Raw genomic sequence first — 56,081 nt, 5'->3', positions numbered from 1 at the left:
TGGTCGCCGCCGTCGGGCTCTATGTCATCGCCCGCGGCCTGCTCGCGCTGGCAGGCTGACCGGCCTTCGCAACGCCCCGCGGTGGATTACCCCCGCCGATCCCGTATAAGACGCCACAGCGCATGCCGCGCTGGCGAAAGGACCGGGACGTGAGCGACGAGATCATCGTGAAGGACAGCAACGGCACCAAGCTCGCCGACGGCGATTCCGTGACGTTGATCAAGGACCTCAAGGTCAAGGGCACCTCGGAGACGCTGAAGCGCGGCACCCTGGTCAAGAACATCCGCCTCACCGGCGACCCGGCCGAGGTGGAATGCAACACCAAGCAGGTGAAGGGCCTCGTGCTGCGCACCGAGTTCCTGAAGAAGGCCTGAGGGCGCGAGGTCCTTGGGCACCACGCGCCCCTGAAACGCCAACCGCCCAGCCCAAGGGCTGAGCGGTCGGTCGGCTGCGCCGGACGGACCTTGCGTCGCGTCCGGCACCGCGCCGCGCGAGCGCCGGCCAGGGGCTCGCGTGGTGGGGACGTCCGGATGATGAGGCCGCGCCCAGGCCTGCTGCGGCGCGGCCCCCGGTCCTATTTTCCCGCCGCCTTGCGGCGCTCGGCTTCATCGCTCATCAGCTCGTACCACATGGCGTTGAGCACCGCGAAGGCGGCGGCCAGCGGCAGGCCGAGGATCCAGGCGAAATACCACATGATACTGTCTCCTCGTTCAGTAGGCGTGGCCCTGCCCGTCGGCGATGGACTTGGCGTCGACCTTGCCCCACAGCACCCGGTAGACCCAGGTGGTGTAGGCCAGGATGATCGGCATGAAGATCACCGTGCACACCAGCATGATGAACAGCGTGAGATGGCTCGATGAGGCATCCCACACCGTCAGGCTCGCCCGCGGGTCGAGCGAGGACGGCAGGATGAACGGGAACATGGACACGCCCACGGTGGCGATGATGCCGGCGATGCTGAGCCCGCTCAGCAGCAGCGCGCCCACCTCCAGCCGCGCCCGGAGCGCCAGGCCCGCCCCCGCAGCGCCAAGGAAGCCCAGCCCCGGCACCGCCAGCAGCCAGGGATAGGCGGCATAATTGGCGAACCAGGCCGCGCGCGCGGTCTCCACGCTCTTCATCAGCGGGTTGGAGGGGCCGAGCGGGTTGATGACGCCGGTGATCTTGTAGCCGCCGACGAACAGGAACAGCGCCACGCCGCCGAGCGCGAACAGCGCCACGGTGGCGAGCGCGGCGAGGCTGCCGTAGCTGCGTGCCCGCGCCGCCACCGGCCCTTCGGTCTTCAGCACCAGCCAGGTGGCGCCGTGCATCACCACCATGGCGACGGAGAGCAGCCCGCACAGCAGGGCGAACGGGTTGAGCAGGCCGAAGAAGCTGCCTTCGTAGAAGATCCGCAGGTCCTCGTCGAAGCGGAACGGCACGCCCTGGAGGGTGTTGCCCACCGCCACGCCGAAGATCAGCGCCGGCACGAACCCGCCGAGGAACAGCGCGCAGTCCCAGCCCCTGCGCCACGCCGCGCTGTCGCGCTTGGAGCGATACTTGAAGCCCACGGGCCGCACGATCAGCGCCGCCAGGATGGCGAACATGGCGAGATAGAAGCCCGAGAAGGACACCGCATAGAGCGGCGGCCAGGCGGCGAAGATGGCGCCGCCGCCGAGGATCAGCCACACCTGGTTGCCTTCCCACACCGGGCCGATGCTGTTGATGGCCACCCGGCGTTCCAGGTCGGTGCGGGCGACGAACGGCAGCAGCGCGCCCACCCCGAGGTCGAAGCCGTCGGTGACGGCGAAGCCGACGAGCAGCACGCCCAGCAGCAGCCACCAGATCAGGCGCAGAACCTGATAGTCGATCAATTCATGCAGGATCATGGGATCACTCCGCAGGCACGACGGTGGCGGGGATGAGCACGGCGTCCGGCGCGTCGTCCGGTGACGGCCCCTTGCGGACGGCCCGCAGCATCAATGCCATCTCGATCACGAACAGGACGCTGTAGAGCAGGGCGAAGCCGACGATGGTGAGCAGCACCGTCGCCGCCCCGAGGCTGGACACCGCCGATGCGGTGGGCAGGATGCCCTCGATGATCCACGGCTGGCGGCCGAACTCGGCGACGAACCAGCCGCTCTCGGCGGCGATCCAGGGCAGCGGGATCGAGATCACCGCGAGGCGCAGCAGCAGCGGGTAGCGGTCGAGCATGCGGCGCGCGGAGAGCACGAAGAAGGTGACCATCAGCAGGATGAAGTAGAAGCCGAGGCCCACCATGACGCGGAAGGTCCAGAACAGCGGCGCCACCTGCGGCACCGTATCCCACGCCGCCTGCGACACCTGCTCGGGCGTCGCCTTGCGCGGGTCGTCCACATAGCGCTTCAGCAGCAGGGCGTAGCCGAGCAGGTTGCCATTGTCCTCGAACGCCTGCTTCACGTCTGGCGCCACCGCGCCGCTGCCGGCGGCGCGGATCTTCTGCAAGGCGTCGAAGGCGGTGACACCGAGCTTGATGTTGACCTTGGCGCGCTCCACCAATTGCTCGATGCCCTCCACCGGGGTGGTCAGCGAGCGGGTGTCGATGAGCCCGCCGACCCACGGGATCTCCACCGCATAATGGGTCTCGCGCGCCTTCTGGTCGGGGAAGCCCACCACGGTGAAGGGAGCCGGCGCCGGCTCGGTGCGCCAGGTGGCCTCCATCGCCGCCAGCTTCATCTTCTGGTGCTCGGTGGTGAGGTAGCCGCTCTCGTCGCCCAGCACCACCACGGAGAGCGAGGCGGCGAGGCCGAAGGAGGCGGCGACGGTCATCGAGCGCTTGGCCAGCTCCACGTGCCGGCCCTTCAGCAGGTACCAGGCCGAGACGCCGAGCACGAACACCGAGGCGACGGTGTAGCCGGCCGAGACGGTGTGCACGAACTTGGCCTGCGCCACCGGGTTGAACAGCACGGCGTAGAAGTCGGTCACCTCCATGCGCATGGTCTGCGGGTTGAAGGCGGCGCCCACCGGATTCTGCATCCAGCCGTTGGCGATGAGGATCCACAGCGCCGAGAAGTTGGAGCCGAACGCCACCGCCCAGGTGGCGGTGAGGTGCCCCACCTTGGACATGCGGTCCCAGCCGAAGAAGAACAGGCCGACGAAGGTGGCTTCAAGGAAGAAGGCCATCAGGCCCTCGATCGCCAGCGGGGCGCCGAAGATGTCGCCCACATAATGGCTGTAGTAGCTCCAGTTCATCCCGAACTGGAACTCCATGACGAGGCCGGTGGCGACGCCGATGGCGAAGTTGATGCCGAACAGCGTGCCCCAGAACTTGGTCATCTGCCGCCAGATGCGCCGGCCGGTCATCACATACACCGTCTCCATGATGGCGAGGATGACGGACAGGCCCAGCGTCAGCGGCACGAACAGGAAGTGGTAGAGCGCCGTCATCGCGAACTGGAACCGCGATAGGGAAACGATATCGAATTCCATCCTGTCTCTCCTCGGGGTCGCCCTGTCCCCTGTTACGTCTCTCTACGGCGGTGCCCCGCGCCCGCAAGTGGGTAAATTGCCCGCCCTCAGTCGGGCCTGAGCCCGGCGAGCGCCGCGTCGAACCCCGGCTCCCCGCGCACCGGCCGGGCGATCACCCGGCCCTGCGCCATCACCAGCAGGCGATCGCACAATGCGGCCTCGCGGCGGATATGGGTGGCGACCACCAGCGTGCGGCCGCCGGCGCGCTCGGCCAGGCTCGACAGCACGCCCTCGGCGGTCTGCGCGTCGAGCCCCTCGGTCGGCTCGTCCAGCAGCCAGAGCGCGGTGTCGCGCAGCAGCAGCCGGGCCACGGCCAGGCGCCGCGCCTGCCCGCCGGACAGGCCGAGCCCGCCCTCGCCGAGCCGCGCGTCGAGGCCGCCGGGCATGGCCCGCACGTCGTCCGCCAGCCCCGCGGCGGCGAGCGCGGCCCAGAGCGCGGCATCGTCCGCGGCCGGCGCGGCGAGGCGCAGATTGTCCCGCAGGCTGTCCTGGAACAGTTCGGTGCGCTGGGTCAGCGTCGAGGCCGCCACCGCCTCCACCGTGCCCTCTCCGGGCACGGCCTCGCCGGCGATCAGGGCCATGAGGCTCGACTTGCCGGCCCCGCTCGCGCCCACCACGGCGACGCGCGCGCCGGCCTCGATGACCACGGACACATCGTCCACCGCCGGGCGAGCGGCGTCGGCATGGCGGAAATCGACCCGCGACAGCCGCACGGCGAGGCCGGCGGGCGGAGCCAGGGGCATCACGCCGGCCGGCTGCGGCGCGAGGCGCGGCGCCAGGCGGCGCGAGGCGAGCAGGGTGCGGCCGAGCTCGAGCGCCCCGCGGCGCAGGGCGGCGAACGGCTCCAGCGCGGCAAGCGTGCCCAGCACCACGGCGGCGGCCACCGGCGCGCCGATCTCGCCGGACTGGGCCAGCCAGCCGGCCAGCAGCAGCGCGCCGGCGAGCAGCGCCGCGCCGCCGATGCCGAAGCCGGCACCCACCAGGGTCTCGGTGCGGTTCAGCGCGTGATCGGCCTGGGCGAGCGCCGCATCGGCGGCGATCAGCCGCCGGCGCTGCGCCGGCAGGCGGCCGGCCATGGCCAGCTCGGTCTGGCCCGCCACGAGGTCGATGGTGCGCGCCCGCAGCGCCTCCATGGCGTGGATGCGCCGGCGGTTGGCGGCATAGGCGGCGCGGGCGCCCGCATAGGGCAAGCCGAGGCCGAGCAGCAGCAGACCGCCGCCCAGGGCGGCGCCGGCGAGCGGCCCGGTGACGCAGGCCAGCGCGATGCCGGCGGCGAGCGCGGCGACCACCGCCGCGCCTGCCGGCACCAGCACCCGCAGATAGAGCTGGCCGAGGGCGTCGATGTCCTCGGTCAGGCGGAACAGGACACGGGCCGGCCGGGCAAGCAGCGCGCGGGCGGCCCCGGGCGCCGCCCAACCCCGGAACAATTGCTCGCGCAGGCCGGCGAGCACGCCGAGCGTCGCCTCGTGGGTGACGAGCCGCTCGCCATAGCGCGCGCCGGTGCGCGCCAGCGCCAGGAAGCGGATCGCGGCGGCGGGGCCGAAGACGTCGAAGGCCAGCGCGGTGCCGGCGGAAAAGCCGGCGATGGCGGTGGCGGCGATGAACCAGCCGGAGAGGCTCAGCAGGGTCATGCCCGCCAGGACGGTCAGTGCGGCGAGCAGCGCGCCGCCCGCCAGGGCCGGCCAGCGCTCGGCCAGGAACAGCGCCAGCACCGGCTTCAGCGCCGCCCAGGGCAGGTGGACGCGGGGGCGCGCCGTGGCGGCGGGCGGGGATTGGCGGGGGGTCATGCGCGCGCCTCCAGCCGGACGATCCGGTCCATGCGGGCGGCGAGCACCGGATCATGGGTGGCGACGATGAGCGTGCGCCCGGACGCCAGCGTGAGCAATGCCTCGGTCATCTCGGCGGCGGTGGCGGCGTCGAGATGCGCGGTGGGCTCGTCGGCCAGCACCAGTTGCACGCGCGGATCCACCGCCGCGCGGGCGACCGCAAGGCGCAGGGCCTCGCCGCCGGAGAGACCGGCCCCGTCCTCGCCGACACCGATGCCATGCCGGCCCGCCGTCACGCCGCCGAGCACGGAGAAGGTGAGCGCCTCGTCCACCGCCTCGGCGCTGATCTCCGGCCGGCCGAGCGCCACGTTGGCACGCAGCGAACCGGCGAAGAAATGCGGCCTCTGGCCGATCCAGGCCATGCCGGCGCGCAGGTCCGCGGCGGTCTCCGGCGCCAGCGCGACGCCGCCGATCCGCACTTCGCCCGCCGCCACCGGCGCGAGCCCTGCCACCAGCGCCAGCAAGGTGGACTTGCCCGTGCCGCTCGGCCCCAGCAGGGCCACCCGCTCGCCGGGGCGAACGGCGAGGGAAAAGGCGTCGAACGGCGCCGTCCCGCCGGCGTGCCGGAAGGAGACGGCGCGCAGCTCCACGCCGGGCGCGGGGGCGGCGGCACGGGGCTCTGGCCCCACCACGTCGGCGCCGGGCAGCGGCAGGCCCGGCATGCTCAGCCGGTCGAGCGTGGCGAAGGCGGCCTCGCCGGCGGCGCGGTCGTGCCACACCGCGGAAAGGTCGCGCATGGGCTCGAAGAAGGCCGGCGCGAGCATGAGGATGAACAGCCCCTCGCCCAGCGACAGGCGTCCGCCCCAGGTGCCGAACTCCATGGTGCCGAGCAGATGGAAGCCCACATAGACCGCCACCATGGCCACGCCGAGGGCGGAAAACAGCTCCAGCACGGCGGAGGACAGGAAGGCGATGCGCAGCACCGCCATGGTGCGCGCCCGCAGGTCTTCCGCGCTCGCCCGCAGCCGGGCGGCGGTGAGGTCCACCGCGTCGAGCGCGCGGATGGTGGAAAGGCCGCGCAGCCGGTCCAGCAGAAAGCCGTTCATGTCGCCCATCTGCGCCAGCTGGGCCTCGCTCGCCGCCTGCGCCCGCATGCCGATCAGCGCCATGAAGAGGGGAATGAGCGGCAGCGCCACCAGCAGCACCAGCGCCGCCGCCCAGGAGAGCGGCAGCACCACGGCGAAGATGACCAGCGGCACGAAGGTGGCGCGCATCCGCGCCGGGCGGAAGCGGGACAGATAGGGCACCACCGCTTCCGCCTGTTCGGCGATGGCGCTGGCGGCAAGGCCCGCCGCCGGCCGCTCGCGGTCGAGCGGCGAGCGCACCGCGAGCGCCAGGCCGACGCGCCCACGCAATGCGGTGAGCGCGGCCCGGGCGGCATGGTGGCACAGCCGCCCGCCCGCCGCTTCCAGCCCCGCGCGCAACACGCCGAGGGCGAGCACGATACCGGCGGGCAGAAGCAGAGCGGCGACGCCCGCGCCAGCGGCAATGGCGTCGATGCCATAGGCGATCAACGCCGCCTGGCCGATGAACAGCAGGGCGCCCGCTGCCTGGAGCGCCGCGCCGATGGACGCCTGGCGCTTGCCGATGGCGCGCGGGTCCGACGCCTCCGGCTCGGAGGCCCGCGCGGGAGCCGGCCGCAGCCGGCCGTGCGGGGCAACGCCCTCGCCGCCCTTGGGACGCGGGCGACGGACCGCGGGCGCGGTCTCCACGACCATGCGGAAGTCCGCTGGCGTCGCCGCCGGTGTCTGGGAATGACGGGTCATTGCGTAGATTTCCCCCGCAAGGCACGACGGCTCGGCCGGAACTTATCGGTGGCGTCCAACAATCGAGTGACCTTTGCTCCCAGCCGGAGCAGCCCGGCAAGGCGCGTATTGTCCAAGGCCTTCACCTCGTCGTACCAGCCGGCAAGCTGGCCGATCAGGCCCTGCATCTGCCGCATCCGCGCCTGGGCGTGGCGGTCCCCCGCATCGGCGGCGCGGCGGGCGATGAGATCGTCCAGCACAGCTGACGTTGGGTCAATCTCTCGTTTCTTGCGCTCCTCGGCCAGGGTGCGCAGGATCTGCCAGACGTCCTCCGGCGTGGTGTAGAAATCGCGCCGATCATCAGCCCGGTGCTTGAGCAAAACAAGGTTCCAGGACTGCAACTCACGCAAGCTCATGGAGACGTTGGAGCGCGAAATACCGAGCGCGGCCACCATCTCATCGGCGCAGAGCGGCGCGGGCGACACGAACAGCAGCGCATAGATCTGCCCCACCGTGCGGTTCATGCCCCAGCGACCGCCCATTTCACCGAAATGCAATACGAAGTCCTGGACCAGGGGCGATAGCGTCATCATGATCCGACAACAGCTATTTCAGAAACAACTGAAACGAATTGATCCGTCGCAACCTGCCGTGAACTGCCTGGGAGACGCGCCCGTATCCGCACGGGGCGGCAGCCGTCCGCACGACGCCGCGTCACGCCTCAGGCCAGCGCCACCTCCACCAGGCAGCTCATGGCATTGGGCCCTTGCGTCAGGCGGGACGTGCCCACGTCGCGGGTGAGCACATTGGCGGTGCCGCCCCGCTCCGGCGCATCCGGATCGTCGGGATCGGGGTCAAACCAGGCGCCCGTGGACATCACCACCACGCCGGGGTGGATGCCCGCGTCCAGGACCAGCCCGGCGAGCAGCGCCCCCCGGTCGTTGAACACCCGCACCGTGTCGCCGGCCGCGCAGCCGCGTGCGGCCGCGTCCTGCGGGTGCATGGCCAGCGCCTCGCGGCCCGCCACCTTGTTGCCCTGCGGCAGGGGGGCAAAGTCCATCTGGCTGTGCAGGCGATCCGCCGGCTGCACGGTGAGCAGGTGCAGGGGAAAGCGCTCCGCCTGCGCCGCGCCGGCCCATTCCCGCGGCGCGCGCCACACCGGGTGGGGCGGGCAATCTTCCAGCGCGAAGCCGGCGATGGCAGCGCTATAAAGTTCGATCCGTCCGCTCGGCGTCTTGAGCGGATGGGCCTGCGGGTCGGCCCGGAAATCGGCGAACAGCACGAAGTCGTGTTCCGGCTCCGGCAATTCCACCGCGCCCTCGGCCCAGAAGGCCGCGAACTCCGGAAAGGCGATGCCCGCAGCCCGGTTCGCCGCCGCGCACTGGTCGTAGATGGCGCGGATCCAGCCCATCTCGTCCCGCCCCTGCGTGAAGGCCGGGCCGTGGCCGAGGCGCTCGGCGAGATCGGCGAAGATGTCATAGTCCGAGCGCGCGGCATGCAGCGGCGCGATGGCCTGCCGCATGGCGATGACGTAGCGGTCACGGGACGAGCCGCCGATGTCGTTGCGCTCCAGCGTCGTCGTCACCGGCAGCACGATGTCCGCCCGCCGGGCGGTGGGCGTCCACCAGATCTCGTTGACGATCACCGTCTCCGGCTTCGCCCATGCGCGGGAGGAGCGGTTGAGGTCCTGGTGGTGGTGGAAGGGATTGCCGCCCGCCCAATGGATCAGGCGCGCGTCGGGATAGGTCTCGGTGCGGCCGTTGAAGGCGTAGGGCGTGCCCGGCGCCTCCAGCATCTCGGTGATGCGGGCGGCGGGGATGGCGCGCTTCAACGGATTGGCGCCCACCGCCATCTCCGGGCCGGGCGTGGCGGGGCGCGGATTGCCGACCCCGTTCATGGAGCCGTGGCCGAAGCCGAAGCCGCCGCCCGGCAGGCCCACCTGCCCCAGCAGGGCGGCCAGCGCCACCGCGAGCCAATAAGGCTGCTCGCCATGCTCCGCCCGCTGCACGGCGAAGGCGCAGGTGATGTAGGAGCGCACACCCACGAGCCGGGCCGCCAGCGCCGCGATGCGCGCCGCCGGCACGCCGCAGATGGCCTCGGCCCAGTCCGGCGTCTTCGCCACGCCGTCGCTCTCGCCGCGCACATAGGCGGCGAAGGGCGCGAAGCCGACCGTATGGCTGGCGAGGAAATCGTCGTCCGCCCCGCCGAGGCGGAGGATCTCGAACGCCAGCGCCAGCATGAAGGCGGCGTCCGTATTGGGGCGGATCGGCACCCATTCGGCGTTGAGGAAATCCGGGCAATCGCCCCGCGTCGGCGAGACGTTGACCACCGGGATGCCGGCGGCGGCGAGGGCGCGCAGCCATTTCTCCTGGGTGTGCTCGGCCGCCCCGCCGGAGGCCACCTGCCCGTTCTTCAGCGCCAGCCCGCCGAAGGCCAGGAAGATCTGCGCATGCTGGATGATGCTCGGCCAGGCGGTCACCCGGCCGGTCAGCGGCTGGTAGGTGCCGATGATGTGCGGCAGCAGGAATTGCGCCGTGCCCCAGCTGTAATTGCCCACCTGGTCCACGGCGCCGCCGCCGCTGAAATAGAAGCGCCGGACCAGCGAGCGGGCATGATGGAAGCGGCCGGCGGAGGACCAGCCGTAAGAGCCGGCGAACAGAGCGCCGCGCCCATGCTCGGCCTCGACCCGGGCGATCTCGCGCGCCGCGAGGTCGAGCGCCACCTCCCAGTCCACCTCCACCATGGGCTCGCGGCCGCGCCCGGCGCCGCCGGCCCGATGGCCGTGCCGCAGGAAGCTCTCGCGCACCGCCGGCCGGCGGATGCGCCGGTCCGAATAGACCGCCGGGACGATGCTCTCCAGGAGGCGGGACGGCGCGGGGTCGGCCGCGAACGGCGCGCAGCCCACCAGGCGGCCATCCTCCACCAGGGCGGTGAAGGCCCCCCAATGAGCAAGATGCGGCCTGCGCTCGATCCCCATGGTCGCCGTCCTCCCGCTCCGCATCGCCTTCCGGCGAAAACCGCCGCCGCTATTGACAGGGTGACGGGTGCGCGGCAAATTTCAAACACTTATTTGAAAGGCAGCTCCCGTCCCGGCTTCCGCCGGTTGCGCCAGCCCGCCAGACGGCCATTATCTCCGCATAATCCGGCACCTGCGGGCCCATGCGCCCGCTTACGGCACGAGGCCACCATGGACAAGATCACGGGTTCTTTCGTCGCCATCGTCACGCCCTTCAACACCGACGGCTCGGTGGACTTCGGCGCCTTCCGCGAGCTTCTGAAGTTCCAGCAGGACAACGGCACCGCCGCCATCCTCATCATGGGCTCCACCGGCGAGACCTCCATGCTCTCCGCCGAGGAGAAGAAAGAGGTCATCGTCGAGACGGCGAAGATGAAGACGGCGGCCATGCCGCTGTTCTACGGCTGCACCGGCAACAATACCGAGAGCACGATCGAGAACGTGCGCTTCGCGAAGGCCAACGGCGCCGACGGCGCCATCCTCGCCGCGCCGGCCTATATCTGCGCGCCGGAAGCGGACATCGAGACCTTCTTCCTCGACGTGGCGGACGCCACCAGCCTGCCGCTCGGCATCTACAACAACCCGCCCCGCGTGAAGAGCGACCTGCACTGGGACAATCTGCTGCGCATCTTCAAGCACCCGAACTACGTGATCCATAAGGAATCCACCACCCGCGTCGGCCAGGTGGCGCAGGTGCTGGCGGCGCGCCCCGACGTGTCGGTGATGTGCTGCGACAGCCCGAACCTCGGCCTGGTGGTGCCCACCATGAGCCTGGGCGGCCACGGCACCGCCAACATGACCGGCAACCTCGCCCCGGCGGAACTCGCCGCCATCTCCACCCCGTGGGTTGGCGATCTCGGCGCGGAAGCGTTCAAGGACGCCTATCTCGGCCTCCTGCCCCTGCTGCACTACACCTATTCGGCCATCAACCCGGTGGCGGTGAAGTCGCTGATGAAGGCGGTGGGCCTGCCGGTCGGCGACCTGCGCAAGCCGCTGACCGGGCTCCAGGGCGATGCGCTCGCCAAGGGCATCCGCATCATCCAGGAGCTGGAGCTGGACCGGAAGTACGGCTTCAAGATCGCCCCGCTCTCCGCCATCGCGGCCTGAGCATCATGGATCTCGGCATTTCCGGCCGCCGCGCCCTCGTCACCGGCGGCAGCCGGGGCATGGGGCGCGCCTGCGCCGAAGCGCTCGCCCGCGACGGGGTGAAGGTCACCATCGCGGCCCGCACCCTGGCGACCCTGGAACAGGCGGCGGCGGAGATCACCGCCGCCACCGGCGCGCCGGTCGGCTTCGTGGTGGCCGACCTGACGACGGATGCGGGCCGCGCCGCTGCCCTCAAGGCCTGCCCCGAGCCGGACATCCTCATCAACAACGGCGACGGCGAGCCGCCCGGCGACTATCGCGACTATTCGCGCGCCGACTGGATCCGGGCGCTGGACCGGATGATGCTGGCGCCCATCGAGATGATGCGCCTGACCGTGGACGGCATGATGGCGCGCGGCTTCGGCCGGGTGGTCAACATCGTCTCGCGCAGCGTGAAGACGCCGCAACTGGAGATGGCACTGTCCAACGGCGCCCGTTCCGGCCTGGTGGGCTTCGTCGCCGGCCTGTCGCGGCAGACGATCAAGCACAATGTCACCATCAACAACGTGCTGCCCGGCATCGTCGCCTCGGACGCCCAGCGCCACCATGTCGAGAGCCTCGTGGCCATGACCGGCCGGCCGTTCGAGGACATCTGGGCGGAGCGGGCCGCGCAGAATCCCGCCGGCCGCTACGGCGAGCCCGCCGAAATCGGCGCCTGCGTCGCATTCCTGTGCTCGGCGCCCGCCGGCTTCATCACCGGCCAGAGCCTGCTGGTGGACGGCGGACAATATCCCGGGACCTACTGACGCGCACCGCAACTCCCCCGTGCGCCCGCCCGCGAATGCTGCAACACTGCGGCCGGGTGCGCGGAGGACAGATGGGCATCGTGACGGACGAGGATGACGACCTTCCGGCGCCGCGGCAGGCCGATGCGCCGCCACGGCTGAATGCCGTGCAGCTCGACATCTTCCATGCGGTGGTCGCCACCGGGAGCGTCACCGCCGCCAGCCGCCGCCTCAACCTGTCCCAGCCGGCGGTGAGCCGGCGCCTCGCCGACCTGGAGCGGACGCTCGGCTTCGCCCTGTTCCTGCGCGAGGGCAAGCGCCTCATCATCACCCCCGAGGGGACCGCCTTCCATGACGAGCTGACGGTGAGCTATGTCGGCCTTGAGCGCCTGGCCAAGGTGGCGCGGGACATCCGCGAGCTCCGGCGCGGCCATCTGCGCCTCGCCGCGATCCCCGCCTTGTGCTTCGGCCCGGTGCCGCGGGCGGTCGCGGCCTTCATGGACCAGCACCCGCAGATCAAGATGACCTTCGAGGTGCACGCCTCCGCCCGCATCCTCGATGCGCTGGCCGCCGGCCTGCTGGACGTGGGGGTGACGCAGGTGCCCGGCGCCTATTCCGGCCTCACCGTGGAGCACACCTTCCGCGCGCCCTGCCTGTGCGTGATGCCGGAAGGCCACCCGCTGACGGAGCGCAAGGTGGTCACGCTGGCCGACCTCGCCGCCTATCCCCTCATCTGCCTGCCGCCCGACACCGAGGTGGGGCATGCTCTCCTCGCCAGGCTCGAAGCCCTCGGCCCGGTGACCCCGCGCGCCGAGACGCTCACCTCCATGGCCGCCTGCGCGCTGGTGGCCGCGGGCGCCGGCATCTCGCTGGTGGACCCGTTCACCGCCAGCAGCTTCGCCGACGGCAAGATCGTGGCCCGCCCGTTCACGCCGACGCTCGACTTCACCTTCCGCATCCTGCGGCCCGAAGGCCGGGTGGCCTCGCGCTCGGTCCGATCGCTCGTGGACATCCTCACCGCGCACATCGCCGCGGACCCGAGAGTGGCGCGGTAGACGACCAGCGTCGTTATGCCCCACGCGCATGAACAGCGCACAAAACAGCATTGGAGCCTTTAGCGCAGGTTGTGCTGCATTACCCCTGAGCCTGTTTAGAGCGCTTTCAGGGACGGGTTTTCCCCCGAAATCTGAAAACGTTGCGTGTCGGTTCATAGGTGCGGAACTTTTCCGATGACATGTATCGGAAAAGGTGACGACAAGCGGGGGCTTGGACGGGATGGCGATTACGCTCGATATCGCCGAGGGCGTCGCGACGGTGACCATCCGTCGGCCGGAAGTGATGAATGCCCTGGACGTGCCGGCCAAGGAACGGCTCGGCGAGATCTGGCGGGCGGTGGCGGCGGACGACGCCGTCCGGGTGGTGGTGCTGACCGGCGCCGGCGATCGCGCCTTCTGCGCCGGCTCCGACATCAAGGAAATCAACCGCACCGGCCGCATGGTGACGACCGAGGTGCTGCTGGACGCCATTCCCGGCGTCGGCGTGCCGCTGGACAAGCCGGTGATCGCCGCCATGCACGGCTATTGCATCGGCATGGGGATGACCCTCGCGTTGCATTGCGACCTGCGATTGGCGGCGCGCAACGCGATCATAGGGTATCCGGAGGTGCGCCACGGCATGATCTCCGCCATGAGCGCCATCCGCCTGGGGGAGGTGATCCCGCAGGCGCATGCGATGGAACTGCTGCTTATGGCCCGGAATATCAACGCTGAAGAGGCCCTGAGGCTCGGCCTCCTCAATGCCGTGGTGGACGATGTCCACGCCGCCGCCGCCGAATATGCGGCGCGAATCGCCTCGTTTCCGCCGGTGGGGGTGCAGGCCACCAAGCGGCTCGCCACCTTCGGCCGCCGCGCCACCGCCGAGGCGGCACGCGCCGAGGCCGCCGCCGCCCGGGCCTTCGTGGAAGCCCACGACGATTACCGGGCCGCCGCAGCCGCCCACGACCGGCGCAGCTGAGCCCTGGACCTGCCATGACCTTGATGAATGCCGTCGTCTTTCCCGCATTCGGCCCGCCGGACGTCTTTCGCGCGGTGCGGGTGGACCGTCCGGAGCCAGGCCCCGGCGAGGCGCTGGTGCGCATCCATGCCGCCGGCATCTGCTACCATGACGTGCTGTCCCGCGCCGGACGCATCCCCCGCGACCGGCCGGGCCAGATCCTCGGCCATGAGATTTCCGGCGTGGTCGAGGCCGTGGGCGTCGACGTGCCCGCCGGGCGGGTGGGCGAGCGCGTCGTCATCTACCAGCGGCTGTATTGCGGCCGCTGCGCGAACTGCCTCGCCGGCCGGCAGGACCTGTGCCGCAACAGCCGCGTGCTCGGCGAGCAGGGCGGCGGTGGCTATGCGGAATATTGCTGCGTGCCGGAGCGCAACCTCATCACCGTGCCGGACGTTGTCGATCTCGACAGCGCGGCGCTGGCCGTGTGCCCGGTGGGTACCAGCATCCGGGCCCTCGTGGGCGTCGCGGAAGGCAAGGCGGGCGACACCGTGCTCGTCACCGGCGCGGGCGGCGGGCTCGGCCTGCACCAGATCCAGCTCGCCCGCGCGCTGCACATGCGGGTGATCGCCGTCACCTCGTCGCCGGAGAAGGTGGAAGCGATCCGCGCCGCCGGCGCACACGAGGTGGTGGTGAGCACGGACGGCGCCTTCAGCGCAGAGGTCTGGCGGCTCACCGGCAAGGAGGGCGTTAACGTCGTGCTTGAGAATGTGGTCTCGACCACGCTCGGAGAAAGCCTGCGCTCTTGCGCGGCGCGGGCGGCGGTGGTGATCCTAGGCAATGTGGAGGCGCGACCCGTCAGCCTCGACCCTGGCCTCGTCATCGGGCGGCGCCTGAGGATCTGCGGCTCCGGCAACGCCACCTATGGTGACGTGCGCCTGGCGTTGCATCTGATGGCCACGGGCGCGGTGAAGCCGTTCATTCATGCGGCTTTGCCTTTTCGGGACGTGGGTGAAGGGCACAGGCTGATGGAAAGCCGCAAGACCATCGGCCGCGTTCTTCTGAAGGGCTGGTAGGATGCACCTCGGATCCCTGTTTCATCGGACCCGCATCTGGCACGGCCCACGCATCGCCATCGTCGACGAGGCGGGCCCCTGGACATTCGAGGCGTTCCTCGGCCGCATCGCCCGTTTCGGCCGGGCCATGGACGGGCTGGGGCTCGCCCGCGGCGACCGGATCGCCCTGCTCATGCCCGACATCCGGGAATATCTGGAGGCCGATTACGGCGCCATGGCCGGCGGCTTCGTCCGTGTGCCCATGGACCCCAAGGCCAGCCGCGCCGAGATCCTTGCCCAGCTTCGTCATGTGGGTGCGCGCCTGCTGGTCGCCGACGCCAGCCTCGCGCCCGTGGTGGAGGGGCTCGACCAGGAGGTGGCCACCCTCGACCACGTGGTGGCCGTGCGCGGTACCCTGCCCGGCGCCCATGACTATGAGGGCCTTCTCTCCCGCGCCGCCGACCGCTTCCTGCCGCCCGGACACGGCAGCGACCTCGCCTCGCTGAACTTCAGCGGCGGCACCACCGGCCGGCCCAAGGCCATCATGCTGCGCCACGACAATCTCGCCGCGGTGGTGCAGCACGTCGTATCGGGCTTCAACATCCACGCGGACAGCGTGTTCCTCAACGTGCGCCCGCTCTGGCCGATCGCCCAGGTGATCTCGCTGTCCTACTTGTTGGCGGGCGCGCGCGTGGTGCTGGGCGGACGCTTCGACCCGGAGCGCTTCCCGTTCCAGATGGCGCGCTTCTCCGCCACCCGCACCTCGCTGGTGCCCACCCAATTGATGCGCGCGCTCGACCATCTGGCGCCCGACGACGTGGCGTTGAACGCCATGGAAGCCTTGCACGTGGGCGGCTCGCGCATTCCGGAGGTGGTGTTCGACCGGGCCATGGACCTGATGGGCCCGCGCATCGGCACGCTCTACGGCCTCACCGAGGCGCCGGTCACCTGCTATCTCCAGCCCGAGCGCCTCGCCGGAAAGAAGGCCCTGCGGTGCGAACTGCGCGACACCGTGGGCAAGCCGTTCTTCAGCTACGAAGTGAAGCTGGCGGGCGTCGATCCGGACGCAACGCACGGGGGAAGCGGCGAGGTGCTGGTCCGCGGCCCCCACGTCATGGCCGGCTACTGGAACGACCGCGAGGCCACCGCCGCCACGCTGGTGGACGGCTGGCTGCATACCGGCGACGTGGGCCAGTTCACGGAGCGCGGCGACCTCTCCATCGTGGGGCGCATCAAGGACGTGATCCGCACCGGCAGCACCTCCGTCGTTACCAAGGAAGTGGAGGACGCCATCGCCCGCCACCCGGCGGTGCGCGAAGTGGCGGTGATCGGCGTGCCGGACCTGGAATGGGGCGAGGCGGTCACCGCCTTCATCGTCCTGAAGGAGGAGGGCCTCGCCAGCACCGAGGAACTCGTGGCCTTCTGCCGCTGCGCGCTGGCCGGGCCGAAGCGGCCCAAGAGCGTGCATCTGCGGCGCGAGCTGCCGCGCTCGCACTATGGCAAGGTGCTGCGCCAGGAACTGATCGCCAGCCTCGGCGCCACCGCCACTGGGCAGCGGGAAGCCGTGCGCTGACCCGCGCCGCCGCGCCCGCGGGAGGCGCGGCCCAACATGTGGGCGGGCCTAAAATTCAAACACTTGTTTGCAGAACTCGCTTGCAATCGTCATTCAAGTGTTGTCCATTCTTCATGTCAGGCTAATGTCCGGCACAGCGGCGCAAGAGCCGTGTTCTTCTTGCGCGCCGCCACTATATACGCCGCAGAGCAGTGAATAATGCGGCGAAAAGAGCAGAGCGGGATCTCCGGGAGTTCGTTTGGATTGCGTCTTCGAACACAAGCGGACGGATCGGCATGGCCAAAGCGAAGACCGGGAAACCACACGGCGGGCTCGCCACCTTCTTCACGCGACGCCTGATCCAGGCTGTTCCCGTTCTCCTTGGCATCGTCCTTTTCAGCTTCGTCATCCTGCATCTGGCCCCCGGTGACGCCATCGACGTCATGGCCGGCGAGGCCGGCACGGGCGATGCCGCCTACATGGCCCAGCTGCGCGAGAAATACGGCCTCGACCAGCCGCTCCACATCCAGCTGCTGCGCTACGGCACGCAGATCGCCCAGCTCGACCTCGGCTATTCCATCCGCAACAACGCCCCGGTACGCGACCTCATCCTCCAACGCGTCGGACCGACCCTGCTGCTCATGGGCGTCAGCATCGTGCTCTCCGTGGCCATGGGCGTGCTGTTCGGGGCGGTGGCGGCGATCCGGCGCAACACGCTCATCGACGACCTGATCTCGCTGGTGGCGCTGCTGGCCTATGCCATGCCGATCTTCTGGATCGGTCTCATGTTCATCATCCTATTCTCCGTCACCCTCGGCGTCCTACCGTCCGGCGGCTTCTACGACGTGGTGCGGCAGGACGTTGGCCCGCTGGCGCGCGGCCTGGACGTCGGCCGGCATCTGGTGCTGCCCGCGCTCACGCTCTCGCTGTTCTATTTCGCCATCTACACCCGCCTCATGCGCGCCTCCATGCTGGAGGTGATGGGCCTCGACTATATCCGCACCGCCCGCGCCAAGGGGCTGGGCGCCGCCAAGGTCACCATCCGCCACGTGGTGCGGAACGCGCTGTTGCCCATCGTCACCATGCTCGGCATGCAGACGGCCTCGCTGCTCGGCGGCGCGGTGGTGGTGGAGACGGTGTTCAACTGGCCCGGCCTCGGGCGCCTCACCTATGACGCGGTGTTCCAGCGCGACTATTCCCTGCTCATCGGCATCCTGCTCATGAGCTCGATCCTGGTCATCATCATCAACATGCTGGTAGACCTGGCCTATTCCTGGCTCGACCCGCGGATCGTGGCGCGATGACCGGCCTCCTCGACCTCTGGCGCCTGTTCCGCCGCAAGCGCACCGCCGTGCTCGGCCTCGCCATCTTCCTCGCCATCGTCGCGGCCGCCCTGCTGGCGCCGGTGCTCTATCCGGACGACCCCGCCGACATGGTGGCCCCGCCGCTGCTGTGGCCGGGCGAGGACATGGCCTATCCGCTCGGCACCGACACGCTCGGCCGCGACATCGCCGCCGGCATCATGCACGGCGCGCGCAGCGCGCTGATGATCGGCGGCATCTCGACCCTGGTGGCGCTGGCCATCGGCATTACCGTGGGCGCGCTGTCGGGCTATTACGGCGGCTGGGTCAACGACGTGCTGATGCGCGTCACCGAGATGTTCCAGACCATGCCGCAATTCATCCTGGCGGTGGTGCTGGTGGCCATTTTCGGGCCGGCGCTCACCTCCATCATCACCGCGCTGGCGCTGGTCTCCTGGCCGCCGGTGGCCCGGCTGGTGCGCGCCGAGGTCATGAGCCTGCGGGAACGCGAGTTCGTGCAGTCCTGCTACGTCATCGGCATGAGCGAACGCGGCATCATCTTCGGCCAGATCCTGCCCAACTGCCTCACCCCCATCATCGTCACCGCCTCCATCATGGTGGCGAGCGCCATCCTCACCGAGGCCGGCCTCTCCTTCCTCGGCCTCGGCGATCCCAACGTGCTCACCTGGGGCGCCATGATCGGCGCCGGGCGCGAGAGCCTGCGCTCGGCCTGGTTCCTGGTGGCCGAGCCGGGCCTTGCCATCATCCTGGTGGTGCTGTCGCTAAACCTCGTGGGCGAGGGGCTGAACGATGCCCTGAACCCCAAGCTGAAGCTGCGCTGAGATGACGACCGGCGCCCTCCCCCACACCGGCGCGCCGCCCGTGCTGGCGGTGCGCGGGCTGACCACCCGCCTGAAGACCCGCGCCGGGGAGGTGACCGTGGTGGACGGGCTCGACTTCACCGTCCATGCGGGCGAGACTCTGGCCATCGTCGGCGAATCCGGCAGCGGCAAGTCGATGACCGCGCTCTCGCTCATGCGCCTCCTGCCCGAGGCCGTCGCCTTCAACGCCGGCGGGAGCGCGCTGCTGAACGGACGCGACCTGCTGGCGGTGTCGGAGCGCGAGATGCGCGGCCTGCGCGGCGCCGATATCTCCATGATCTTCCAGGAGCCGATGACCTCGCTGAACCCGGTGATGCGCATCGGCCGGCAGCTGGAGGAGGTGTTCGAGGAGCACAAGCCCGAGCTCAGCCGCGCGCAGCGCCGCGCCCGCGCCGCCGACCTCCTGAAGCTGGTGCGCATTCCCGATCCCGAGCGGGTGCTGGACGAACTGCCCCACCGCCTGTCCGGCGGCATGCGCCAGCGGGTGATGATCGCCATGGCGCTGGCCTGCGATCCCAAGCTGCTGATCGCCGACGAGCCGACCACCGCGCTCGACGCCACCGTGCAGGCGCAGATCCTCGACCTGCTGCGCGCGCTCCAGGCCGAACTCGGGCTCGCCATCGTGCTCATCACCCACAATCTCGGCGTGGTGGCGGAGAATGCCCATCGGGTGCTGGTGATGTATGCCGGCCGCAAGGTGGAGGAGGCGCCGGTGGCCGAGCTGTTCGCCGCCCCGCGCCACCCCTATACGCGCGGCCTGCTGCGCGCTTTGCCCAATCCCGACGCCGCGGACGCCGGCCCGCGCGTGCCGCTGATGGAGATTCCCGGCATCGTGCCCGCGCTCTCCGCTTTGCCGAAGGGCTGCGCCTTCGGCCCGCGCTGCCCGGTGGCCCTTCCCGCCTGCGCTGAGACCCGGCCGGAGCTGCGGCCGGTCGGCCGCGGCAGCGCCGCCTGCCTCCTCGTGACCCCGGCGGAGGCCCTGGCATGACCCTCCAGACGCCGATGCCGGAGACCGCGGCGCCCTTGCTGGAGGTGCGCGACCTCGTCAAGCACCACGGCCAGGTGCGGGCGGTGGATGGCGTGAGTTTCCACATCCGCGCGGGCGAGACGGTGGGGCTGGTGGGCGAGAGCGGCTGCGGCAAGTCCACGCTCGGGCGGGCGATCATGGGCCTCGCGCCGCTCACGAGCGGCGAGGTGCGCCTCGACGGCGCGGTGATCTCCGGCCTGCCCTATGCCCAGGTGCGCCCGCTGCGCAAACGCATGCAGATGGTGTTCCAGGACCCCTATGCCTCTCTGAACCCGCGCCGCCGGGTGGGCCAGATCATCGAGGAACCGCTGAAGGTGCACGGCCTCGGCTCCGCCAAGGCGCGCCGGGCGCAGGTGATCGAGCTGATGGCCCGCGTCGGCCTGCCGGCGGATGCGGCGGGGCGCTTCCCGCACGAATTCTCCGGCGGCCAGCGCCAGCGCGTCGGCATCGCCCGCGCCCTCGCGCTGTCCCCGGCGTTGATCGTCGCCGACGAGCCGGTCTCCGCGCTCGACGTCTCGGTGCAGGCGCAGGTCGTCAACCTGATGGTCCGCCTGCAGCAGGAGATGGGTCTCTCCTACCTCTTCATCTCCCACGACCTGGCGGTGGTGCATTACATCGCCGACCGCATCCTGGTGATGTACCTGGGCAAGATCGTCGAAGTGTCCGACCGGGCGCGGGTGTGGAAGCAGCCGCTGCATCCCTATACGGCCGGCCTGCTGGCCGCCCATCCCTCGCCGGACCCCGCCGGCGCCCATCGCCCGCACCTGCGGATCGAGGGCGACATGCCGAGCCCGACGGCGCCGCCCCCCGGCTGCCGCTTCCACACCCGCTGCCCGTTCAAGGTGGAGCGCTGCGCCAGCGAGGAGCCGGCCTTGCGCGCGCTCAACGACGGCCGCTCCGTCGCCTGCCATCTGGTGGAGGTGTCCGCCGACGGCATCGCCCATGCCCCCACCGAGCGGACCGCCGCGCCGATCCGATCCGCCGAACCCGCCTTGCCTCTGTCGCCCTCTTGAGCGAGCCCTGCCATGACTTCTGACAGCCCGTCCCCGCTGCGCTTCGGCCCCGTGTCCCGGCGCACCTTCCTCGGCACATCCGGCGCGGCGGCGGCCACGCTGCTGATCGGCCGCACAGGGGAGGCCTTCGCCGCCGAGACGCCGCAGAAGGGCGGCACGCTCACCATGGCCATCTGGCCGGACCCGACCGCCCTGGTCTGCGCCTTCACCACCTCCGACCAGGTGCTGCTGGCCTCCTCCAAGATGACCGAGGGGCTGGTGGCCTATGGCTACGACTTCCAGCCCCAGCCGCGCCTCGCCACCGCCTGGACGCTGGCCCCCGACGGCCTGTCCGCCACCTTCACCCTGCGCAAGGGCGTGAAATGGCACGACGGCGCGGACTTCACCTCCGCCGACGTCGCCTTCTCCTTCATGCAGCTCTTGAAGCCCAACCATCCGCGCGGACGCGGCACCTTCGCCAACCTGACCGCCGTGGACACGCCGGACGCTCACACGGCGGTGCTGCGCTTCTCCAAGCCCTCGCCCATGGTGATGAACGCGCTTTCCGCCTTCGAGAGCCCGATCCTGCCCAAGCACGTCTACGAGCAGGGCGACCCGCTGCGGAACCCGGCCAACAACGCCCCCATTGGCACCGGCCCGTTCAAGTTCGTGGAATGGAACCGTGGCAGCCACATCACGCTGGAGCGCTTCCCCGGCTACTGGGCCGAGCAGAAGCCCTATCTTGACCGTATCGTGATGCGCGTCATCAACGATGCCGGCTCGCGCGCCGCGGCGCTGGAGACCGGCGAGATCCTGCTCGCCGGCCCGAACCCCGTGCCCTACAGCGAACTGGCCCGCTTCCGCTCCAACCCGAAGTTCGAGGTGGAGACCCGCGGCGAGGAACTGCTGCAGCACGCCCAGGCCATCCAGGTGAACCTGCGCAATCCGGACCTGGCCAAGCTGGAGGTGCGCCAGGCCATCCTCCAGGCCGTCAATCGCGAGGCCATGGCGCGCGCGGTCTGGTACCAGAGCGGCAAGCCCGCCACGGGCCCGATCCCCTACCAGGCCGGCGACATCCGCCTCGCCAATCCCCCGGCCTATCCCTACGACCCCAAGAAGGCCGAGGCGCTGCTCGACGCCGCCGGCTATCCGCGCGGGGCGGACAAGATGCGCATGAAGCTGCGCCTCGACTGGGTGCCCCTTGGCGAGGCCAATCTGCGCGGCGCGGAGTTCGTCAAGCAGTCGCTCCAGCGCGTGGGCATCGACGTCACCATCCGCTCGTCGGACCTGCCCACCTATCTGAAGCTGATCTACACCGACTATGACTACGACCTGAACCTGTTCCTCTACGCGCCGATCTTCGATCCCTCCATGGGCCTGCAGCGCTTCTACTGGTCGAAGGCGGCCCGGCCCGGCTCGCCGTTCGTCAACGCTTCCGGCTACGCCAGCCCCGCGATGGACAAGATCCTGGAAGAGGCGGCGACCGAGATCGACCCGGCCAAGCGCAAGGCGCTGTTCCACGACTTCCAGAAGCTCGCCATGACCGATCTGCCGATCCTGCCGCTGCTCGACCTGGACTACACCTGCATCCTCAGCAAGCGCGTGCACGATCTGATGGCCATGCCCGAAGGCATTCGCGGCAGCTTCGCCGACGTGTGGCTGTCCGCCTGACGCGGGAGCCCGAACCGCTCAGGCGATGGGAAGGGCGGGCGAGGCCTTGCGGCGCGCCCGCCGGCGCTCCGGCGACCTGTCATCCTCGGGCGTGGCGGGAGCCGCGGCCGCCGGGCCGGCGAAGCCCGCGGCGATGAACGCCACCAGCTGGCGCACGATGGCCTCGTCGTCCTGCGTCTCGCACAGCCCGCCGGACTGGCGCTTCAGGCGCTGCGAGGTGGGATCGGCATCGGTGAGCACCTGCATCACCGCGCCGATGGAGAAATTGTAACGCCAGTAGATGTCCGCCCGCGACAGGTGCGGCGCCGCCCCCTGCAACGCGTCCACGAAGCGCTGCACCAGCGGGTCGACGCGGTCGATGAACACGCGGATGGTGTCCTCGCTCGGCCGCGCGCGCACCTGGAGCAGCAGGCGGATGAGCGAGCGCCCGCCGGTCTCGTCGCGGCTCAGCTCGACGATGGGGCGCACCATCACCTCCACGATCTCGGCGATGGAGAGGGCCGCCCCGCCGGCCGCCGCGAGCCGTGCCTCCAGCGCCGCGAGGCGGGCGGCGGTGTAGGGCGTCATGCGCCGGTCCAGCACCTGGCGGACCAGTTCGTCCTTGGAGCTGAAATAATAGTTCACCGCCGCGATGTTCACCCCCGCGGCCACCGTGATCTCGCGCAGGGTGGCGGCATCGAAGCCGCGCGTGGCGAACACCAGCTCGGCGGCGGCCAGGATGCGCCGCCGTGGCTCGCCGTCGCGCTCCGCCACGGCGGCGGCCGCGCGGCGCGGCTTTGCCGCCGTCTCGCCCGCCTTGCGGAACGAAGTCATCCGGATCCTCGGCCTCCCAGGGGTGCGCCATTGACTTAAGCAGGATGACGTGTGGTGAGCAACGGTGCGGGTGCAAAAACCACGGGCCTGCCCTGTTGATGACGCGAAACGGGATAAGCTTGGCCCACCCGTTCGTGCGTGGAGTTTCAGATGCAGTACCGCCCCCTCGGCCGCTCCGGCCTGTCCATCGCCCCGCTGGTGCTCGGCGGCAACGTGTTCGGCTGGACCGTGGACGAAGCCCAGAGCTTCCGCCTGCTCGACGCCTTCGTGGACGCCGGCCTCAATGCCATCGATACCGCCGACATCTATTCGCGCTGGGTGCCGGGGCACAGCGGCGGCGAATCGGAGACGATCATCGGCAAATGGCTGGCGGCCAATCCCGCCAAGCGCGACAAGGTGCTGCTGTTCACCAAGGTGGGCATGGACCATGGCCCAGAGCGCATCGGCCTCTCGCCGCGCTGGATCCGGCAGTCGGTGGACGAGTCGCTGAAGCGCCTCAGGGTGGAGCGGATCGACCTCTATCAATCGCACCAGCCGGACCCGGCCACGCCGCATGCCGAAACGCTGGGCGCCTATGCCGAGCTGATGACGGCCGGGAAGATCCGCGCCATCGGCGCCTCCAACTATTCGGTCGAACAATTGGCGGACGCGCTCAAGGCCGCATCCGAGACCGGCCTGCCCCGCTACGAGACGCTGCAGCCACAGTACAATCTCTATGACCGCGCCACCTATGATGGCCCGCTGCGCGATCTCTGCCTGCGCGAGGATATCGGCGTCATTCCCTTCTACGGCCTCGCCGCCGGCTTCCTGACCGGAAAGTACCGCTCCGAGGCCGATTTCGGCAAAAGCCCGCGTGGCGGCAAGATGGCCAACTATCTCAACCCGCGCGGCCTGAAGATCCTCGCCGCTCTCGACGCGGTGGCGGCCGCCCGGGGAGCGACGCCCGGCGAAGTGGCGCTGGCCTGGCTCATCGCCCGGCCGGGCGTCACCGCCCCTATCGCCAGCGCCACCAGCCTGGAGCAGATGACGGGCCTCGTCCGCGCCGTCCATCTGGCGCTGACGGCGGAGGACATCGCCGCGCTGGACGCCGCCAGCGCCTGACCGCTCAGCTCCGGGCGCGGATCCACTCGATGATGCCGGAGAAATCGCGCCCGGCATTGCCCTCCGCCTCGAAGGCGGCATAGAGCTCCGCCGCCGCCGCGCCGAGCGTGGTGGCGGCGCCGGCGTGGCCGGCGGCCTCCTGCGAGAGTTTCAGGTCCTTCAGCATCAGCGCCGCCGCGAACCCCGGCTGGTAGTCGCGGTTGGCGGGGCTGGTCGGCACCGGGCCGGGCACCGGGCAATAGGTGGTGAGCGACCAGCACTGGCCGGACGAGGTGGACGCCACGTCGAACAAGGCCTGGTGCGTGAGGCCGAGCTTCTCGCCCAGCACGAAGGCCTCGCTGACCGCGATCATCGAGATGCCGAGGATCATGTTGTTGCAGATCTTCGCCGCCTGCCCCGCGCCCGCGGCGCCGCAATGGACGATCTTCTTGCCCATCAGCGCCAGGATCGGCTGGGCCGCCGCAAAGGCCGCCGGCGACCCGCCGGCCATGAAGGTCAGGGTGCCCGCCTCGGCGCCGCCGACACCGCCGGAAACCGGCGCATCCAGGCTCGGCAGGCCCGCCGCCGCCGCGCCTTCGTGGAAGGCATGGGCCGAGGCGACGTCGATGGTGGAACTGTCGATGAACAGCGCGCCCGGCTCGGCGGCGGCGAACAGGCCGCCCTCCCCCGAGACCGCGGCCAGCACGTGGCGGCCGGAGGGCAGCATGGTCACCACCACGTCCGCGCCGGCCACCGCCGCGGCCGCGCTTTCCGCCAGCGTCACGCCCCGCGCGGCAGCCGCGTCCAGCGCCGCCGGAACGAGGTCGAACCCCTTGACCATGTGCCCGGCCTTGACAAGGTTGGCGGCCATCGGCCCGCCCATGTTGCCCAGCCCGATGAAGGCGATGACGGCCATTGTGTCCTCCCTTAAGGATCTGTCGTTGAAGCGTCAGTTGCCGCGCTGGACCAAGGCGCGCGCGATGATGACGCGCATGATCTCGTTGGTGCCTTCCAGGATCTGGTGGACGCGCAGGTCGCGCACGATCTTCTCCACCCCGTAGTCGGCCAGATAGCCGTAGCCGCCGTGCAGCTGCAGCGCCTCGTTGGCGACCTCGAAGCCGGCGTCGGTGACGAAGCGCTTGGCCATGGCGCACAGGCGTGTGGCTTTGGGGTCCGCCCGGTCGAGCGCGGCCGCCGCCCGCCACAGGAAAGTGCGCGCCACCTCCAGCTGCGTCTCCATGTCGGCGAGCCGGAATTGCAGCGCCTGGAACTGGTTGATCGCCTTGCCGAACGCCTTGCGCTCGCCGGAATAGTTGAGCGCCTTGTCAAAAGCCGACTGCGCCCCGCCCAGCGAGCAGGCGGCGATGTTGAGCCGTCCGCCATCAAGCCCGGCCATGGCGAACTTGAAGCCCTCGCCTTCCGCGCCCAGGAGGTTCGCCACCGGCACGCACACGCCGTCGAAGATGACCGCGCGGGTGGGCTGCACCTTCCAGCCCATCTTCTTCTCGTTGGCGCCGAAGGACAGGCCGGGCGTTCCCGCCTCCACCAGCACGGTGGAGACGCCGGACGGCCCCTCGCCGCCGGTGCGCACCATCACCGCATAGAGGTCGGACGCGCCGGCGCCGGAGATGAACTGCTTCTCGCCATGGAGCACGTAATGGTCGCCCTCGCGCACCGCGCGGGTCTTCAACGCCGCCGCGTCCGAGCCCGAGCCCGGCTCGGTCAGGCAGTAGCTGGCGACGAGATCCATGGCGCACAGCTTGGGCAGCCATTTCGCCCGCTGCTCCGGCGCGCCGAAGCGGTCGATCATCCAGGCGACCATGTTGTGGATGGAGAGATAGGCGGAGGTGGCCGGGCAGCCGGTGGCCAGCGCCTCGAAGATGAGGGTGGCATCGAGCCGCGACAGGCCGGACCCGCCCACGTCGTCGCGCACATAGATGCCCGCCATGCCGAGCGCGGCGGCGGCCTTCAGCGTGGGAATGGGGAAATGCTCCGCCGCGTCCCATTCCAGGGCATGCGGCGCGATCTCCTCGCGGGCGAAGGTCTGCGCCATGTCGCGGATGGCGATCTGGTCTTCGGTGAGTTCGAACATCCCTCGCGCCTCCCAACGCGGATCACCCAGCCTCTCGCGCGCATCCACCGGCGGCTTTTGCCCTTGTCCGGCCGCGCGGGGCGGGATTGATCATGCCGTCAATTGATAGCCGAAATACTCCAGCTCGAAACCGAACGCATCCCGCACCGCCCGTGCCGAGGCGGCGTCGTAATAGTCCTGGAACGGCGCACGGTGGAGCCGGAAGCCGCCCTTGTATTGCCCGAGCCGCTCGGGCGTGTAGGCAAAGCCGACCCGCGCGCAGACACGGGCAAGATCGGCCACCAAGCTCTCGTAGCGCAGGAAATCGTCCATCGCGACCTTGCCGTCGATCATGTAGGTGTGCCGGTCGACAAGCCCGGCGGCATACGGCCGGATCCACTCCCGGAAGCTGTCGCGGATGACGGAAAAATCCGCCCCCACCATCGACCTGCGTTCCGCCGCGGGGATCTGGTGCCACCAGAATGACACCGCCTTGTCGAACGGATTGCGGATGACGCAGAACTTGTAATAGCTCGCCCAGACCTCCGGGCCCACCTGCGCCCGGATGACCGCGGCCGGCATATGGTGATACCAGCGCGCATCGGGTGGCGTGGGCCCCCTCACCCCGACGACGCCCGAAAGGCTCTCGATCTCCTCCGTCCGGTGCCCGCGCTCGAAATCGTGCCTCAACGGCAGTGCAGCTTCCTCGAAATAGATCTCTACCGATGTACCGGCGGTCTTCATGGTCTTCGTATAGATGAAGCGGTGCCTATGACTGATCAGCAATACGTCCTCCCAACCGGACCAACTCCTTCCCCACGCGCGGGACCATAAGCACGTGGGCGGCGGATTTGAACCCGGGGGAGCGATCCCGGACGCGCGGGCGGGCCGGCGTCCGGGGCAGCGATCAGTTCATGGTCGGGATGACGAACTCGGCGCCGTCTTTCACGCCGGAGGGCCAGCGCGAGGTGACGGTCTTGGTCTTGGTGTAGAAGCGCACGCCGTCCGGCCCGTGCTGGTTGAGATCGCCGAAGCCCGAGCGCTTCCAGCCGCCGAAGGTATGGTAGGCGATCGGCACCGGGATCGGCACGTTGATGCCCACCATGCCCACGTTCACCTTGGAGGCGAAGTCGCGGGCGGCATCGCCGTCGCGAGTGAAGATGGCGACGCCGTTGCCGTATTCGTGCTCGGAGGGCAGGCGCAGCGCCTCCTGATAGTCCTTCGCCCGCACCACGGACAGCACGGGGCCGAAGATCTCTTCCTTGTAGATGCGCATGTCAGGCGTCACATGGTCGAACAGGCAGCCGCCGAGGTAGAAGCCGTTCTCATAGCCCTGGAGCTTGAAGCCGCGCCCGTCCACCAGGAGCTTGGCGCCTTCGTCCACGCCGATGCCCACGTAATTGGTCACCCGCTCCAGCGCCTCGCGCGTCACCAGGGGGCCGAAGTCCGCCGAAACGTCGGTGGAGGGGCCGATCTTCAGGCTCTCGACACGGGGAACCAGCTTCTCCAGCAGCTTCTCGGCCGCCGCTTCGCCCACCGGCACGGCGACCGAGATGGCCATGCAGCGCTCGCCCGCCGAGCCGTAGCCGGCGCCGATCAGCGCATCCACCGTCTGGTCCATGTCCGCGTCGGGCATGATGATCATGTGGTTCTTGGCGCCGCCGAAGCCCTGGATGCGCTTCCCCGCCGCCGCGCCGCGCGCATAGATGTACTGCGCGATGGAGGAGGAGCCGACGAAGCCCACCGCCTGGATGTCCGGATCGTCCAGGATGGCGTCCACCGCTTCCTTGTCGCCGTTCACCACGTTGAGGATGCCGGCGGGAAGCCCGGCCTCGATCATCAGTTCGGCGAGGCGCATGGGCACGCCGGGATCGCGCTCGGACGGCTTCAGGATAAAGGCGTTGCCGCAGGCGATGGCCGGACCGAACTTCCACATGGGGATCATGGCCGGGAAGTTGAACGGCGTGATGCCGGCCACCACGCCGAGCGGCTGGCGCATGGAATAGACATCGATGCCGGGGCCGGCGCCGTCGGTGAACTCGCCCTTCAGGAGGTGCGGGATGCCGACGGCGAACTCGATGACTTCCAGCCCGCGCTGGATGTCGCCCTTGGCGTCCGGCACGGTCTTGCCGTGCTCGCGGGCCAGGAGATCGGCGAGCGCGTCATAATCGCGCTGCACCAGTTCAAGGAACTTCATCAGCACGCGGGCGCGGCGCTGCGGATTGGTGTTGGCCCAGCCGACCTGCGCGGCCTTGGCATTCTCCACCGCCGCCCGCATCTCCGCCGACGAGGCGAGCGCCACGCGCCCCACCACTTCGCCGGTCATGGGCTGCCAGACGTCGCTATAGCGGCCGGACGTGCCGGGCACGGGCTTGCCGCCAATGAAATGGCCGATGTCGCGCATGATGCGGGTCCTCTCCCAAGCGTTTCCGTGTGTTTTTGTTGGCGCTACGATGCCCTAGCTTTTTCTGCACATCCATCGCTATTTTTGCACCTGCTCCGTGCATTAATCGACGCACCGGCATGGGCATCGACGCGGGGGCAAGATCATGGCGGAGCGCGATTTCGAGTGGTCGGACCTGCGCTTCCTGCTGGCGGTGGCGCGGGCCGGCTCGCTCACGGGCGCCGCCCGCCAGCTCGGCGTGGAGCATTCCACCGCCAGCCGCCGCATCGCCGCGCTGGAGGCCGCCCTCGGGACGAAGCTGCTCGACCGCCGCCCCGGCGGCATCGCGCTGACCGCCCAGGGCGAGCGGCTGACGGCGGCGGCGGAGGGCATGGAGACGCTGGCGCTGGCGGTGCAGGGGGAGATCGGCGGCGCCGACCTCGGCGTCTCCGGCACGGTGCGGATCGGCGCGCCGGACGGGTTCGGCACCTGTTTCCTCGCCCCACGGCTGGGCGCCTTCTCCAGCCTGCATCCGGGGCTGGAGATCCAGCTGCTGGCGATGCCGCGGGTGTTCAGCCTGTCGAAGCGCGAGGCGGACGTCGCCATTTCGGTGAGCCGCCCGCAGGAAGGCCGGCTGCATGCCCGCAAGCTCACGGACTATCGCCTCGGTCTCTATGCCGGGCGCAGCTATCTGGAGCGGCACGGCCCGATCGCCACCCGCGCCGCGCTCGTCCGCCACGCCTTCGTCGGCTATATCGACGACCTGATCTACGCACCGGAGCTGGACTATGTGCCGCTAGTCTCGCGCGAACTGAAGCCCAAGGTGAAAAGCTCGAACCTGGTGGCGCAGATGCAGGCGACGCGGGCCGGCGCCGGGGTCTGCGTGCTGCCCTGCTTCATGGGTGACGCGGAGCCGGACCTCGTGCCGGTGCTGCCGGCGGAAGTGTCGCTGACACGCGCCTTCTATCTCGTCACCCACACCGACATGCGCGACCTCGCGCGCGTACGCGTCGCGGCAGATTTCATCGCCGCCGAGGTGGCGCGGGCCAAGGCCCGCTTCCTCGGCACATCCTGATCCCGGCCCGGATCAGGCGATGGCGGCCGAGGCTTCCCGCACCCGGCGGGCGGACACTTCCACATGGTTGGTGGAGGCGGCGATGACGCCCATATTCTGCTTCACCACCTCGATGCCGCTCGCCGCGGTCTGCATGGAGGAGGACACGTCCCGCGTCACCGCGGCCTGCTGTTCCACGGCGGCGGCGATGCTGGACGCGATCGTGTTGAGCTGGGAGATGAAGTCCGTCACCGCGCCGAGGGCATTCACCGCCTCGTCGGTCGCGGCCTGAACCTCCGTCACCTGGGTGGCGATGTCGCCCGTCGCCTTCGAGGTCTGGCCGGCGAGGCTCTTGACCTCCTGCGCCACCACGGAGAACCCCCGCCCCGCCTCCCCGGCCCGGGCCGCCTCGATGGTGGCGTTCAGCGCCAGCAGGTTGGTCTGGGCGGCGATGGAATTGATGAGTTCGACCACATGGCCGATCTTCTGAGCCGCACCGCTGAGGCTGGCCACGATGTCGTTGGTGCGGTTGCCCTGCTCCACGGCGGCGGCGGACAGTTCGCTCGACTGCTGGACCTGGCGGCTGATCGCCCCCACCGAGGCGGCCAGTTGCTGGGCGCCCGCCGCGACCGTCTGCATGTTGCTGGCCGCCGCGTCGGTCGCAGCGGATGCTGATGCCGCCTGCAGGTTGGTTTCCGCCAGTTCGGTGGAAATCCGCGACAGGTCGGCGTCGATCTCCTTCTGCGCGGTGACCCGCTTCTCGCGGTCCAGCACCATGCCGGTGACGTCGGTGGCGAACTTCACCACCTTGAAGGGGCGTCCCGCCGCGTCCAGGATCGGGTTGTAGCTGGCCTGGATCCAGACTTCCTTTCCACCCTTGCCGATGCGCCTGTATTCGGCGGTCTGGTATTCGCCCTTGCGCAGGCGGCTCCAGAAGCCGGCATAGTCCGGCGACTTGCGCTCCTCCGGCACCACGAACATCGAATGGTGCCGCCCGACGATCTCATCCAGGCGATAGCCCAGCGTCGCCAGGAAATTCTCGTTGGCCGCCAGGATGTTGCCATCGAGATCGAAATGGATCACCGCCTGCGACTTGGAGATCGCCTCCACCTGTCCCTCGAATTCCGCGCTGCGGAGCTTCGCGGCGGTGATGTCGGAGGCGAACTTCACCACCTTGATGACCTTGCCGCTCCTGTCGATGAGCGGGCTGTAGGTGGCCTGGATCCAGACCTCCCTGCCGCCCTTGCCGATGCGCCTGTATTCGGCGGTCTGGTACGCGCCGGTGCCGAGGCTGCGCCAGAACTCGCGATAGGCCGCCGTGTCGGCGACGGCGGGATCGACGAAGATGCGGTGATGCTTGCCGCGGATCTCCGGCAGCGTGTAGCCGACCAGCTTGAGGAAATTCTCATTGGCATCGACGATCACGCCGTCCGGCGTGAACTCGATCACGGCCTGAGCCCGATCAAGGGCCGCCAGCTTCAACAGCACTTCAGACTGACTTCCGACACCGAACATCACACGTCTCGCTCATTGCTCGGCAACGATGCCGATCCGCGCCGCGCGAGCGGCGTTGCACGAGCCGACACCGCCGCCCCGCGCGATTGGAACCGCGGCGTTTTGCCCCCATGCGGACGGATGCAGGCGTGGTCTGCCTCCGTCGAACCGCTGCGCTCATCGGCGCACGGCAATGCGGCCGCCGCCCTCGCCCCCGGGTGACACGCCGCCCTCGCGGCACGGCGGGACCTCGCCCCCTTGGCAAAGGTCTCGCGACGGACAGGAGAGCTATGTGCCGGGGCTTGCCTGAGGCTTGCGCTAAACGGTATCATTTTAATGCAACCGCGGGTTCGGACTTGATCCAAATCAACCGATGTGACGCTTCAGGCGTCAGTATTGATGCGTGAAATGTTTTACGCTCCCGTTTTAGGAATGGATCACTCGTCCGTTTCGGAACAGTCTCCCTCCTGTCCGCCCCGCCCCGGCGGGTAGAACGGCTGCCGGGCGCCGACGGGCCGCCTTGCCAGGCCGTGTGCGTCAGGCCGCGCGAAAGGCGGCTTCCCTGCCGCAATCGCGGCCTTGCCACACCACGACCCCGCGTCGATGATCCCTTGACCGATTCGTCGGTTTCCGCTTTGGGGGACATGCGCCACATTTCGGAATAGCGGGGGAGATGCCTTTTGGGAGATGCGGAGGCCGCGTTCCGGCTGGTCATCGCCGACGATCACCCGCTGTTCCGGGGCGCGCTGCGCGAAGCGGTCGCCGGTCAATTTCCCGCGGCCGAAATCGCCGAGGTCGGCACCTTCGACGATCTCCACGCGCTGCTCGAACGCGAGCCGGACTTCGACCTGATCCTGCTCGACCTGACCATGCCCGGCGCCAGGGGCTTCTCCGGCCTGATCTACCTGCGCGCACAATATGCCGGCGTGCCGGTGGTCGTGGTCTCCGGCAATGAGGAGCCTGCCGTCATCCGCCGCTGCCTCGATCTCGGCGCCTCCGGCTTCATCCCCAAGACCATGGGCACAGCCGCCATGCGCGAGGCGGTCGCCACCGTGCTCGCCGGGGGCACCGCGACCCCGCCCGACATCGACCTCGGCAGCGGGCGGGACAGCGAGACCGACGCCATCATCTCCCGCCTCGCCACGTTAACGCCGCAACAAGTGCGCGTGCTCATGATGCTGGCCGAGGGCCGGCTGAACAAGCAGATCGCCTATGAGCTGGGCGTCTCGGAGGCGACGGTGAAGGCTCATGTCTCCGCCATCCTGCAGAAGCTCGGGGTGGAGAGCCGCACCCAGGCGGTGATCGCGGTCTCCAAGGTGGAAGCCGGCCTCTGGAGCACCAACCAGGCCTGAAGGCCCCGCCCGGACGACCCGGCGATCGGATTTGAGACCGCATGAGCGACAAGACACTGGAGTCCACCGTCCCCGCGCGGACCTCCGCGCTCGACGCGCTGAAGGTCTATCTGCGCCCGAGCGTGCTGGTGGTGATCCTGCTCGGCTTTTCCTCCGGCCTGCCGCTGGCGCTGACCGGAACCACGCTCGCGGTCTGGATGACCGAGCGCAAGGTGGACATCGCCACCATCGGCCTGTTCCACTTGGTCGGCCTGCCCTACACGCTGAAATTCCTCTGGGCCCCCTTGGTGGACGCCCTCGACGTGCCGCTGCTCTCCCGCTGGCTCGGGCGGCGGCGCGGCTGGCTGCTCGCCACCCAGCTGGCGCTGGCCGCCGCCATCCTGTTCCTCGGCTTCCAGGATCTCGGCTTCACCACCTCGGCCGACGGCACCAAGTCCGTCGCTTCCCTTGGGCTCATCATCGGCGCCGTCGCCGTGGCCTTCCTCTCCGCCACGCAGGACATCGTGGTGGACGCCTATCGCGTGGAGAAACTCGACACTTCCGAGCAGGCCGCCGGCATGGCGGGCTATGTGGCCGCCTACCGCATCGGCATGCTGGTGTCCGGCGCCGGCATCATCGCCCTGGTGGCGTGGTTCGAGCTGAAGGGCCTGCCGCACGACCGGGTGTGGGCCTGGGGCTATGGGGTCGCCGCCGCCTGCATGGCGCTCGGCATCCTCGCCACCCTCGTCGCGCGCGAGCCGGACGGCGCACCGCGCGTGGCACACGAGGGCGGAGCGCTCGCCAGCCTCAAGCGTGTGGCCGTAACCGCCCTCAGTGCCTTCTCCGAATTCCTCACCCGGCGGGATGCGATCGCGGTCCTCGCCTTCGTCACGCTCTATAAGTTCTCGGACGCGCTGGCCGGCGGGCTTACCGCCTCCTTCGTCATCTCCATCGGCTTCGACAAGGCCACCTACGCGGCCATCGTGAAGGGCGTCGGGCTCATCGCCGCCCTCGCCGGCGGCTTTGCCGGCGGCATGCTGGCGCGCGGGCGCTCGCTGGTCTGGTGCCTCTGGATCGGCGGCATCCTGCAAATGGCCTCCAACCTCGCCTTCTCCGCCCAGGCGATGATCGGGCCGGACGTGGGCTTCCTGACCTTCGCCATGGTGGTGGAGAATTTCACCGGCGCCATCGGCACGGTGATCTTCGTCGCCTATCTCTCGTCTTTGTGCGGGGTCAGGGCCCATACGGCGACCCAGTATGCGCTGCTGACCGCCCTGACCGCCGTGGGCCGCACTGTTCTCGCCTCGGGCGGCGGCTATATCTACGACGTGACCGGCTGGGCCTGGTTCTTCGTCATCACCGTCATCGCCGGCCTGCCCGGCCTCGCGCTGCTGCTGTGGCTCCAGGCGCGCGGGCACTTCCGGGAACTGGCGCTAGCCAGGGGCTGAGCCTTCAGGCCGCCTGCCGGCGTGCGGCCAGTTGCAGCACCACGCGCTCGGTGATGGCTTCCGCCAGCGGCGCGTTGCGGCGACCGGCGAGAATGGCCTCGTCCACCAGCAGCATGGCCCGCAGGCAGCGGTCCGCCGACATGTTGCGCAATGCCCGTTCCAGCTTGGGCTTGCGCGAAAAGTGGACCATCGGGCGCGCCTGGTCGATCACCCGGTCGACCGGCGTGCCGCCCTGCACCTGGAGCGCCATCTGGTGCAGGCTGGTCAGCGCCCGCAGCAATGCGCCGAGAATGGCATCCGGCCGCGTGGCGGCGCCCCATGCCTTGGTGAGCGCGGCCGTAGCCTCCACCGCCTGGCCGGCGAGGGCGGAATCCACCACGTCGTCCAGCGCCAGCGCGGAGGCATCGCCGACGATGATGCGGACATCGTCCAGCGTCACCCGCCCCTGCCCCTGGGCATAGAGCGCGAGCTTGGCGATCTCGCCGCGCGAGGCGAGGCGGTCGCCGCCGATCAGGGAGACCAGCAGTTCGCGGGCATCGCGGTCGATGGCGAGGCCGGCCTCGGACAGCATGGTGTCCACAAGGCGGGCGAGGTCGCGGTCGCCGTCCGCATAGCAGGGGATGGCGAGGGCCTTGGGCGAGTTCTCGCACAGGGAACGCAGCGGCGCGCCCTTCTTCAGGTCCCCGGCTTCCACCACCACCAGCGTGCCGGCGGCCTCCGCCAGCACCGGCTCCAGGGCCGGCACGAAATTGCGTCCGCCGGCGCGGACCCAGACGACGCGTTCGCCGCCGAACAGTCCCACCGTCTGCGTTTCGTCGATCAGCCGACGCGGATCAGCCGCCAGTTCGTCCCCCTCCAGCCGCACCACGGCGAAGGGGTCGGACACGTCCGGCACGGTCCGCTTCACCAGCCCCGCCGCGCGCTCGCGCACGAGGCCGAGGTCCGGCCCGAAGATCAGGACGACGGCGTGCTTGGAATCCCGGCGCGCCAGCGCCGTTTCGGCATCGCCGGCACGCACCGCGACCATGCGTGTCAGCTTCCCGGCGGCTTGGCCGGCGGCGTCCCCGCCGGCGCGGCACCGGCCGCGGGGGCCGGGGCAGCCGGAGCGGGCGGCGGCGGCGGATTGACGAAGAAGGCGATCAGCTGCGCGCGCATCTGGTCCACCACCACGCGGGCGGCGCGGTCTTCCGCGTCGCGGGTCGCGCGATAATTGGCGAAGCGCTGGTCGCTCACGTCGATGGAGGCGCTGCCCGAAGCCTTGCCCTGCGCGACCGGGGGCTTGGTCTCCTCGCCCGCCCGCACCAGCCGCCACTGCGCCTTGACGCTGATGATCTTGTTCTGCGCAAGGCCGGACGTGGTGTCCACGATGGAGGATGCGGAACTGGCGACCAGGCTGACGAACAGCTTGTAGGGCGCACCCACGGGATTGCCCGCGCCGCCGGTCAGCTCGAAGATCAGCTTGTTGCGCAGCTCGTCGCCGAGCCGGCCCTCGATCTTCACCACCTCGATCTGGTGCATCTGCTCAAGCAGCGGGGTTCCGCCCTTGGTGGTGGTCTGCTCGCCGTACATGGGCTGGAAGCAGCCGGCCAGCGTCGCCGCCAGGCCGCACACGGCGGCGAGGCGGAGAATGGCACGTCGGGCGGAAAGGGGGGCGTCAGGCGACGACATTCACGATCCTCTGTGGCACGACGATGATACGCTTGGGCGGCTTGCCGTCGAGGGCCTTGCGCACGCTGTCCATGGCGAGCACGGCGGCCTCCACCTCGGCGGCGGTCGCCTCGCGCGGCACCACGATGTCGTCGCGCTTCTTGCCGTTGATCTGGATCGGCAGCGTGATGGTGTTCTCCACCAGCAGGTCCGGCTCGGCCAGCGGCCACGCCGCCTCGGCCAGCAGCGTGTCGTGACCGAGCGCGGCCCAGCATTCCTCCGCCAGATGCGGGGTCATGGGGCCGACCACGCGGGTCACGATCTCGGCGGCTTCCCGCAGCGCAAAGGCCAGATCGGCCGGCACCTGCGCCGCCGCGCGGGCCGCGGCGATGGCCTGGCCGAAGGCATTGGCGAACTCGTGCACATGGGCAACGGCGACGTTGAAGCGCAGGCGCTCCACATCGTCTGCCACCTGGTGGGAGAGGCCGTGGGCGGCCCGGCGCAGGGCGGTGGCCGCCGCATCGAAGCTCGCGGGCTTCTCGGCGCCCTTGGGTGCGCCGAGCTCGATGGCCTCCTGCACCTGCCGCCACACCCGCTGCACGAAGCGCCACGCGCCCTCGATGCCCGACTGCGTCCATTCACTGTCGCGCTCGGGCGGCGTGTCGGAGAGCATGAACCAGCGCGCGGTATCGACGCCATAGGTGTCGGCCACCACTTCCGGCGGCACCACGTTGCGCTTGGACTTGGACATCTTCTCCGGCGGGCCGACGACGACCTCCTCGCCGGTGTCGATCTTCACCGCCTTGCCGGTGCCGAGGTGCTTCACCTCCTCGGGGAACAGCCAGCGGCCCTCCTGGTCCTTGTAGGTCTCGTGGACGATCATGCCCTGGGTGAACAGGCCGGCGAACGGCTCAGCGACATTCACGCGGTCGCACGCCTTCAGCGCCCGAGTGAAGAAGCGGGAATAGAGCAGGTGCAGGATCGCGTGCTCGATGCCGCCGATATACTGGTCCACCGGCAGCCAGTGAGCGACCGCCGCCTTGTCCAGCGGCCTCTCCACGGTGTCGCTGGCGTAGCGCAGGTAATACCAGGACGAATCCACGAAGGTGTCCATGGTGTCCGTCTCGCGCTTGGCCGGCGCGCCGCACTTAGGGCACGGCACGTCGCGCCACGCCTTGGCGCGGTCGAGCGGGTTGCCCGGACGATCGAAGGTCACGTCGTCCGGCAGTTGGACCGGCAACTGGTCGCGCGGCACCGGCACCGGGCCGCAGCTCGGGCAATGGATGATCGGGATCGGGCAGCCCCAATAGCGCTGGCGCGAGATGCCCCAGTCGCGCAGGCGGAAGTTCACCTTGCGCATGCCCTGCGGCTGCTCGCCCACACGGAAGCGTTCCAGGCGCCGGGCCACCTGCTCCTTGGCGGCCTCGATGGAGAGCCCGTCCAGGAACTGCGAATTATAGAGCGTGCCCTCGCCGTCATAGGCCTCCTCGCCCACCGCGAAGGCGGCCGGGTCGGCACCGGGCGGCAGCACAACGGGGGTGACCGTGAGGCCGTACTTGCGGGCGAAGTCCAGGTCGCGCTGGTCGTGGGCCGGGCAGCCGAAGATGGCGCCGGTGCCGTAGTCCATCAGCACGAAATTGGCCACATAGACCGGCACCGTGCGCGCCGGATCCAGCGGATGGACCACGGTGAGGCCGGTGTCGAAGCCCTTCTTTTCCTGGGTCTCGATGGCTTCCGCCGAGGTGCCGCCGGTCTTGCAGTCGGCCACGAACGCCGCCAGCTCCGGCCGGGTCGCGGCGAGGTGCTGGGTGAGCGGATGGTCCGGCGACAGGGCCAGGAAGGAAGCGCCGAACAGCGTGTCCGGGCGGGTGGTATAGACCTTCACCGCCGGCACGCCGGCCGCCGCCACCGCGCCCTTCGACAGCTCGAACAGCACCTCCAGGCCTTCCGAGCGGCCGATCCAGTTGCGCTGCATCAGGCGCACCTTGTCCGGCCAGCGGTCCAGCGTGTCGAGCGCGTCCAGCAGTTCCTGGGCGAAGGCGGTGATGCGGAAGAACCATTGCGACAGCTTGCGGCGTTCCACCACGGCGCCGGAGCGCCAGCCGCGGCCGTCGATCACCTGCTCGTTGGCGAGCACGGTGTTGTCGACCGGATCCCAGTTGACCTCGCTCTCCTTGCGGTAGGCGAGGCCCTTCTCCAGGAAGTCGAGGAAGATGCGCTGCTGCTCCACATAATAGGAGGGGTCGCAGGTGGCGATCTCGCGGTTCCAGTCCAGCGAGAGGCCGAGCAGCTGCAACTGCTCCTTCATGGAGGCGATGTTCTCGTAGGTCCAGCTCTTGGGATGGATGCCGCGCTCGATGGCGGCATTCTCCGCCGGCAGGCCGAAGGCGTCCCAGCCCATGGGATGGAGCACGTTGAAGCCCTGCATGCGCTTGTAGCGCGCGAGCACGTCGCCCATCACATAGTTGCGGCCGTGGCCGATGTGGATGCGCCCCGACGGATAGGGGAACATCTCCATCACGAAGAATTTCGGGCGCGGATCGTCGTTGCGGGTGCGGAAGATGCCGCGCTCGTTCCAGATGGCCTGCCAACGGGGTTCCGCGTCGCGCGCGTTATAACGATCTGTGCTCATGTCCGGAATGCTGTCTCAAACGAGCGCGGACTAGGACAGAAAGCGGCTCACGGGTCAACACTTGCCCCCGCATTGCAGCGAACCGCCCGGCCCTTCGGGCGCCTTCCGCACCCGAGGCGCACGACTTGAGTCCCGCGGTCTTGCGCGCACCGGGCGCATCGTCCATCAAACATAAGCCAGCCGCATGTCACGCGGCGCAGGCGCAGACTGTGACATCGCATAGAGCCGTACGGTCCCGCCAGGCACTTCCCGCCAGCGCGTCCAGGCAGACGGCACTCAAGCAGGAGGTGGGGGATGGCTGTGATTGGACGTTGGGGCTCCATCGCCGCGGCGGGCGCCGCGCTCCTGGTTCCAATGTCCGGCGCCCATGCCGCCAGCGCGGCGCCCTTCTCCGGCCAGGGCCTCTCCCCGCTGTGGGGCGTGCCGTTCGCCGGCATGCTGCTGTCGATCGCGCTGTTCCCGCTGCTCGCCAACCGCTTCTGGCACCACCATTACGGCAAGGTGGCGCTGTTCTGGGGTCTCGCCTTCATCATCCCGTTCAGCCTGAACTTCGGCTCCTCGGTGACGCTCCATGAGGTGGTCCACGCGGCGCTGCTGGAATACATCCCCTTCATCGTGCTGCTGGCCGCGCTGTTCACCGTCTCCGGCGGCATCCTGGTGGCCGGGCATATCCATGGCGGGCCGGGCACCAACACGCTGATTCTCGCCCTCGGCACGGTGCTCGCCAGCCTCATCGGCACCACCGGCGCTTCCATGGTGCTGATCCGGCCGCTGCTGCGCGCCAACGAGGGCCGCAAGCACAACGTCCACACCGTGGTGTTCTTCATCTTCCTGGTGTCGAACATCGGCGGTTCGCTGACGCCTTTGGGCGATCCGCCGCTGTTCCTCGGCTTCCTGAAGGGCGTCAGCTTCTTCTGGACCACCACGCACCTGTTTCACGACACGGTGGTCGTCGCCGGCATCCTGCTGGTCGTCTACTACCTGCTGGAGCGCTATTTCTACGGCCGCGAACCCAGCCGCCCGGCCGCGCCCGAGCCCGGCACCGAAACCCGGCTCGACGTCCGCGGCCTCCAGAACGTGCCGCTGCTGTTCGCCATCATCGGCGCCATCCTGCTGAGCGCGCTGTGGAAGCCCGGCGTGTTCTTCGACGTCTATGGCACGCGCCTCGAACTGCAGTGGATCGCCCGTGACGTGCTGCTCGTGCTCATCGCCGTGGTCTCGATGATGGTCACGCCGAAACTCCTGCGCGAGCGCAACGGCTTCGACTGGGAGCCGATCCTGGAAGTGGGCAAGCTGTTCGCCGCCATCTTCCTCACCATCATCCCGGTCATCGCCATCCTGAAGGCGGGCACCGACGGCGCCTTCGCGCCGCTGGTGCGGCTGGTGACCACGGAGACCGGCCAGCCGGTGAACATCGCCTATTTCTGGCTCACCGGCGCTCTGTCGTCCTTCCTCGACAACGCCCCCACCTATCTCGTGTTCTTCAACCTGGCGGGCGGCGATGCGCACCAGCTGATGGGGCCGCTGGAGGTGACGCTGGAGGCGATCTCGGCCGGGGCGGTGTTCATGGGCGCCATGACCTATATCGGCAACGCGCCGAACTTCATGGTGCTCTCCATCGCCCGCCACCGCGGCGTGAAGATGCCGAGCTTCTTCGGCTATATCGGCTGGTCCGTCATCTTCCTGGTACCCTGCTTCATCCTCCTCAGCTGGCTGTATTACCTCTGAGGGGGACTGAACGCAGGCAGCGAAAAGGGCCGGCGCGACGCGCCGGCCCTTTTGCCATCCAGATACCGGTGAAAGGCGCGCTCAGGCGACGCAGGACAGGAAGCCCCGCTCCAGCTTCGCCGTATCGAGATTGCGGCCGATGAAGACGATGCGGCTGAGCCGCGCCTCGTCATCCTTCCAGGCGCGCTGGTGGTCGCCGTCCAGGATCATGTGCACGCCCTGGAAGACGAAGCGATCCGGATCGTCCTTGAACGACAGGATGCCCTTGGAGCGCAGGATGCTCGCACCATCGGTGGCCACCACGTCCTGGACCCAGGGGAAGAACTTGTCGGCGTCCAGCGGCTTGTCGGTGGAGAAGGAGACCGACTGCATGTCCTCGTCGTGATAGTGCTTCAGCCCGCCGTGGCTGTGACCATGGTCATGCCCATGGTCGTGATGGGCGTGGTCGTGCCCCTCATGGCCGCAACCGGGGCCGTGCACATGGCCCTCCTCCACGTCCTCATCCAGGAAGGCCGGCTCGATGGCGAGGATGCGGTCGAGGTCGAAGGCCCCCTGGTTGAGCACCTTGTCGATCTCGATGGCCGACTTCTGGGTGCGGTAGAGCTTGGCATAGGGATTGATGGCGCGGATGCGGCCTTCCACCTCGGCCAGTTCCTCCGCCGACACGAGGTCGGTCTTGTTGAGCAGGATCACGTCGGCGAAGGCGATCTGGTTCTTCGCCTCGGGCGCGTCCTTCAGCCGGTCGCTCAGCCACTTGGCGTCGGCCACGGTGACCACCGCGTCGAGCTTGGTGCGCGCGCCCATCTCCTCGTCCACGAAGAAGGTCTGCGCCACCGGCGCCGGATCGGCCAGGCCCGTGGTCTCGACGATGATGCCGTCGAACTGGCCCTTGCGGCGCATCAGCCCGTCGATGATGCGGATGAGGTCGCCGCGCACGGTGCAGCAGATGCAGCCGTTGTTCATCTCGAACACTTCCTCGTCGGCGCCCACCACGAGGTCGTTGTCGATGCCGATCTCGCCGAACTCGTTGACGATGACGGCGTATTTCTTCCCGTGCGGCTCGGACAGGATGCGGTTGAGCAACGTCGTCTTGCCCGCCCCCAGATAGCCGGTGAGGACAGTCACGGGGATTTTTTCAGAGCCGGTCTCAGGCATGGGATCTCCAGTGCGGGCGGACGCCCGCGCAAGCCGCGACGGCCGCTCCCGAACCGGAAGCGACCGCCGCATGTCGAAAACTGTCTGCGCCGGAGCGCGCCGTCACTTGGTCAGCGCGCCCGCCAACTGGCGGATGTTGTAGCGCATCATGTCGATGTAGGAAGCCGCCTGGCCTTTGTCATCGGACAAGGCGTCGGAATAGAGCGTTCCGCCGACGATGGCATTGCTCTCCTTGGCGATGCGGTCCATCAGGCGCGGATTGGTGACATTCTCCAGGAACACGGCGGGGATGTTCTGCGCCTTGATCTGGCGAATGATCTTGCCGACGTCCTTGGCCGAGGCCTCGCTTTCGGTGGACACGCCCTCCGGCGCCAGCAGCTTCAGGCCGTAGGCATCGCCGAAATAGCCGAAGGCATCGTGCGAGGTGATGATACGGCGCTGCGCGGCGGGAATGGCGCCGATGGCCGCCTTCACCTCCGCCTCGACCGCGTCGAGCTTGGCGGTATAGGCGGCGGCGTTGGCGGTGTAGACGTCCTTGCCGGCCGGATCGGCGGCGATCAGGCCGTCACGGATATTGGCCACGTAGATCTTCGCATTGGCCACCGACTGCCAGGCGTGCGGGTCGATATGGCCGTGGTCGTGGGCCTCCCCCGCCTTGCCGGTCCCCGTCTTGCCCTTGGGGGCGTCCTCGGCATCCTGCGGCTCGTCCTTGGTGCGCTCGCGCGGCGTGATGCCGGTGGTGGCGACCACCACCGTGGCCTTGGTGCCGGACGCCTTCACCAGGCGGTCCATCCAGCCCTCGAAGCCGAGACCGTTGACGAAGATCACCTTGGCGACGGCGAGCTTCTTCGCGTCGTTCGGGGTCGGCTGGTAGACGTGGGTGTCCGCATTGGGGCCGACGATGGTGGCCAGCGCGATACGGTCGCCGCCCACGTTCTTCACGAAATCCCCGAGGATGGAAAAGGAGGCGACCACCGGCAGCTTGGCGTCGGCGGGCGCTGCCGTCTGGGCGAGCGCCGGGGTTGCGCCGAGCACGAGTGCCGCGGCGAGCAGGGTACGACGGGACAGCATGGGAAGGCTCCGTTATGCCTCGAGATGACGGCGGGGCAGCAGGCGGGACAGGACGCCCCCCGCCGGACCGAAGATGACCGAGACGGCATAGCCGGCGCCGGCCACCAGGATGATCGCAGGCCCCGACGGGGCGCCCGCGTGGTAGGAGATCAGCAGGCCGACGATGCCCGCGACGAAGGCGATGCCGGTGGCCACCACCACCAGAGCGGTGAGGTCGCGCACCCAGAAGCGAGCGGTGGCGGCGGGCAGCATCATCAGGCCCACGGACAACAGCGTGCCGAGCGCGTGGAAGCCGCCCACCAGGTTCATCACCACCAGCGCCAGGAAGACGATGTGGCTGAGCCCGCCCGAGCGGCTCACCGAGGCCAGGAAGCTCGGGTCCACGCATTCCAGCACCAGCGGGCGCCAGATGAAGGCCAGCGTCACCAGGGTCAGCGAGGCGATGCCGGCGACCAGGAGCAGGGTCGGATCGTCCAGCCCCAGCACGGTGCCGAAGAGCACATGCAGAAGGTCCACGTTCGAGCCCTTCAGCGACACGATCATCACGCCCAGCGCCAGGGAGACCAGATAGAAGGCCGCCATGGAGGCGTCCTCCTTGATCTCGGTGGCGCGCGCCACCACGCCCGCCCCCACCGCGACCAGCAACCCGGCCGCGAGACCGCCGATGGTCATGGCGGCCAGATCGAGGCCGGCGACCAGGAAGCCGATGGCGGCTCCCGGCAGAATGGCGTGTGCCATGGCGTCGCCGGTCAGGCTCATTCGACGCAGCATGAGAAACACGCCCACCGGCCCCGCACCGAGCGAGAGGGCGAAAACGCCCACCAGCGCCCGACGCATGAACTCGAATTCCGCGAATGGCGCGACCAGCAGCGCGTAAGGCGTCACGCCGCGTCCTCGCACACCGTGGCGCGCTCGTCCCAGGCCTCGCCCATGCGGCGGGCCTTGAGCAGGTTCTCCGGCGCCAGCGCCTCCGCCGTCGGGCCCCAGGCCACCGGCGTGCGGGCGAGCAGCAGGGTTTCGGGGAAATGCGCGCGCACCAGATCGAAATCGTGCAGCACGGCGAGCACCGTGCGCTTCTCGCCGTGCCAGCGCCGCACCAGATCGAGCAGGTCGGACATGGTCTTGGCGTCGAGCGCGGTGAAGGGCTCGTCCAGAAGGATCAGCCGTGCATCCTGGAGCAGCAGGCGCGCGAACAGGGTGCGCTGCATCTGGCCGCCGGACAGCGTGCCGATGGGCCGGTTCTCGAACCCCTCCAGCCCCACGGCGGAAATGGCCTCGGCGATGCGGGCCCGGTCGGCCTTGCCGATGCCGCCGAACAGGCCCGCCCGGCGCCACAGGCCCATGGACACCATGTCGTAGACGCTTATGGGAAAGGAGCGGTCGATCTCCGCGCTCTGCGGCAGGTAGGCGATGTCGCGCGGGTCCAGCCCGCCGCGCTCGATGCTGCCGTGCAGCGGCCGGAGCGCACCCGAGATCGCCTTCATTAAGGTGGACTTGCCAGCCCCGTTCGGCCCGCAGACGGCAAGCAGGGCGCCGGTCTCCACCACCCCGTTGAGATGATGCACCGCCGGATGCCGCTCATAGCCGAGCGTCAGGTCATGGAAGCGCAATTGCGGGTTCATGGCTGGGTCACCAGGAGAACGCCCACCCACATCACTGCGCACAGGATCACCGCGACGGAGAGCCGCGCGATCAGCGATGCCCGCAGCGCCGAGCCGCCGACCGGCGCCGTGGGGCGTGGGCGGCGGGAATGAGCGTGGGCGTGAGGATGGGATGAGGTCATGCGAACTCCGCTTCGGAGGCAATAGATACAGAGTATCATTTAGTCTGTCCAGCCCTCCGCTTCGCCGCAAACCCTTGGCAGAGGCCGCCGCAGCCCTGGTTTCCGCCGGACGCCGGCACCTTCCGCAGCGCCGCCAAGGCCGACCGACCCGCTTCGGCCGGATAGCCCGGTGCAGAAAAATCCACCCGGGCTGCGAGCGTGCGGCCCGGGTCAAGGCCCTGGGCGCTGGCACCGGCGTTTGGCACTCGACAGCGCGCAGCGGCTGGGCTTCAAAGGCGCGACGGCTCGGGCGGCCTCGCCCCCGTCGGCAATGCCGCGCGCAGCGCGGACGATTCTGGGAGATGCGTCCATGAGCCAGCCGAACCCCCTTCCGCTCATCGCCCGCGCGCCGGTGATCCCCGTGGTGGTGATCGAGCGTATCGAGGATGCGGTGCCGCTGGCCCGCGCGCTGGTGGAGGGCGGCCTGCCCCTGATCGAGGTGACGCTGCGCACCCCGGTGGCGCTGCGCGCCATCAGCCTCATCGCCGCCGAAGTGGACGGCGCCATCGTCGGCGCCGGCACGGTGACCGAGCGGTCCCAGATCGAGGCCGTCGTGGAGGCGGGCGCGACCTATATCGTCACCCCCGGCACCACGCCGGATCTCGCCGCGGCCCTCGCCGCGGCGCCGGTGCCGGTGCTGCCGGGATGCGCCACCGCGAGCGAGGCCATGGCGCTCGACGCCCTGGGCTTCAAGGTGTTGAAATTCTTCCCCGCAGAGCCCTCGGGCGGCGCGCCGTTCCTGAAATCGCTGTCCGGCCCGCTGCCGGGCCTGCGCTTCTGTCCCACCGGCGGCATTGGCCCGGCCAATGCGCCGGACTATCTGGCGTTGCCCAATGTGGTGGCGGTGGGCGGCTCCTGGGTGGTACCGAACGACGCCATCAAGGCCGGCAATTTCGACAAGGTGCGCGAGCTTTCGGCAGCCGCCGCCCGGCTGCCGCGCGCGGCAAAGTTCGACTGAGGCACCAAGGGGCGGACATGGGTGAAATGCTGCCCCTTCTTCTCGCCTTCACGGTGGCGGCCGGCGTGCTGACGCTCACCCCCGGCGTGGACACCGCCATGGTCCTGCGCGCTTCGGCCGTGTCGGGCGCCCGGGGCGGCGCGGCGGCGGCGCTGGGCATCGCGCTCGGGCTGTGCGCCTGGGGCATGGGAGCGGCTCTGGGGCTCACCGCGCTGCTCGCGGCCTCCAGCATCGCCTTCGCCGTCGTGAAGGTGGCAGGGGCGGGCTATCTCTTCTATCTCGGCATCATGCTCATCCTGAAGCCGCGCGTGGCGGCGATGCCCCCGCAGGCCGGCGGCGGGGCTGCGACGGCGTTCCGGCGCGGCCTGACGACCAATCTGCTCAATCCGAAGGTGGGGGTGTTCTACATCACCTTCCTGCCCCAGTTCATTCCGCCGGGCGGCGATGCCGTCTTGTTCTGCCTGCTGCTGGCAGGGCTGCATGTGCTGCTGACGCTCGCCTGGTTCGCGGCGCTGGTCGCGCTCACCGTCCCACTCGGCCGCGTCCTCGCCCGCCCCGCCGTGGTGCTCGGCCTCGACCGGCTGACCGGCTGCGTCTTCGTGGCCTTCGGCCTTCGGCTGGCATTGGCCGAACGGAGCTGACTGCGCCGGCCCTCAGGCCGGGAAGGCCCGATCGATCGACGCGGCCTCATCCACATCCGCATAGGATGTGCGAATCCCCTCGATCTCCGGGAGGATGGCCAGGAAGACATCCATGAGCCGAGGGTCGAACATGACCCCGCTGTTCTCGCGCATGAAGCGCACCGTGCGCTCCCAGGTCCAGGCCTTTTGATGCGGATGCTCGCTGAGCAGGGCGTCGTAGGTGTGGCAGATGGCGACGATGCGACCCTCCAGCGGAATTTCCTCGCCGCGCAGGCCCGTGGGATAGCCGTTGCCATCCCATCTCTCATGGTGGCTGAGCCCCACCCGCCGCGCCATGCGGATGACCGCCGACCGATGGCTGGGAGGGGTATCGGCACCGAGCTGCGGCCGCTTGCGCATCAAGGCGTGCTCGCTGGCATCCAGCGAGCCGGGCCGCAGGAGAATGCTCTCGGGAATGCTGGACTTGATCAGATCATAGAGCGGACTGGCGGCCAGGAGCAGATCGGCCCATGCCGGTTCCTGGCCCGCGGCGATCGCCAGGGCCCGGCACATGCCGCTCATCCGGGCAAGGTGGAGCCCGGCCCCCTGCTCACCATATTCCTCGGCGCGCGCCAGCGTATGGTCGAGGTCCCTGGACCAGTCCTCGACATCGGCCAGATAGTCTTCGTAATAGACCGACGTGGCGAGCCCCAGGTCGAGGAACACCGCCAGGTTGACCGCCGAGAGGTAGCGCTGCTGCTGGGCCGGATCGTTCCGGAAGGTGGAGATGATGACCCCCGCCACCTCGTTGAGCACCAGGCAATAGGCCGCGGTAAACAGCATCGCATCGACGCCGGCGCGGAAATGGCTTTGCCCCATCGCGCGACTGACGCGCCGATACTCCGCATCGAACCGGCCGGCAAACACACGCTCGACCCAGTGGCGCCGTTGCGCCCGGCGCACCAGCGTCAGTGTCGCGGAATCCTGGAACAGCCGTACCGCCGTGTCTTCGGTCAGGATGCGTTCGTAGAAGCGATCGAGGATCGCATCCATGTGCGGCTCGATGATCTCGGGAAACGTCCCCAAGGTCCTGACGACTTCAGCATCGATGGCGAGAAAATCAGTCCAACGCGTGAGACTCGACGGCATGTTTGACGTCACCGAGATAGGTACAACCCGGAGGATCATCCCCATTTTCATGGCATGGCATTTGATCTGGATCAAATGCCGCCCGTCCCCCGCAGATGATGCGGAGCGTTGTCAAATAACAGCTTCAGGAAAGAACGAGAGAGCCGGCGCCTATCCGCGAAATTCCGGCCCGATCGACTTTCGCTGCGAATCGCACATCTAAAACGATTTGAGCACTATCATGGACCGTCAGTGCGACACCGCCCCTTCCTGCGCCGCACGGGGGATGATCGCCCCCCGATGCATGATCACCGCGCCGGCCAGGGCATGGCCCGCGCGGGCGGCCGCCTCCGGGCTCTCGCCCTTGAGGCGGGCGGCGAGATAGCCGGCATTGAAACTGTCGCCGGCACCCGTCGTATCGACCGGCAGAACCTCGCGCTCCACCGGCACGGCGATGGTCTGGCCGTCCGCATGGACCAAGGCGCCGCCGGCGCCGTTCTTCACCACCACTTCCTTGACGCCGAAGGTGGTGATGCGGGCGATGGTGGCTTCCGGCGAAGCATCGCCCCACAGCAGCGCCTCATCCTCGAAGGTGGGCAGCGCCATGGACGAGCGCTTCAGCGCCTCCGCGAACACCATGCGGGCGCGCGGCAGGTCGTTCTGCCAGCCGCGCGGGCGGAAATTGCCGTCGAACACCCGCCAGGCCCCACGCTCCGCCGCCACTTCCAAGGTGGCCAGGAAACGGCCAAGGCCGGTGTTGGAATAGAGCGACAGGGTGATGCCGGAGAAATAGACCGCCTGCGCCTCCACCAGCTTCTCCGCGACCGCCTGCCAGCCCTCCAGCTCGAACAGGACACGGGCCGGCGCCGAGTCGCGCCAGTAATGGAAGGTGCGCTCGCCCCGGTCGTCGGTGGTGATGAGATAGAGGCCCGGCACCCGCCCCGGCACCGCGACGACAGCGTTCGTGACCAGCCCCTCGCTCGCCGCCAGCGCCAGGATCTGGGCGGAAAACACGTCGTCCCCGAGGGCGGTGGCGTAGGCGGTCTCGATGCCGGCGCGGGCGAGATAGACAGCGGTGTTGAACGTATCGCCACCGAACGACTGGCCGAAGCGCCCGTCATTGCCGCGCGCCAGTTCCACCATCACTTCGCCGACAGAAACCACCTTGGCCATTTGCGTTTCCCTGTTCTGACGCGGGCACCTTTGGGCCAAGCGCGGCGGCGGCGCAAGGCCAACGGGGCCGGATCAGTCGAGCCGCGGCCCACCGGGCACGGTCCAGGTGGCGGGATGCGGGCTCAGCGTCTCGCCGCCCTGCGCCGCCACCGCCACCGGCGTCTTCGGACGCGGGTAACGGGCCGCCAGATCCCGCTCCCGCCGGCTGTTGTTCTCGATCAGGCAGAGGGCGCGCTGCTCGAAATTGCCGATGCCCCGCGGCCCCTCGAACGGGGCCACGCTCTGGCAGTCCAGGTTGCGGAACAGGACGAAGCGCGTCTGCGCCTCGTCGAGCTGGCTCTTCCAGCGGTTGCGCTGCACCGATGGCAGGTCGGCGCGCCCTTCCACCACCGCCATCGCCGCCTCGAACGCCGCCGTCACCGCCCGCTCGCTGGCCTGGGTGGCCTCGAACAGGCAGCGGCTGTAGTCCGGCGCCGGAAGCTTGCCGGCGGCGCAGGGGTTGGGCTCGCGCCACGGCCCCTGCTGGGCGGCCGCCGGCCCGCTGAGAAGACAGCAGGCCAGCAGCGCCGCCCACCCCCAGGCTGGACCATCCGGGAAGCTCCGCCTACGGCGCACCACCCGGCCGTGCTCAAGCGGCTTTGCGCTGGGCCAGGAACGCCGCCATGCGTTCCAGCGCCCGCGCGATATTCTCGGCCGAGTTGGCGTAGGAGAGCCGGATATAGCCCTCGCCATGGACACCGAAGTCCGGCCCGCCGATCACCGCCACGCCGGCATCCTCCAGCAAAGCGGAGGCCAGCGCCTTGGCCGAGGCCCAGCCGGTGCGCGACACGTTCGGGAAGGCGTAGAAGGCGCCCTTGGGCGTGGCGCAGGATACGCCCGGCAGCGCGTTCAGCCCCTCCACCACCAGTTTGCGGCGCCGGTCAAACTCGGCCAGCATGGCCGCCACCGGCTCCTGCGGGCCCTCCAGCGCGGCGATGCCGGCATATTGGGTGGCGGCGTTGACGCAGGACCAGGCGTTCACCGACAGCTTGCGCACCTTCTCATACAGATCCTTCGGCCAAACCGAATAGCCGAGCCGCCAGCCGGTCATGGCATAGGTCTTCGACCAGCCGTTGAGCAGGATCAGCCGGTCGCGGATCTCCGGATAGGCCAGCAGCGTCTGATGGCGCTCGCCGTCGAACAGGAACTGGTCGTAGATCTCGTCCGACATCAGCGCCACGTGCGGATGGGCGGCGAGGCCCGCCACCAGCTTGTCGATCTCCGCCTTCGGGGTCACGCCGCCGGTGGGATTGGCGGGAGAATTGATGATGAGAAGGCGGGTCCTGGGCGTGATCAGCGCCAGGGTCTCCTCGGCGGAAAAGGCGAAGCCGTTCTCCTCCCGGATCGGCACCGGCACCGGGGTCGCGCCGGTGTATTCGATCATGGAGCGGTAGATAGGAAAGCCGGGGTCCGGATAGAGGATCTCCGCGCCCGGCTCGCCGAACAGCAGGATGGCGGCGTACATGGTCACCTTGCCGCCGGGCACGATCATCACCAGCCCGGGGTCCACCTCCACATCGAAGCGGCGATTGAGATCGCGGGCCACCGCCTCGCGCAGCGGCTGGATGCCCACGGACGGGGTATAGCCATGCTGGCCGTCGCGCAGCGCCTTGATGGCGGCCTCGACGATATGCTCGGGGGTGCGGAAATCCGGCTGGCCGATGCCGAGGTTGATGATGTCGCGGCCCTCGCCGGCAAGGGCTGTGGCACGCGCCAGCACGGCGAAGGCATTTTCCTCGCCGATGCGGTCGAAGGCGGCAACGGTGGTCAGCATGGCGTTCTCCCCGGGGCCGGTCGGTGCCGGAACCCTTCCCTCTGTCTTGGTGTTGTCCGGAGAGCTGGGGGCTTCCGGGCACGCCGCGCAGTGCAGCCGCGCGCCCCGAACCGATACCATTCCAACGATGGAAAAAGGAGAGATCCCATGGCCAATCGTCTCGACGGGCGCAAGGTCGCCGTTCTGGTCGCCGACGGTTTCGAGCAGGTGGAACTCACCGAGCCGGTGAAGGCGCTGAAGGCCGCAGGCGCTGAAGTGCGGATCGTCAGCCCGGCAAAGGGCCGGGTTCAGGGCGTGAACCACGACCGGAAGGCCGACACCGTCGCCGTGGACGTGCCGCTCGACGGCGCCAATCCGACGGACTTCGATGCGCTGATGCTGCCGGGCGGCGTGCTGAACCCCGATGCCCTGCGCGTCAACGATAAGGCCATCGCCTTTACCCGGGCCTTCTTTCAGGCCGGCAAGCCGGTGGCCGCTATCTGCCACGGGCCGCAGTTGCTGATCTCCGCGGGCGTGGTGAAGGGGCGGCGGATGACCGGCTACAAGGCCATCCAGGTGGATCTCGCCAATGCGGGGGCGCAGGTTTCCGACACGGCCGTGGTGGTAGACCAGGGCCTCGTCACCAGTCGCAACCCGGACGACATCCCCGCCTTCAACGGCAAGATGGTGGAGGAGTTCGCCGAGGGCCGGCACCGGGGAACCAAGGCTGCCGCCGAATAAGGCAGCGCCTCATAAAGTATCTATTACATAGTAAACACCTCGGCGACTGACCTCGCCGAGGTATTCCGCACGGGCGGGCCGTTCATTTTTGGCCCTATGCCACCCCACGACAGCAACCCGCCTTGACCTCCGCGTGCCGGAGTGTTGCAGTTCTCGTCCTGTTCCAGTGGTGTCTCCGCCGGGAGACTGCCGCGTGCGGTCCTTATGCGGGGTGTCACATGCCTGGGCTATCGCGCCTCGCGTCCGCCTGCCGCGCCGCCGTCCCCCTGGTCGCAGCCGGCCTTGCAGGAGCGCTGCTCTGGACAGCTCCGCTGGCCGCGCAGACCAGCGCGGCCGGGCGGGCGCCCTATCCGGCCCGTCCCGTCACGCTGATCGTGCCTCTGCCCGCCGGCGGCGTGAGCCAGCGGCTCGCCGACATCCTCGCGCCGGCCCTCGCCCAGACGCTCGGCGTGCCGGTGGAGAGCAAGAACATGCCGGGTGAGAACGGCGCCCTGGGAGCGCGCTACGTCGCCGGCGCCGCGCCGGACGGCTACACGCTGCTCGTCGCCCCGAGCACCCTCCTTTTGCTCGACTCCAATATCCTCCCCAGCGTCGGCTTCTCGCCGCAGAAGGATCTCGACCCGCTCGTCATGGCGGTTCGCTCGCCCACCGTGCTGGCCATCCACCACTCCGTGCCCGCCACCTCGGTGGCCGAGTTCGTCGCCTATCTCAAGCAGCATCCCGAGGTCGCCTTCGGCGCCTCCGGCCGGGGATCGATCAACGATCTCATCGCCGGGGAGTTCTTCCGCCAGACCGGCACGAGGGGGCATATGGCGTATTTCGAAGGCGGCGGCGCGGTCATGCCCGCCTTGGTCTCGGGGAAGATCCAAGCCTCGTTCCAGGACGGGGCCCTAGTGGTCAACGCCGCCTCCACCGGCGCGGTGCGCACCCTCGCCCTCACCGGCACGGTGTCCTCGCCGTTGCTGCCGAACGTGCCCACCTTTACCGCGCTGGGCATCCCGCAGATGGATGCCTACACATGGCAGGCCATCGCCGCCCCGGCCGGCCTGCCAGCCAATGTCCGCCACGTGCTGGAGAATGCCTTGCGCGCGGCGCTGCTCAACCCGGTGGCCACGACCCAGCTCCAGGCCAACGGCTGGGAGGTGGTGGCCGCGAGTTCCCGGCAGTTGCAACGGGTCATCGCGGACGAGCGGCGGCGGTGGCGCGACCTGATGCAGGCCGATGGCCACGCCGACCAGATCCGCTAGGATCACCCGGCCTACCCTTCCGAATCCAGAACAACATCCGGAAACGCCATGCCCAAGGAAGCCTTGCCGCTCAACACGTTTCGTCGCGCCCTGCATGCCGGCCAGCAGCAGATCGGCATCTGGTGCTCCATCCCCAGCAGCTTCACGGTGGAGATGCTTGCCGGTGCCGGCTTCGACTGGCTGTTGCTCGATACCGAGCACACGCCGGCGGACCTGCCGCAGATCTATGGCCAACTCCAGGCGGCAGCGGCGGGACGGGCCCACCCTGTCGTGCGCGTGCCCTGGAACGACCCCGTCGCCATCAAGCGTTTTCTCGATGCCGGGGCGCAGAGCCTGCTGATCCCCATGGTGCAGACCGCCGAGGAGGCGGCGCAGGCGGTGGCCGCCACCCGCTATCCACCGCACGGCATCCGCGGGTTCGCCGGCGGCGGCCGCGCCTCACGCTTCGGCCGCGTCGCCGATTACCACGCCCATGCCCATGAGGAATTGTGCGTGCTGGTGCAGGTGGAAACCGCCGCCGCCCTCGACCAGTTGGAAGCCATATGCGCGGTGGAAGGCGTCGACGGCGTCTTCATCGGCCCCGGTGACCTGTCGGCGAGCCTTGGCTATCTCGGACGGCAGGGCGCGCCGGAGATGGTGAGCCTGATCGAGGACACCCTCCGCCGCATCGTCGCCGCCGGCAACCGGCCCGGGATCCTCACCGCCGATCCGGACCTCGCCCGCCGCTACATGGCGGCCGGCAGCCTGTTCACCTCCGTGGGCCTCGACCTGCACCTCCTGACCCAGAATGCGGAGGCGCTGGCCGTCTCGTTTGCCGGCAAATGACAACGGCATGGACAAGCGAAACGCGGGAGATCGAGACGTGAGCAGCGGAACGTTCAAGGCCATCGTCGCGCGCAAGACGGACACGGGGCAGACCATCGGCCTGGAGGAGGTGGACGACACCCTCCTTCCCGCCGCCGACGTGACGGTGGACGTGGCCTATTCCACACTGAACTATAAGGACGGCCTTGCCCTCAAAGGGCTGGGCCGCATCCTGCGCACCTTTCCCATGGCCCCGGGCGTCGATTTCGCCGGCACGGTCCGGTCGAGCGACAGCCCCGATTTCGCCCCCGGTGATCCGGTGGTGCTCACCGGCTGGGGCGTGGGCGAAAACTGGTCCGGCGGCTTCTCGGCACGGGCGCGGGTGAAAAGCGAGTGGCTGGTGAAGCTGCCGCCCGCCCTCTCGCCCCGTCAGGCCATGGCCATCGGCACGGCCGGCTTCACCGCCATGCTGTGCGTGATGGCGCTGGAGCGCCATGGCATCGCCAAGGGCGGGGAGGTACTGGTCACAGGTGCGGCGGGTGGCGTCGGCAGCATCGCCGTGCGGCTGCTGTCCCGCCTCGGCTACCGGGTGGTGGCGCTGACCGGGCGGCCGGAGGAGGAGGGCTTTCTTACCGCCCTCGGCGCGTCGGAGATCATGGACCGGACCATGCTCCAGTCGGCCGGCAAGCCGCTGCAATCGGAACGCTGGGCCGGCGCGGTGGACACGGTCGGCGGCACCATCCTCGCCAACGTACTGGCCGCCACCGCCTCGGAAGGGGCGGTCGCCGCCTGCGGGCTGGCCGGCGGCACCGACCTGCCGACCACCGTGTTCCCCTTCATCCTGCGCGGCGTCTGCCTGCTGGGCATCAATTCGGTGGATGCGCCCAAGGCGCGGCGCGCGGAAGCCTGGAACCGCCTCGCCCACGAACTGACGGCGGCGGATCTCGATAGCCTGACCCAGGAAGTGGCGCTGGAGGACGTGATCGGCCTCGCCGACGACATCCTCGCCGGCAAGGTGCGCGGCCGCACCATCGTGCGGATCTGAAGGCCCGCCGCGAAGAGGCCCGGCGCGTCAGGCGCCGGGCTGGATCTCCGCCAGCAGGCGGTCCAGCACGGCGGTCAGGCGATCGATGTCCGCCGGACGCGACAGGCGGTGATCGCCGTCCTTGACGAGGGTGAACACCACGTCGTCCTCGGCGAGGCAGGTGACGAGACGCATGGCATGGCGCCACGGCACGTCGGCGTCGTGCGCGCCCTGAAGGATGCGCACCGGGCAGCCCACCGCGAAGGGCGCGCCGAGCACCAGATTGTTGCGGCCGTCCTCGATCAGCGCGCGGGTGATGACATAGGCCCCGCCCTCATAGGGTGAAGGGCGCTCATGGCGTCCGGTGGCCAGGATCTCAGCCTTCACCGCCTCAGAGAAACCCTCCCATATCAGATCATGGGTGAAGTCCGGCGCGGGGGCGATCAGCACCAGGCCGGCGAGGCGGGAATGGCCTTCCGCCGCCAGCGCCCGGGCCAGCAGCAGCGCGATCCAGCCGCCCATGGACGAGCCCACCAGGACCTGCGGTCCCTCGGTGGCGTCGAATACCGCGCGGGCCTCCCTGGCCCAGGCCGAGATGGTGCCGTCCTCGAATGCACCGCCCGAAGCGCCGTGGCCGGAATAGTCGAAGCGAACGAAGGCCTGCCCCCCGGCCTGCGCCCAGTCCGCCAGCGCCTGGGCCTTGGTGCCGGTCATGTCCGAGCGGAAGCCGCCCAGCCAGATCACGCCGGGGCTGCGGCCGGCGATGCGGCGGACCGCGATGTCGCGGCCATCGACGGCGAGGGTCAGGATCTGTTCGGTCATGGGCGGCCTCCGGCGGCGATTCAGGCGGCGAACGTCGCGAAATAACGCGCGATCAGGCGCTCATAGATGGCGGCCAGCGCCCCGAGATCGGCGACCGGCGTCGCCTCGTCCACCATATGCATGGTCTGGCCGACGAGGCCGAACTCCACCACCGGGCAGAGCGCCTTGATGAAGCGCGCGTCCGAGGTGCCGCCCGTGGTGGACATCTCCGGCCTCTTGCCGGTGACGTCGGCCACCGCGTCGAGCACGATATCGACGAAGGGGCCGGGCGCGGTGAGGAAGCTGGAACTCGCTCCCGGACGATAGCCCAGATCGAAGGGCACGCCCGCGTCGCCGAGCCGGCGTTCCAGCTCCGCCTTCAGGCTGTCGAGCGTGTGAAGGTCGTTGAAGCGCACGTTGAACTTCGCCGTCGCCTCGGCGGGGATGACATTGAAGGCTGGATTGCCCACGTCCACGCTGACCACCTCCAGATTGGACGGCGGGAAATGCGCCGAGCCGGCATCGAGCGGCGTCGCCATCAAGGCGGTGAGCAGGCGCACCAGCCTCGGCACCGGATTATCGGCCAGGTGCGGATAGGCGACATGCCCCTGGCGGCCGCGCACGGTGAGGATGCCCGACAGGCTGCCGCGCCGGCCGATCTTCACCATGTCGCCCAGGGCATTGGGATTGGTCGGCTCACCCACGATGCAGTGATCGAGCGTCTCGCCGATTGCGGCGAGCCATTCCACAACCTTCACCGTGCCGTCCAGAGCCGGGCCTTCCTCGTCTCCGGTGATCAGGAAGGACAGGCTGCCGCGCGCGGGCTTGCCATGGCGCAGCGCCGCCGCGAGGAAGGCGCCGACCGCGCCTTTCATGTCCACCGCGCCGCGCCCGTACAGCAGCCCGCCGTCCACCTCTCCCGAGAAGGGCGGATGGCGCCAGGCCTCCGCCTCGCCGGTCGGAACCACGTCCACATGGCCGGCGAAGCACAAGTTCGGCGCCTCGGTGCCGATGCGGGCGTAGAGATTGTCCACCGGCACCCCGCCGGTGGCCGACACGATGCGCTCCACCCGGTAGCCCGCCTGCTGCAGCAGGTCCGCGACGATGTCGAGCGCGGCGCCGGCGTCGGGGGTCACCGAGGGCGCGCGAATCAGCGCCCGGGCATAGGCCAGCGCATCTCGGGCGAGTGCCTCTTGGGACGGCACGGACGGTTCCTGCGAAGGGGCCGTGGTGGAAGCGGGACGGGTCATGGAGCTGGTCCGGAGCGGGCGCGCCTGAGCCGCGCGCAAGCCTTGCCTCGCGCGCCCAGGCACTGGCGTCAATGGGCATTTTAGCGTCCGGCCCGCCACGAGGCTGCCGCCTTCGCCCCCTAGGTGGTGTGGACAGTTACCTGATCCACAGGACGATGGCAGCGATTGTGACGATGGCGAGGTAGTTTCGCGCGGTCTTCTCGAAGCGGGTCGCGACACGCCTGAACTGCTTGAGCTTGGAGAAGCAGCATTCGATCAGGTGGCGCTGAGCGTAGAGGTGCCTGTCGAGGCTATGCTTCCTGGCGCGGGATGGATTGGACGGGATGACCGCCTGCGCGTTCCTTGCCGCGATTGTGGCGCGCAGGGCGTCGCTGTCATAGGCGGTATCGGCCATGACGGCCTGGG

At 69.4% G+C, this 56,081-nt stretch carries 52 protein-coding genes (1 of these 52 running past the window's edge); 24 read left to right on the top strand and 28 right to left on the bottom strand.

From position 1 onward, the window contains the following. Both YU1_RS0115555 and YU1_RS0115550 read left to right on the top strand, forming a co-directional pair. On the top strand, positions 1 to 59 hold the 3' portion of the coding sequence (locus tag YU1_RS0115555) for a sulfite exporter TauE/SafE family protein (RefSeq protein WP_029004851.1). It extends 736 nt beyond the left edge of the window; only the last 59 of its 795 coding nucleotides appear in the window; its start codon lies beyond the left edge, outside the window; the stop codon is at positions 57 to 59. A gap of 63 nt (positions 60 to 122) precedes the next feature. Beyond that, positions 123 to 374, top strand: a complete 252-nt coding sequence (locus YU1_RS0115550) for a zinc ribbon domain-containing protein YjdM (RefSeq protein ID WP_051356920.1) — start codon at positions 123 to 125, stop codon at positions 372 to 374. A 200-nt stretch (positions 375 to 574) separates the two neighbouring features. On the opposite strand, the gene cydX is transcribed toward YU1_RS0115550, so the two are convergent. The 7 genes from cydX to YU1_RS0115515 all read right to left on the bottom strand — a co-directional run bounded on the left by cydX (position 575) and on the right by YU1_RS0115515 (position 10,031). Next, a complete protein-coding gene (cydX, locus tag YU1_RS32745; protein WP_084539903.1) occupies positions 575 to 694 on the bottom strand; it encodes a cytochrome bd-I oxidase subunit CydX in 120 nt (39 codons plus the stop codon). Between the two features lie 16 nt (positions 695 to 710). Next, the gene (cydB, locus tag YU1_RS0115540) at positions 711 to 1,865 is read right to left on the bottom strand and encodes a cytochrome d ubiquinol oxidase subunit II (protein WP_029004849.1); all 1,155 of its coding nucleotides are present in this window, start codon (positions 1,863 to 1,865) and stop codon (positions 711 to 713) included. 4 nt (positions 1,866 to 1,869) lie between these two features. After that, positions 1,870 to 3,444: a cytochrome ubiquinol oxidase subunit I gene (locus YU1_RS0115535; protein ID WP_029004848.1), complete on the bottom strand. Its 1,575-nt coding sequence runs from the start codon at positions 3,442 to 3,444 to the stop codon at positions 1,870 to 1,872. An 86-nt stretch (positions 3,445 to 3,530) separates the two neighbouring features. After that, complete coding sequence (locus tag YU1_RS0115530) at positions 3,531 to 5,270, bottom strand: ATP-binding cassette domain-containing protein (protein ID WP_051356919.1); 1,740 nt, start codon at positions 5,268 to 5,270, stop codon at positions 3,531 to 3,533. Next, entirely contained in the window at positions 5,267 to 7,075 is a 1,809-nt protein-coding gene (gene cydD / locus YU1_RS0115525) for a thiol reductant ABC exporter subunit CydD (RefSeq protein ID WP_245263345.1), read from the bottom strand. Before cydD ends, YU1_RS0115530 begins: the two co-directional genes overlap by 4 nt. Further along, positions 7,072 to 7,644 carry a GbsR/MarR family transcriptional regulator gene (locus tag YU1_RS29755; RefSeq protein ID WP_051356932.1) on the bottom strand — a complete coding sequence of 191 codons (573 nt, stop codon included), beginning with the start codon at positions 7,642 to 7,644 and terminating at the stop codon, positions 7,072 to 7,074. Before YU1_RS29755 ends, cydD begins: the two co-directional genes overlap by 4 nt. Before the next feature lie 131 nt (positions 7,645 to 7,775). Beyond that, on the bottom strand, positions 7,776 to 10,031 hold the full coding sequence (locus YU1_RS0115515; protein WP_029004845.1) for a molybdopterin-dependent oxidoreductase: 2,256 nt from the start codon (positions 10,029 to 10,031) through the stop codon (positions 7,776 to 7,778). A 210-nt stretch (positions 10,032 to 10,241) separates the two neighbouring features. On the opposite strand from YU1_RS0115515, the gene YU1_RS0115510 reads away from it, so the two are divergent. From YU1_RS0115510 to YU1_RS0115460, 11 genes are all read left to right on the top strand, one after another. Continuing rightward, complete coding sequence (locus YU1_RS0115510; RefSeq protein WP_029004844.1) at positions 10,242 to 11,177, top strand: 4-hydroxy-tetrahydrodipicolinate synthase family protein; 936 nt, start codon at positions 10,242 to 10,244, stop codon at positions 11,175 to 11,177. Between the two features lie 5 nt (positions 11,178 to 11,182). Then, entirely contained in the window at positions 11,183 to 11,962 is a 780-nt protein-coding gene (locus tag YU1_RS0115505; RefSeq protein ID WP_029004843.1) for an SDR family oxidoreductase, read from the top strand. A 71-nt stretch (positions 11,963 to 12,033) separates the two neighbouring features. Further along, positions 12,034 to 12,996: a LysR substrate-binding domain-containing protein gene (locus YU1_RS29750; RefSeq protein WP_051356918.1), complete on the top strand. Its 963-nt coding sequence runs from the start codon at positions 12,034 to 12,036 to the stop codon at positions 12,994 to 12,996. A 220-nt stretch (positions 12,997 to 13,216) separates the two neighbouring features. Beyond that, positions 13,217 to 13,954: an enoyl-CoA hydratase/isomerase family protein gene (locus YU1_RS29745; protein WP_051356917.1), complete on the top strand. Its 738-nt coding sequence runs from the start codon at positions 13,217 to 13,219 to the stop codon at positions 13,952 to 13,954. A gap of 14 nt (positions 13,955 to 13,968) precedes the next feature. Further along, a complete protein-coding gene (locus YU1_RS0115490; RefSeq protein ID WP_198018946.1) occupies positions 13,969 to 15,006 on the top strand; it encodes an alcohol dehydrogenase catalytic domain-containing protein in 1,038 nt (345 codons plus the stop codon). A 1-nt stretch (position 15,007) separates the two neighbouring features. Beyond that, positions 15,008 to 16,558: a class I adenylate-forming enzyme family protein gene (locus tag YU1_RS0115485; RefSeq protein ID WP_029004841.1), complete on the top strand. Its 1,551-nt coding sequence runs from the start codon at positions 15,008 to 15,010 to the stop codon at positions 16,556 to 16,558. Between the two features lie 275 nt (positions 16,559 to 16,833). After that, the gene (locus YU1_RS0115480; RefSeq protein WP_051356916.1) at positions 16,834 to 17,841 is read left to right on the top strand and encodes an ABC transporter permease; all 1,008 of its coding nucleotides are present in this window, start codon (positions 16,834 to 16,836) and stop codon (positions 17,839 to 17,841) included. Next, on the top strand, positions 17,838 to 18,680 hold the full coding sequence (locus YU1_RS0115475; RefSeq protein ID WP_029004839.1) for an ABC transporter permease: 843 nt from the start codon (positions 17,838 to 17,840) through the stop codon (positions 18,678 to 18,680). Before YU1_RS0115480 ends, YU1_RS0115475 begins: the two co-directional genes overlap by 4 nt. Position 18,681: 1 nt before the next feature. Continuing rightward, positions 18,682 to 19,707, top strand: a complete 1,026-nt coding sequence (locus YU1_RS0115470; protein ID WP_051356915.1) for an ABC transporter ATP-binding protein — start codon at positions 18,682 to 18,684, stop codon at positions 19,705 to 19,707. After that, positions 19,704 to 20,759: an ABC transporter ATP-binding protein gene (locus YU1_RS29740; protein WP_156922183.1), complete on the top strand. Its 1,056-nt coding sequence runs from the start codon at positions 19,704 to 19,706 to the stop codon at positions 20,757 to 20,759. The genes YU1_RS0115470 and YU1_RS29740 overlap by 4 nt, the downstream gene beginning before the upstream one ends. A 12-nt stretch (positions 20,760 to 20,771) precedes the next feature. After that, entirely contained in the window at positions 20,772 to 22,409 is a 1,638-nt protein-coding gene (locus YU1_RS0115460; RefSeq protein ID WP_051356914.1) for an ABC transporter substrate-binding protein, read from the top strand. An 18-nt stretch (positions 22,410 to 22,427) separates the two neighbouring features. On the opposite strand, the gene YU1_RS29735 is transcribed toward YU1_RS0115460, so the two are convergent. Then, positions 22,428 to 23,222 (bottom strand): TetR/AcrR family transcriptional regulator, encoded by a 795-nt coding sequence (locus tag YU1_RS29735; RefSeq protein ID WP_084539900.1) that lies wholly within the window; start codon positions 23,220 to 23,222, stop codon positions 22,428 to 22,430. Positions 23,223 to 23,372: 150 nt separating this feature from the next. Between YU1_RS29735 and YU1_RS0115450 the strand changes: the two genes are divergently transcribed. Continuing rightward, positions 23,373 to 24,323 carry an aldo/keto reductase gene (locus tag YU1_RS0115450; RefSeq protein WP_029004836.1) on the top strand — a complete coding sequence of 317 codons (951 nt, stop codon included), beginning with the start codon at positions 23,373 to 23,375 and terminating at the stop codon, positions 24,321 to 24,323. Between the two features lie 4 nt (positions 24,324 to 24,327). Here YU1_RS0115450 and mmsB read toward each other — a convergent pair whose 3' ends face one another. From mmsB to YU1_RS0115430, 4 genes are all read right to left on the bottom strand, one after another. Next, positions 24,328 to 25,218: a 3-hydroxyisobutyrate dehydrogenase gene (mmsB, locus tag YU1_RS0115445; protein ID WP_029004835.1), complete on the bottom strand. Its 891-nt coding sequence runs from the start codon at positions 25,216 to 25,218 to the stop codon at positions 24,328 to 24,330. 33 nt (positions 25,219 to 25,251) lie between these two features. Beyond that, entirely contained in the window at positions 25,252 to 26,394 is a 1,143-nt protein-coding gene (locus YU1_RS0115440; RefSeq protein WP_029004834.1) for an isobutyryl-CoA dehydrogenase, read from the bottom strand. A 90-nt stretch (positions 26,395 to 26,484) separates the two neighbouring features. Continuing rightward, positions 26,485 to 27,159, bottom strand: a complete 675-nt coding sequence (locus tag YU1_RS32070; protein WP_029004833.1) for a sulfotransferase family protein — start codon at positions 27,157 to 27,159, stop codon at positions 26,485 to 26,487. 121 nt (positions 27,160 to 27,280) lie between these two features. After that, positions 27,281 to 28,777, bottom strand: coding sequence for a CoA-acylating methylmalonate-semialdehyde dehydrogenase (locus YU1_RS0115430; protein ID WP_029004832.1), 1,497 nt, complete (start codon positions 28,775 to 28,777; stop codon positions 27,281 to 27,283). A 145-nt stretch (positions 28,778 to 28,922) separates the two neighbouring features. Here YU1_RS0115430 and YU1_RS0115425 point away from each other — a divergent pair, with 145 nt between their 5' ends. Next, positions 28,923 to 29,831 carry a LysR family transcriptional regulator gene (locus YU1_RS0115425; RefSeq protein WP_035715523.1) on the top strand — a complete coding sequence of 303 codons (909 nt, stop codon included), beginning with the start codon at positions 28,923 to 28,925 and terminating at the stop codon, positions 29,829 to 29,831. A 12-nt stretch (positions 29,832 to 29,843) separates the two neighbouring features. Here YU1_RS0115425 and YU1_RS0115420 read toward each other — a convergent pair whose 3' ends face one another. Continuing rightward, positions 29,844 to 31,325 (bottom strand): methyl-accepting chemotaxis protein, encoded by a 1,482-nt coding sequence (locus YU1_RS0115420; protein ID WP_029004830.1) that lies wholly within the window; start codon positions 31,323 to 31,325, stop codon positions 29,844 to 29,846. A 659-nt stretch (positions 31,326 to 31,984) separates the two neighbouring features. Here YU1_RS0115420 and YU1_RS0115415 point away from each other — a divergent pair. Next, positions 31,985 to 32,656: a response regulator transcription factor gene (locus tag YU1_RS0115415; protein WP_029004829.1), complete on the top strand. Its 672-nt coding sequence runs from the start codon at positions 31,985 to 31,987 to the stop codon at positions 32,654 to 32,656. A 41-nt stretch (positions 32,657 to 32,697) separates the two neighbouring features. Further along, positions 32,698 to 34,083, top strand: coding sequence for an AmpG family muropeptide MFS transporter (locus tag YU1_RS0115410; RefSeq protein ID WP_029004828.1), 1,386 nt, complete (start codon positions 32,698 to 32,700; stop codon positions 34,081 to 34,083). 4 nt (positions 34,084 to 34,087) lie between these two features. Here the strand turns inward: YU1_RS0115410 and holA are convergent, their stop codons facing one another. The 3 genes from holA to leuS are packed head-to-tail and all read right to left on the bottom strand — an operon-like array spanning position 34,088 to position 38,362. After that, a complete protein-coding gene (gene holA, locus YU1_RS0115405) occupies positions 34,088 to 35,110 on the bottom strand; it encodes a DNA polymerase III subunit delta (protein ID WP_029004827.1) in 1,023 nt (340 codons plus the stop codon). A 5-nt stretch (positions 35,111 to 35,115) separates the two neighbouring features. Next, positions 35,116 to 35,751, bottom strand: coding sequence for an LPS assembly lipoprotein LptE (lptE, locus tag YU1_RS29725; RefSeq protein WP_051356913.1), 636 nt, complete (start codon positions 35,749 to 35,751; stop codon positions 35,116 to 35,118). Beyond that, positions 35,738 to 38,362, bottom strand: coding sequence for a leucine--tRNA ligase (leuS, locus tag YU1_RS0115395; protein ID WP_029004826.1), 2,625 nt, complete (start codon positions 38,360 to 38,362; stop codon positions 35,738 to 35,740). Before leuS ends, lptE begins: the two co-directional genes overlap by 14 nt. 294 nt (positions 38,363 to 38,656) lie before the next feature. On the opposite strand from leuS, the gene YU1_RS0115390 reads away from it, so the two are divergent. Then, positions 38,657 to 40,090: a sodium:proton antiporter gene (locus YU1_RS0115390; protein ID WP_051356912.1), complete on the top strand. Its 1,434-nt coding sequence runs from the start codon at positions 38,657 to 38,659 to the stop codon at positions 40,088 to 40,090. Between the two features lie 81 nt (positions 40,091 to 40,171). Here the strand turns inward: YU1_RS0115390 and YU1_RS0115385 are convergent, their stop codons facing one another. The 5 genes from YU1_RS0115385 to YU1_RS33515 form a co-directional block, all read right to left on the bottom strand. Beyond that, positions 40,172 to 41,245 carry a CobW family GTP-binding protein gene (locus tag YU1_RS0115385; protein ID WP_029004824.1) on the bottom strand — a complete coding sequence of 358 codons (1,074 nt, stop codon included), beginning with the start codon at positions 41,243 to 41,245 and terminating at the stop codon, positions 40,172 to 40,174. A gap of 102 nt (positions 41,246 to 41,347) precedes the next feature. Continuing rightward, on the bottom strand, positions 41,348 to 42,316 hold the full coding sequence (locus tag YU1_RS0115380) for a metal ABC transporter substrate-binding protein (protein ID WP_029004823.1): 969 nt from the start codon (positions 42,314 to 42,316) through the stop codon (positions 41,348 to 41,350). 12 nt (positions 42,317 to 42,328) lie between these two features. Beyond that, a complete protein-coding gene (locus YU1_RS0115375; protein ID WP_051356930.1) occupies positions 42,329 to 43,153 on the bottom strand; it encodes a metal ABC transporter permease in 825 nt (274 codons plus the stop codon). 44 nt (positions 43,154 to 43,197) lie between these two features. Further along, complete coding sequence (gene aztA, locus YU1_RS0115370; RefSeq protein ID WP_029004821.1) at positions 43,198 to 43,938, bottom strand: zinc ABC transporter ATP-binding protein AztA; 741 nt, start codon at positions 43,936 to 43,938, stop codon at positions 43,198 to 43,200. Continuing rightward, positions 43,935 to 44,099 (bottom strand): hypothetical protein, encoded by a 165-nt coding sequence (locus YU1_RS33515; protein ID WP_156922181.1) that lies wholly within the window; start codon positions 44,097 to 44,099, stop codon positions 43,935 to 43,937. The genes aztA and YU1_RS33515 overlap by 4 nt, the downstream gene beginning before the upstream one ends. Positions 44,100 to 44,448: 349 nt before the next feature. On the opposite strand from YU1_RS33515, the gene eda reads away from it, so the two are divergent. Continuing rightward, a complete protein-coding gene (gene eda / locus YU1_RS0115365) occupies positions 44,449 to 45,096 on the top strand; it encodes a bifunctional 4-hydroxy-2-oxoglutarate aldolase/2-dehydro-3-deoxy-phosphogluconate aldolase (protein ID WP_029004820.1) in 648 nt (215 codons plus the stop codon). A 26-nt stretch (positions 45,097 to 45,122) separates the two neighbouring features. Continuing rightward, positions 45,123 to 45,737 carry a LysE family translocator gene (locus YU1_RS0115360; RefSeq protein WP_029004819.1) on the top strand — a complete coding sequence of 205 codons (615 nt, stop codon included), beginning with the start codon at positions 45,123 to 45,125 and terminating at the stop codon, positions 45,735 to 45,737. 12 nt (positions 45,738 to 45,749) lie between these two features. Here the strand turns inward: YU1_RS0115360 and YU1_RS29720 are convergent, their stop codons facing one another. The 4 genes from YU1_RS29720 to YU1_RS0115340 all read right to left on the bottom strand — a co-directional run bounded on the left by YU1_RS29720 (position 45,750) and on the right by YU1_RS0115340 (position 49,830). Then, the gene (locus YU1_RS29720) at positions 45,750 to 46,940 is read right to left on the bottom strand and encodes an HD-GYP domain-containing protein (protein ID WP_084539899.1); all 1,191 of its coding nucleotides are present in this window, start codon (positions 46,938 to 46,940) and stop codon (positions 45,750 to 45,752) included. Between the two features lie 153 nt (positions 46,941 to 47,093). Further along, positions 47,094 to 48,017, bottom strand: coding sequence for a sugar kinase (locus YU1_RS0115350; RefSeq protein ID WP_029004818.1), 924 nt, complete (start codon positions 48,015 to 48,017; stop codon positions 47,094 to 47,096). Between the two features lie 72 nt (positions 48,018 to 48,089). Continuing rightward, entirely contained in the window at positions 48,090 to 48,635 is a 546-nt protein-coding gene (locus tag YU1_RS32065; protein ID WP_051356910.1) for a lysozyme inhibitor LprI family protein, read from the bottom strand. A gap of 10 nt (positions 48,636 to 48,645) precedes the next feature. Beyond that, positions 48,646 to 49,830 carry a pyridoxal phosphate-dependent aminotransferase gene (locus YU1_RS0115340; RefSeq protein WP_029004817.1) on the bottom strand — a complete coding sequence of 395 codons (1,185 nt, stop codon included), beginning with the start codon at positions 49,828 to 49,830 and terminating at the stop codon, positions 48,646 to 48,648. 147 nt (positions 49,831 to 49,977) lie between these two features. Here YU1_RS0115340 and YU1_RS0115335 point away from each other — a divergent pair, with 147 nt between their 5' ends. From YU1_RS0115335 to acuI, 4 genes are all read left to right on the top strand, one after another. Then, a complete protein-coding gene (locus YU1_RS0115335; protein WP_029004816.1) occupies positions 49,978 to 50,550 on the top strand; it encodes a type 1 glutamine amidotransferase domain-containing protein in 573 nt (190 codons plus the stop codon). Between the two features lie 218 nt (positions 50,551 to 50,768). Continuing rightward, entirely contained in the window at positions 50,769 to 51,797 is a 1,029-nt protein-coding gene (locus tag YU1_RS29710) for a Bug family tripartite tricarboxylate transporter substrate binding protein (protein WP_051356909.1), read from the top strand. A gap of 48 nt (positions 51,798 to 51,845) precedes the next feature. Next, entirely contained in the window at positions 51,846 to 52,622 is a 777-nt protein-coding gene (locus YU1_RS0115325) for an HpcH/HpaI aldolase family protein (protein WP_035715522.1), read from the top strand. Between the two features lie 37 nt (positions 52,623 to 52,659). Then, positions 52,660 to 53,646 carry an acrylyl-CoA reductase (NADPH) gene (gene acuI, locus YU1_RS0115320; protein WP_029004814.1) on the top strand — a complete coding sequence of 329 codons (987 nt, stop codon included), beginning with the start codon at positions 52,660 to 52,662 and terminating at the stop codon, positions 53,644 to 53,646. A gap of 27 nt (positions 53,647 to 53,673) precedes the next feature. Here acuI and YU1_RS0115315 read toward each other — a convergent pair whose 3' ends face one another. From YU1_RS0115315 to YU1_RS0115305, 3 genes are all read right to left on the bottom strand, one after another. After that, complete coding sequence (locus YU1_RS0115315) at positions 53,674 to 54,447, bottom strand: alpha/beta hydrolase (RefSeq protein ID WP_029004813.1); 774 nt, start codon at positions 54,445 to 54,447, stop codon at positions 53,674 to 53,676. A 20-nt stretch (positions 54,448 to 54,467) separates the two neighbouring features. After that, entirely contained in the window at positions 54,468 to 55,631 is a 1,164-nt protein-coding gene (dapE, locus tag YU1_RS0115310; protein ID WP_035715521.1) for a succinyl-diaminopimelate desuccinylase, read from the bottom strand. Positions 55,632 to 55,812: 181 nt separating this feature from the next. After that, positions 55,813 to 56,081 (bottom strand): IS5/IS1182 family transposase (locus YU1_RS0115305; RefSeq protein ID WP_029004811.1); only part of this gene is annotated, 269 nt, incomplete at its 5' end.

Origin of the sequence: Azorhizobium doebereinerae UFLA1-100, from assembly GCF_000473085.1 — a bacterium.
Taxonomy (GTDB): domain Bacteria; phylum Pseudomonadota; class Alphaproteobacteria; order Rhizobiales; family Xanthobacteraceae; genus Azorhizobium; species Azorhizobium doebereinerae.
This window is presented reverse-complemented; position numbering and strand designations above follow the sequence as displayed.

Excerpts from the sequence above, each read along its gene's own strand:
- YU1_RS0115475 (WP_029004839.1), top strand. The coding sequence starts at position 17,838 with ATGACCGGCCTCCTCGACCTCTGGCGCCTGTTCCGCCGCAAGCGCACC.
- YU1_RS0115360 (WP_029004819.1), top strand. The coding sequence starts at position 45,123 with ATGCTGCCCCTTCTTCTCGCCTTCACGGTGGCGGCCGGCGTGCTGACG.
- YU1_RS0115440 (WP_029004834.1), bottom strand. The coding sequence starts at position 26,394 with ATGTTCGAACTCACCGAAGACCAGATCGCCATCCGCGACATGGCGCAG.
- YU1_RS0115535 (WP_029004848.1), bottom strand. The coding sequence starts at position 3,444 with ATGGAATTCGATATCGTTTCCCTATCGCGGTTCCAGTTCGCGATGACG.
- YU1_RS0115480 (WP_051356916.1), top strand. The coding sequence starts at position 16,834 with ATGGCCAAAGCGAAGACCGGGAAACCACACGGCGGGCTCGCCACCTTC.
- leuS (WP_029004826.1), bottom strand. The coding sequence starts at position 38,362 with ATGAGCACAGATCGTTATAACGCGCGCGACGCGGAACCCCGTTGGCAG.
- cydD (WP_245263345.1), bottom strand. The coding sequence starts at position 7,075 with ATGACCCGTCATTCCCAGACACCGGCGGCGACGCCAGCGGACTTCCGC.
- YU1_RS29755 (WP_051356932.1), bottom strand. The coding sequence starts at position 7,644 with ATGACGCTATCGCCCCTGGTCCAGGACTTCGTATTGCATTTCGGTGAA.
- YU1_RS0115460 (WP_051356914.1), top strand. The coding sequence starts at position 20,772 with ATGACTTCTGACAGCCCGTCCCCGCTGCGCTTCGGCCCCGTGTCCCGG.
- YU1_RS0115530 (WP_051356919.1), bottom strand. The coding sequence starts at position 5,270 with ATGACCCCCCGCCAATCCCCGCCCGCCGCCACGGCGCGCCCCCGCGTC.
- YU1_RS0115515 (WP_029004845.1), bottom strand. The coding sequence starts at position 10,031 with ATGGGGATCGAGCGCAGGCCGCATCTTGCTCATTGGGGGGCCTTCACC.
- lptE (WP_051356913.1), bottom strand. The coding sequence starts at position 35,751 with ATGTCGTCGCCTGACGCCCCCCTTTCCGCCCGACGTGCCATTCTCCGC.
- YU1_RS0115375 (WP_051356930.1), bottom strand. The coding sequence starts at position 43,153 with ATGCGTCGGGCGCTGGTGGGCGTTTTCGCCCTCTCGCTCGGTGCGGGG.
- YU1_RS29745 (WP_051356917.1), top strand. The coding sequence starts at position 13,217 with ATGGCGATTACGCTCGATATCGCCGAGGGCGTCGCGACGGTGACCATC.
- YU1_RS0115410 (WP_029004828.1), top strand. The coding sequence starts at position 32,698 with ATGAGCGACAAGACACTGGAGTCCACCGTCCCCGCGCGGACCTCCGCG.
- YU1_RS0115390 (WP_051356912.1), top strand. The coding sequence starts at position 38,657 with ATGGCTGTGATTGGACGTTGGGGCTCCATCGCCGCGGCGGGCGCCGCG.
- YU1_RS0115550 (WP_051356920.1), top strand. The coding sequence starts at position 123 with ATGCCGCGCTGGCGAAAGGACCGGGACGTGAGCGACGAGATCATCGTG.
- YU1_RS29735 (WP_084539900.1), bottom strand. The coding sequence starts at position 23,222 with ATGACTTCGTTCCGCAAGGCGGGCGAGACGGCGGCAAAGCCGCGCCGC.
- YU1_RS29740 (WP_156922183.1), top strand. The coding sequence starts at position 19,704 with ATGACCCTCCAGACGCCGATGCCGGAGACCGCGGCGCCCTTGCTGGAG.
- YU1_RS0115470 (WP_051356915.1), top strand. The coding sequence starts at position 18,682 with ATGACGACCGGCGCCCTCCCCCACACCGGCGCGCCGCCCGTGCTGGCG.
- YU1_RS29710 (WP_051356909.1), top strand. The coding sequence starts at position 50,769 with ATGCCTGGGCTATCGCGCCTCGCGTCCGCCTGCCGCGCCGCCGTCCCC.
- YU1_RS29750 (WP_051356918.1), top strand. The coding sequence starts at position 12,034 with ATGGGCATCGTGACGGACGAGGATGACGACCTTCCGGCGCCGCGGCAG.
- YU1_RS0115425 (WP_035715523.1), top strand. The coding sequence starts at position 28,923 with ATGGCGGAGCGCGATTTCGAGTGGTCGGACCTGCGCTTCCTGCTGGCG.
- mmsB (WP_029004835.1), bottom strand. The coding sequence starts at position 25,218 with ATGGCCGTCATCGCCTTCATCGGGCTGGGCAACATGGGCGGGCCGATG.
- YU1_RS0115335 (WP_029004816.1), top strand. The coding sequence starts at position 49,978 with ATGGCCAATCGTCTCGACGGGCGCAAGGTCGCCGTTCTGGTCGCCGAC.
- aztA (WP_029004821.1), bottom strand. The coding sequence starts at position 43,938 with ATGAACCCGCAATTGCGCTTCCATGACCTGACGCTCGGCTATGAGCGG.
- YU1_RS0115450 (WP_029004836.1), top strand. The coding sequence starts at position 23,373 with ATGCAGTACCGCCCCCTCGGCCGCTCCGGCCTGTCCATCGCCCCGCTG.
- cydB (WP_029004849.1), bottom strand. The coding sequence starts at position 1,865 with ATGATCCTGCATGAATTGATCGACTATCAGGTTCTGCGCCTGATCTGG.
- YU1_RS0115430 (WP_029004832.1), bottom strand. The coding sequence starts at position 28,777 with ATGCGCGACATCGGCCATTTCATTGGCGGCAAGCCCGTGCCCGGCACG.
- cydX (WP_084539903.1), bottom strand. The coding sequence starts at position 694 with ATGTGGTATTTCGCCTGGATCCTCGGCCTGCCGCTGGCCGCCGCCTTC.
- YU1_RS0115490 (WP_198018946.1), top strand. The coding sequence starts at position 13,969 with ATGACCTTGATGAATGCCGTCGTCTTTCCCGCATTCGGCCCGCCGGAC.
- YU1_RS0115510 (WP_029004844.1), top strand. The coding sequence starts at position 10,242 with ATGGACAAGATCACGGGTTCTTTCGTCGCCATCGTCACGCCCTTCAAC.
- YU1_RS0115420 (WP_029004830.1), bottom strand. The coding sequence starts at position 31,325 with ATGTTCGGTGTCGGAAGTCAGTCTGAAGTGCTGTTGAAGCTGGCGGCC.
- YU1_RS33515 (WP_156922181.1), bottom strand. The coding sequence starts at position 44,099 with ATGACCTCATCCCATCCTCACGCCCACGCTCATTCCCGCCGCCCACGC.
- YU1_RS0115380 (WP_029004823.1), bottom strand. The coding sequence starts at position 42,316 with ATGCTGTCCCGTCGTACCCTGCTCGCCGCGGCACTCGTGCTCGGCGCA.
- holA (WP_029004827.1), bottom strand. The coding sequence starts at position 35,110 with ATGGTCGCGGTGCGTGCCGGCGATGCCGAAACGGCGCTGGCGCGCCGG.
- YU1_RS0115385 (WP_029004824.1), bottom strand. The coding sequence starts at position 41,245 with ATGCCTGAGACCGGCTCTGAAAAAATCCCCGTGACTGTCCTCACCGGC.
- YU1_RS0115485 (WP_029004841.1), top strand. The coding sequence starts at position 15,008 with ATGCACCTCGGATCCCTGTTTCATCGGACCCGCATCTGGCACGGCCCA.
- YU1_RS0115325 (WP_035715522.1), top strand. The coding sequence starts at position 51,846 with ATGCCCAAGGAAGCCTTGCCGCTCAACACGTTTCGTCGCGCCCTGCAT.
- YU1_RS0115505 (WP_029004843.1), top strand. The coding sequence starts at position 11,183 with ATGGATCTCGGCATTTCCGGCCGCCGCGCCCTCGTCACCGGCGGCAGC.
- YU1_RS0115340 (WP_029004817.1), bottom strand. The coding sequence starts at position 49,830 with ATGCTGACCACCGTTGCCGCCTTCGACCGCATCGGCGAGGAAAATGCC.
- YU1_RS0115315 (WP_029004813.1), bottom strand. The coding sequence starts at position 54,447 with ATGACCGAACAGATCCTGACCCTCGCCGTCGATGGCCGCGACATCGCG.
- YU1_RS0115350 (WP_029004818.1), bottom strand. The coding sequence starts at position 48,017 with ATGGCCAAGGTGGTTTCTGTCGGCGAAGTGATGGTGGAACTGGCGCGC.
- eda (WP_029004820.1), top strand. The coding sequence starts at position 44,449 with ATGAGCCAGCCGAACCCCCTTCCGCTCATCGCCCGCGCGCCGGTGATC.